This window comes from Stenotrophomonas sp. 05N423 (genome assembly GCF_056397145.1).
Genome location: NZ_JBFTMV010000013.1, coordinates 1 through 54,472 on the forward strand (window position 1 = coordinate 1; position 54,472 = coordinate 54,472).

At 67.0% G+C, this 54,472-nt stretch carries 58 protein-coding genes (1 of these 58 cut by a window edge); 12 read left to right on the forward strand and 46 right to left on the reverse strand.

Annotated features, from left to right (window positions below; all coding sequences use genetic code 11):
- Together AC1DGW_RS16140 and AC1DGW_RS16145 are read right to left on the reverse strand one after the other, a co-directional pair.
- A partial coding sequence (locus AC1DGW_RS16140; RefSeq protein WP_478024961.1) for a two-partner secretion domain-containing protein occupies positions 1–4,395 on the reverse strand: 4,395 nt, incomplete at its 3' end.
- Between the two features lie 87 nt (positions 4,396–4,482).
- Positions 4,483–6,168, reverse strand: a complete 1,686-nt coding sequence (locus AC1DGW_RS16145) for a ShlB/FhaC/HecB family hemolysin secretion/activation protein (RefSeq protein WP_478025067.1) — start codon at positions 6,166–6,168, stop codon at positions 4,483–4,485.
- Between the two features lie 332 nt (positions 6,169–6,500).
- On the opposite strand from AC1DGW_RS16145, the gene tdh reads away from it, so the two are divergent.
- Complete coding sequence (gene tdh, locus AC1DGW_RS16150) at positions 6,501–7,523, forward strand: L-threonine 3-dehydrogenase (protein ID WP_478025070.1); 1,023 nt, start codon at positions 6,501–6,503, stop codon at positions 7,521–7,523.
- A 139-nt stretch (positions 7,524–7,662) separates the two neighbouring features.
- Here tdh and AC1DGW_RS16155 read toward each other — a convergent pair whose 3' ends face one another.
- The 6 genes from AC1DGW_RS16155 to AC1DGW_RS16180 form a co-directional block, all read right to left on the reverse strand.
- Entirely contained in the window at positions 7,663–8,361 is a 699-nt protein-coding gene (locus AC1DGW_RS16155) for a TorF family putative porin (protein ID WP_478024963.1), read from the reverse strand.
- Between the two features lie 125 nt (positions 8,362–8,486).
- A complete protein-coding gene (locus AC1DGW_RS16160; protein WP_478024965.1) occupies positions 8,487–9,521 on the reverse strand; it encodes a sulfate/molybdate ABC transporter ATP-binding protein in 1,035 nt (344 codons plus the stop codon).
- 1 nt (position 9,522) lies between these two features.
- A complete protein-coding gene (gene cysW / locus AC1DGW_RS16165; protein ID WP_478024967.1) occupies positions 9,523–10,467 on the reverse strand; it encodes a sulfate ABC transporter permease subunit CysW in 945 nt (314 codons plus the stop codon).
- Positions 10,464–11,246 carry a sulfate ABC transporter permease subunit CysT gene (gene cysT, locus AC1DGW_RS16170; protein WP_478025072.1) on the reverse strand — a complete coding sequence of 261 codons (783 nt, stop codon included), beginning with the start codon at positions 11,244–11,246 and terminating at the stop codon, positions 10,464–10,466. The genes cysW and cysT overlap by 4 nt, the downstream gene beginning before the upstream one ends.
- 72 nt (positions 11,247–11,318) lie before the next feature.
- The gene (locus AC1DGW_RS16175) at positions 11,319–12,341 is read right to left on the reverse strand and encodes a sulfate ABC transporter substrate-binding protein (RefSeq protein ID WP_478024969.1); all 1,023 of its coding nucleotides are present in this window, start codon (positions 12,339–12,341) and stop codon (positions 11,319–11,321) included.
- A gap of 13 nt (positions 12,342–12,354) precedes the next feature.
- Positions 12,355–13,779, reverse strand: a complete 1,425-nt coding sequence (locus AC1DGW_RS16180; RefSeq protein ID WP_478024971.1) for an OprO/OprP family phosphate-selective porin — start codon at positions 13,777–13,779, stop codon at positions 12,355–12,357.
- Positions 13,780–13,944: 165 nt separating this feature from the next.
- On the opposite strand from AC1DGW_RS16180, the gene kbl reads away from it, so the two are divergent.
- Positions 13,945–15,159 (forward strand): glycine C-acetyltransferase, encoded by a 1,215-nt coding sequence (gene kbl / locus AC1DGW_RS16185; protein WP_478024973.1) that lies wholly within the window; start codon positions 13,945–13,947, stop codon positions 15,157–15,159.
- A gap of 119 nt (positions 15,160–15,278) precedes the next feature.
- Here the strand turns inward: kbl and AC1DGW_RS16190 are convergent, their stop codons facing one another.
- The 4 genes from AC1DGW_RS16190 to AC1DGW_RS16205 all read right to left on the reverse strand — a co-directional run bounded on the left by AC1DGW_RS16190 (position 15,279) and on the right by AC1DGW_RS16205 (position 18,338).
- Positions 15,279–15,581: a hypothetical protein gene (locus AC1DGW_RS16190; RefSeq protein WP_478024975.1), complete on the reverse strand. Its 303-nt coding sequence runs from the start codon at positions 15,579–15,581 to the stop codon at positions 15,279–15,281.
- Between the two features lie 87 nt (positions 15,582–15,668).
- On the reverse strand, positions 15,669–16,511 hold the full coding sequence (locus AC1DGW_RS16195) for a pseudouridine synthase (RefSeq protein ID WP_478024977.1): 843 nt from the start codon (positions 16,509–16,511) through the stop codon (positions 15,669–15,671).
- A 14-nt stretch (positions 16,512–16,525) separates the two neighbouring features.
- Positions 16,526–17,014: a hypothetical protein gene (locus AC1DGW_RS16200; protein ID WP_478024979.1), complete on the reverse strand. Its 489-nt coding sequence runs from the start codon at positions 17,012–17,014 to the stop codon at positions 16,526–16,528.
- Between the two features lie 214 nt (positions 17,015–17,228).
- On the reverse strand, positions 17,229–18,338 hold the full coding sequence (locus AC1DGW_RS16205) for an OmpA family protein (RefSeq protein WP_478024981.1): 1,110 nt from the start codon (positions 18,336–18,338) through the stop codon (positions 17,229–17,231).
- A gap of 384 nt (positions 18,339–18,722) precedes the next feature.
- Here AC1DGW_RS16205 and AC1DGW_RS16210 point away from each other — a divergent pair, with 384 nt between their 5' ends.
- The 5 genes from AC1DGW_RS16210 (at position 18,723) to AC1DGW_RS16230 (ending at position 24,183) form a co-directional block, all read left to right on the forward strand.
- Positions 18,723–19,748, forward strand: a complete 1,026-nt coding sequence (locus tag AC1DGW_RS16210) for a zinc-binding alcohol dehydrogenase family protein (RefSeq protein ID WP_478024983.1) — start codon at positions 18,723–18,725, stop codon at positions 19,746–19,748.
- A gap of 103 nt (positions 19,749–19,851) precedes the next feature.
- Positions 19,852–20,478, forward strand: a complete 627-nt coding sequence (gene yczE / locus AC1DGW_RS16215; RefSeq protein WP_478024985.1) for a membrane protein YczE — start codon at positions 19,852–19,854, stop codon at positions 20,476–20,478.
- A 63-nt stretch (positions 20,479–20,541) separates the two neighbouring features.
- Complete coding sequence (locus tag AC1DGW_RS16220; RefSeq protein WP_478024987.1) at positions 20,542–22,572, forward strand: oxidoreductase; 2,031 nt, start codon at positions 20,542–20,544, stop codon at positions 22,570–22,572.
- Between the two features lie 450 nt (positions 22,573–23,022).
- Positions 23,023–23,481: a cell wall hydrolase gene (locus AC1DGW_RS16225; RefSeq protein WP_054663411.1), complete on the forward strand. Its 459-nt coding sequence runs from the start codon at positions 23,023–23,025 to the stop codon at positions 23,479–23,481.
- 84 nt (positions 23,482–23,565) lie between these two features.
- Positions 23,566–24,183: a glutathione S-transferase family protein gene (locus AC1DGW_RS16230; protein ID WP_478024990.1), complete on the forward strand. Its 618-nt coding sequence runs from the start codon at positions 23,566–23,568 to the stop codon at positions 24,181–24,183.
- An 81-nt stretch (positions 24,184–24,264) separates the two neighbouring features.
- On the opposite strand, the gene msrA is transcribed toward AC1DGW_RS16230, so the two are convergent.
- Genes msrA through msrB form a run of 3 tightly spaced genes read right to left on the reverse strand, consistent with a single transcriptional unit; the run spans position 24,265 to position 27,311 of the window.
- A complete protein-coding gene (gene msrA, locus AC1DGW_RS16235; protein WP_478024992.1) occupies positions 24,265–24,999 on the reverse strand; it encodes a peptide-methionine (S)-S-oxide reductase MsrA in 735 nt (244 codons plus the stop codon).
- Positions 25,000–25,015: 16 nt separating this feature from the next.
- The gene (locus AC1DGW_RS16240; protein WP_478024994.1) at positions 25,016–26,773 is read right to left on the reverse strand and encodes a cytochrome c biogenesis protein DipZ; all 1,758 of its coding nucleotides are present in this window, start codon (positions 26,771–26,773) and stop codon (positions 25,016–25,018) included.
- A gap of 34 nt (positions 26,774–26,807) precedes the next feature.
- Complete coding sequence (msrB, locus tag AC1DGW_RS16245; protein ID WP_478024996.1) at positions 26,808–27,311, reverse strand: peptide-methionine (R)-S-oxide reductase MsrB; 504 nt, start codon at positions 27,309–27,311, stop codon at positions 26,808–26,810.
- A gap of 144 nt (positions 27,312–27,455) precedes the next feature.
- On the opposite strand from msrB, the gene AC1DGW_RS16250 reads away from it, so the two are divergent.
- Positions 27,456–28,175 carry a response regulator transcription factor gene (locus tag AC1DGW_RS16250; RefSeq protein WP_478024998.1) on the forward strand — a complete coding sequence of 240 codons (720 nt, stop codon included), beginning with the start codon at positions 27,456–27,458 and terminating at the stop codon, positions 28,173–28,175.
- Positions 28,172–29,659: a sensor histidine kinase gene (locus AC1DGW_RS16255; RefSeq protein ID WP_478025000.1), complete on the forward strand. Its 1,488-nt coding sequence runs from the start codon at positions 28,172–28,174 to the stop codon at positions 29,657–29,659. The genes AC1DGW_RS16250 and AC1DGW_RS16255 overlap by 4 nt, the downstream gene beginning before the upstream one ends.
- Positions 29,660–29,683: 24 nt before the next feature.
- Here the strand turns inward: AC1DGW_RS16255 and AC1DGW_RS16260 are convergent, their stop codons facing one another.
- The 6 genes from AC1DGW_RS16260 to AC1DGW_RS16285 all read right to left on the reverse strand — a co-directional run bounded on the left by AC1DGW_RS16260 (position 29,684) and on the right by AC1DGW_RS16285 (position 35,741).
- A complete protein-coding gene (locus AC1DGW_RS16260; RefSeq protein WP_478025002.1) occupies positions 29,684–30,739 on the reverse strand; it encodes a suppressor of fused domain protein in 1,056 nt (351 codons plus the stop codon).
- 99 nt (positions 30,740–30,838) lie between these two features.
- A complete protein-coding gene (locus AC1DGW_RS16265; protein WP_478025004.1) occupies positions 30,839–31,318 on the reverse strand; it encodes a hypothetical protein in 480 nt (159 codons plus the stop codon).
- A 120-nt stretch (positions 31,319–31,438) separates the two neighbouring features.
- Positions 31,439–33,319: a propionate--CoA ligase gene (gene prpE, locus AC1DGW_RS16270; protein WP_478025006.1), complete on the reverse strand. Its 1,881-nt coding sequence runs from the start codon at positions 33,317–33,319 to the stop codon at positions 31,439–31,441.
- Positions 33,320–33,413: 94 nt separating this feature from the next.
- Complete coding sequence (locus tag AC1DGW_RS16275; protein ID WP_478025008.1) at positions 33,414–34,037, reverse strand: RluA family pseudouridine synthase; 624 nt, start codon at positions 34,035–34,037, stop codon at positions 33,414–33,416.
- Between the two features lie 104 nt (positions 34,038–34,141).
- Positions 34,142–35,125: a malate dehydrogenase gene (locus AC1DGW_RS16280; protein WP_478025010.1), complete on the reverse strand. Its 984-nt coding sequence runs from the start codon at positions 35,123–35,125 to the stop codon at positions 34,142–34,144.
- 121 nt (positions 35,126–35,246) lie between these two features.
- Positions 35,247–35,741, reverse strand: a complete 495-nt coding sequence (locus AC1DGW_RS16285) for a peptidylprolyl isomerase (protein WP_478025012.1) — start codon at positions 35,739–35,741, stop codon at positions 35,247–35,249.
- A 204-nt stretch (positions 35,742–35,945) separates the two neighbouring features.
- Here AC1DGW_RS16285 and typA point away from each other — a divergent pair, with 204 nt between their 5' ends.
- The 3 genes from typA to AC1DGW_RS16300 all read left to right on the forward strand — a co-directional run bounded on the left by typA (position 35,946) and on the right by AC1DGW_RS16300 (position 40,007).
- Positions 35,946–37,775 carry a translational GTPase TypA gene (gene typA / locus AC1DGW_RS16290; protein ID WP_153190548.1) on the forward strand — a complete coding sequence of 610 codons (1,830 nt, stop codon included), beginning with the start codon at positions 35,946–35,948 and terminating at the stop codon, positions 37,773–37,775.
- A 5-nt stretch (positions 37,776–37,780) separates the two neighbouring features.
- On the forward strand, positions 37,781–38,263 hold the full coding sequence (locus tag AC1DGW_RS16295) for a DUF2127 domain-containing protein (protein WP_478025015.1): 483 nt from the start codon (positions 37,781–37,783) through the stop codon (positions 38,261–38,263).
- A 154-nt stretch (positions 38,264–38,417) separates the two neighbouring features.
- Entirely contained in the window at positions 38,418–40,007 is a 1,590-nt protein-coding gene (locus AC1DGW_RS16300; protein ID WP_478025017.1) for an amidase, read from the forward strand.
- A 77-nt stretch (positions 40,008–40,084) separates the two neighbouring features.
- Here AC1DGW_RS16300 and AC1DGW_RS16305 read toward each other — a convergent pair whose 3' ends face one another.
- The 25 genes from AC1DGW_RS16305 to rplB all read right to left on the reverse strand — a co-directional run.
- Positions 40,085–41,464, reverse strand: a complete 1,380-nt coding sequence (locus AC1DGW_RS16305; RefSeq protein WP_478025019.1) for a class II 3-deoxy-7-phosphoheptulonate synthase — start codon at positions 41,462–41,464, stop codon at positions 40,085–40,087.
- A gap of 44 nt (positions 41,465–41,508) precedes the next feature.
- Positions 41,509–42,024, reverse strand: coding sequence for a disulfide bond formation protein B (locus tag AC1DGW_RS16310; protein WP_478025021.1), 516 nt, complete (start codon positions 42,022–42,024; stop codon positions 41,509–41,511).
- 323 nt (positions 42,025–42,347) lie between these two features.
- On the reverse strand, positions 42,348–42,734 hold the full coding sequence (gene rplQ / locus AC1DGW_RS16315) for a 50S ribosomal protein L17 (RefSeq protein WP_456118292.1): 387 nt from the start codon (positions 42,732–42,734) through the stop codon (positions 42,348–42,350).
- A 270-nt stretch (positions 42,735–43,004) separates the two neighbouring features.
- A complete protein-coding gene (locus AC1DGW_RS16320) occupies positions 43,005–44,003 on the reverse strand; it encodes a DNA-directed RNA polymerase subunit alpha (RefSeq protein ID WP_478025024.1) in 999 nt (332 codons plus the stop codon).
- 55 nt (positions 44,004–44,058) lie between these two features.
- Positions 44,059–44,688 carry a 30S ribosomal protein S4 gene (rpsD, locus tag AC1DGW_RS16325; protein WP_054663355.1) on the reverse strand — a complete coding sequence of 210 codons (630 nt, stop codon included), beginning with the start codon at positions 44,686–44,688 and terminating at the stop codon, positions 44,059–44,061.
- Positions 44,689–44,702: 14 nt separating this feature from the next.
- Positions 44,703–45,095, reverse strand: a complete 393-nt coding sequence (gene rpsK / locus AC1DGW_RS16330; RefSeq protein ID WP_054663352.1) for a 30S ribosomal protein S11 — start codon at positions 45,093–45,095, stop codon at positions 44,703–44,705.
- Between the two features lie 13 nt (positions 45,096–45,108).
- Positions 45,109–45,465 carry a 30S ribosomal protein S13 gene (gene rpsM, locus AC1DGW_RS16335; protein WP_478025027.1) on the reverse strand — a complete coding sequence of 119 codons (357 nt, stop codon included), beginning with the start codon at positions 45,463–45,465 and terminating at the stop codon, positions 45,109–45,111.
- Positions 45,466–45,813: 348 nt separating this feature from the next.
- Positions 45,814–47,169, reverse strand: a complete 1,356-nt coding sequence (gene secY, locus AC1DGW_RS16340) for a preprotein translocase subunit SecY (protein ID WP_456118291.1) — start codon at positions 47,167–47,169, stop codon at positions 45,814–45,816.
- 7 nt (positions 47,170–47,176) lie between these two features.
- Positions 47,177–47,620 carry a 50S ribosomal protein L15 gene (gene rplO, locus AC1DGW_RS16345; protein ID WP_478025030.1) on the reverse strand — a complete coding sequence of 148 codons (444 nt, stop codon included), beginning with the start codon at positions 47,618–47,620 and terminating at the stop codon, positions 47,177–47,179.
- A gap of 6 nt (positions 47,621–47,626) precedes the next feature.
- A complete protein-coding gene (gene rpmD, locus AC1DGW_RS16350; protein ID WP_005408214.1) occupies positions 47,627–47,818 on the reverse strand; it encodes a 50S ribosomal protein L30 in 192 nt (63 codons plus the stop codon).
- A complete protein-coding gene (gene rpsE, locus AC1DGW_RS16355; RefSeq protein ID WP_055767513.1) occupies positions 47,811–48,353 on the reverse strand; it encodes a 30S ribosomal protein S5 in 543 nt (180 codons plus the stop codon). Before rpsE ends, rpmD begins: the two co-directional genes overlap by 8 nt.
- Before the next feature lie 160 nt (positions 48,354–48,513).
- Entirely contained in the window at positions 48,514–48,867 is a 354-nt protein-coding gene (gene rplR, locus AC1DGW_RS16360; RefSeq protein ID WP_055767510.1) for a 50S ribosomal protein L18, read from the reverse strand.
- A gap of 83 nt (positions 48,868–48,950) precedes the next feature.
- Positions 48,951–49,478, reverse strand: coding sequence for a 50S ribosomal protein L6 (gene rplF / locus AC1DGW_RS16365; RefSeq protein ID WP_478025036.1), 528 nt, complete (start codon positions 49,476–49,478; stop codon positions 48,951–48,953).
- A 17-nt stretch (positions 49,479–49,495) separates the two neighbouring features.
- Positions 49,496–49,894 (reverse strand): 30S ribosomal protein S8, encoded by a 399-nt coding sequence (gene rpsH / locus AC1DGW_RS16370; RefSeq protein WP_478025038.1) that lies wholly within the window; start codon positions 49,892–49,894, stop codon positions 49,496–49,498.
- Between the two features lie 216 nt (positions 49,895–50,110).
- Complete coding sequence (rpsN, locus tag AC1DGW_RS16375; RefSeq protein WP_478025040.1) at positions 50,111–50,416, reverse strand: 30S ribosomal protein S14; 306 nt, start codon at positions 50,414–50,416, stop codon at positions 50,111–50,113.
- An 18-nt stretch (positions 50,417–50,434) separates the two neighbouring features.
- Positions 50,435–50,977, reverse strand: coding sequence for a 50S ribosomal protein L5 (rplE, locus tag AC1DGW_RS16380; protein ID WP_478025042.1), 543 nt, complete (start codon positions 50,975–50,977; stop codon positions 50,435–50,437).
- Between the two features lie 11 nt (positions 50,978–50,988).
- On the reverse strand, positions 50,989–51,306 hold the full coding sequence (gene rplX, locus AC1DGW_RS16385) for a 50S ribosomal protein L24 (protein ID WP_054663326.1): 318 nt from the start codon (positions 51,304–51,306) through the stop codon (positions 50,989–50,991).
- Positions 51,307–51,322: 16 nt separating this feature from the next.
- A complete protein-coding gene (gene rplN / locus AC1DGW_RS16390) occupies positions 51,323–51,691 on the reverse strand; it encodes a 50S ribosomal protein L14 (protein ID WP_003479595.1) in 369 nt (122 codons plus the stop codon).
- A gap of 12 nt (positions 51,692–51,703) precedes the next feature.
- Complete coding sequence (rpsQ, locus tag AC1DGW_RS16395; RefSeq protein ID WP_054663323.1) at positions 51,704–51,973, reverse strand: 30S ribosomal protein S17; 270 nt, start codon at positions 51,971–51,973, stop codon at positions 51,704–51,706.
- A gap of 11 nt (positions 51,974–51,984) precedes the next feature.
- A complete protein-coding gene (gene rpmC, locus AC1DGW_RS16400) occupies positions 51,985–52,170 on the reverse strand; it encodes a 50S ribosomal protein L29 (RefSeq protein WP_055767495.1) in 186 nt (61 codons plus the stop codon).
- Entirely contained in the window at positions 52,170–52,583 is a 414-nt protein-coding gene (gene rplP / locus AC1DGW_RS16405; protein ID WP_055767492.1) for a 50S ribosomal protein L16, read from the reverse strand. Before rplP ends, rpmC begins: the two co-directional genes overlap by 1 nt.
- 5 nt (positions 52,584–52,588) lie before the next feature.
- Positions 52,589–53,323, reverse strand: a complete 735-nt coding sequence (gene rpsC, locus AC1DGW_RS16410) for a 30S ribosomal protein S3 (protein WP_054663315.1) — start codon at positions 53,321–53,323, stop codon at positions 52,589–52,591.
- A gap of 2 nt (positions 53,324–53,325) precedes the next feature.
- A complete protein-coding gene (gene rplV / locus AC1DGW_RS16415; protein ID WP_054668596.1) occupies positions 53,326–53,661 on the reverse strand; it encodes a 50S ribosomal protein L22 in 336 nt (111 codons plus the stop codon).
- 12 nt (positions 53,662–53,673) lie between these two features.
- Positions 53,674–53,943: a 30S ribosomal protein S19 gene (gene rpsS / locus AC1DGW_RS16420; protein ID WP_478025048.1), complete on the reverse strand. Its 270-nt coding sequence runs from the start codon at positions 53,941–53,943 to the stop codon at positions 53,674–53,676.
- A 6-nt stretch (positions 53,944–53,949) separates the two neighbouring features.
- On the reverse strand, positions 53,950–54,472 hold the 3' portion of the coding sequence (gene rplB, locus AC1DGW_RS16425) for a 50S ribosomal protein L2 (RefSeq protein ID WP_056931946.1). Its footprint extends 305 nt past the window's final position; 523 of the gene's 828 nt are visible here — the last part of the coding sequence; the start codon falls outside the window, past its right edge — the gene reads right to left on this strand; its stop codon occupies positions 53,950–53,952.

Sequence of the window (54,472 nt, forward strand, 5' to 3'; positions counted from 1 at the left end):
TTCAAGCCAATTCAAGCCAAGATCGCCGCCGCTGGCGAGCAGGCCATCAGCGCTGTTGTCCAGCAGGCCGTCCACCGTCACCTGCAGCGTGGACGTGCCAGCCGCCTGCACGGTACCGCCGACATTGCGCAGCTCAGCGGCGGTGAGGTGAGTATTGCCCGCCGCGGCCAAGGTGCCCGCGGTGTTGTCGAGCACACCCGATACCGTCAGGCGCGTATCGCCACTGCCGGCCGCCTGCAGCGTGCCGGCGCGGTTGTTCACCGCGCCCGCATCCAGTTGCAGTGCGCCATTGGTGGCGACTGTGCCGCCCTGGTTGTCCAGCGTGTCGCGTACCTGCAGACGCAATGCGTCGTTGCCGGTGGCGATCAACTGTCCTTCAGCGGTGGTCAGGTCATCGGCTTCCACCGCGATCTTCCTGGCAACGGTAGTTGCATCGTGCAGGTCGATCTGGGCTCCCCGCAGATTCAGGCTTCCATTGCTGACCATGCTGCCAGCGACGCCCCGCAATGTTCCTGCATGGATATCCAGTTCACCTTCGCCTGAGTGCTCGATGCGCCCTTCCCGGTTGTCCAGCACGGCCGCCCCAAGCACCAGCCCCTTGCCTGCGGCAATAAGCCCTCCCGCACTGTTGTCGAGCAGTCCCTGCACGCCGATATCGAGGCTGGCATCCCCTGCCGCCTGCACGATGCCATCGGCGTTGTGCAGTTCGGCGGCGGTGAGATGCGTATCGCCCGCTGCCGCCAGGGTGCCGCCCATGTTGTCGAACACTCCCGATACCGTCAGACGCGTATCGCCCTTACCTGCCACCTGCACCATACCGACGCGGTTGTTCACCGTGCCTGCTTCCAGTTGCAGTGCACCGTTGGTGGCGACCGTACCGCCGTGGTTGTCCAGCGCGCCACGCACCTGCAGGCGTAATGCATCATTGCCGGTGGCGATCAGTTGGCCACCTGCGGTCGTCAGGTTGCCGGTGTCGATGATGATGCGCCGGGCGACCGTGGTGCCACCGGCCAGGTCGGTGGTCTGGCCACGGATATCCAGCGTGCCATTGCCGGCGATCGTGCCTCGATGACCATTGAGGGTGTCGGCGCGTATCGACAGCGTACCGTTGCCTGCATGTTCGATGCGGCCATCAGTATTATCCAGCGTGCGAGTCTCCACCCCCAGGTTGCCACCGCTGGCGAGCAGGCCATCGGCGCTGTTGTCCAGCAGGCCATCCACCGTCACCTGCAGCTTGGAGGTACCCACCGCCTGCACGGTGCCACCGACGTTGCGCAGACCGTTGGCACGGACAAGCGTGTTGCCTGCCGCAACCAGGGTGCCGGCACTATTGTCCAGCAGTCCCATCACCGCGAGGCGGGTATTGCCGCTTCCGGACGCCTGCAACGTGCCGGCGCGGTTGTTCAGCGTGCCAGCCTCCAGTTGCAGTGCGCCGTTGGTGGCGACTGTTCCGTCATGGTTGTCCAGCGCGCCACGTACCTGCAGGCGCAGCGCGTCATTGCCAGTGGCGATGAGCTGACCGCCCGCGGTCGTCAGGTTGCCGGTGGCGATGGCGATACGCCGGGCCACCGTCGTGCCGCCGGCCAGGTCGGTAGCCTCGCCGCGGAGGTCCAGCGTGCCGTTACCGGCGATCGTGCCTCGATGACCGTCGAGGGTGTCGACCCGGATCGACAGCATGCCGTCGCCGGCGTGTTCGATGCGACCATCGGTGTTGTCGAGCGTGGTGGCGTCCAGACTCAGATCGCCGCCGCTGGCGAGCAGGCCGTCGGCGCTGTTGTCGAGCAGGCCATCCACCGTCACCTGCAGCGTGGAGGTACCCGCCGCCTGCATGGTGCCGCCGGCGTTGTGCAGTTCGGCGGAGGTCACGACGGTATTACCCGCTGCGACCAAGATGCCATCACTGTTGTCGAGCATGCCAGTCACAGCCAGGCGCGTATCGCCACTGCCCGCCGCCTGCAGCGTACCGGCGCGGTTGTTCACCCTGCCTGCTTCCAGTTGCAGTGCACCGTTGGTGGCGACCGTGCCGCCGTGGTTGTCCAGCGTGCCGCGCACCTGCAGACGCAGCGCATCACTGCCGGTGGCGATGAGCTGACCGCCCGCGGTCGTCAGGTTGCCGGTGTCGATGGTGATGCGCTGGGCGACCGTGGTGCCGTCGGTCAGGTCGGTAGCCTCGCCGCGGATGTCCAGCGTGCCATTGCCGGCGATCGTGCCTCGATGACCGTTGAGGGTGTCGACGTGGATCGACAGCGTGCCGTCGCCGGCGTGCTCGATGCGACCATCGGTGTTGTCGAGCGTGGTGGCGTCCACGCCCAGGTCGCCACCGCTGGCGAGCAGGCCGTCGGCGCTATTGTCGAACTTGCCCTTGACATCAAAGGTACTGGACAGCTTTCCGGTTGCGATCACCGCTCCATCCCGGTTGTCGAACCGGCCGGCATTGATCTGGAAGTGATCGGTACTGAGAGTCGCGCCCCGGTGATCGACGAGGCCTGCGTTCAGGGCCATGCCGCCTGTGGTGATGATGGCACCTCGTTGGCCCTGCAGCGCACCTACCTCGATTTCCAGCCCCTGGGAGCCGGCGTGTTCCAACCGTCCTTCCCTGTTGTTGAACTGACCGCTTTCGATCCGGAAGGTTTCCGCCTTGCTGCGCAGCAGCCCTCCCTCGTTGTCGAGCGTCCCCGCGACACTCAAGGTCGTGGAAGCGTCGCCACTGTGCGTCAGACTGCCGTTGCGATTGCTGAATGTCCGTGCCTGGAGCAATAGCGCACCGGCGACTTCCAACCGTCCTCCATCGTTGATTACATCGTCCGCATTGAATGATGCCGACCCGGAAACCACCACCCGCCCTTCCCGGTTGCCCATATCACCGCCGAGCAGCGCCAGGTTCCGCACGCCGATCTGGCCGTCGTCGTTGTCCAGGCCCGCATCGATTTCCAGGTGCATCTGCCCGGCCGCGTTGATGCGTCCGCCACTGTTGTCGAGTTCACCGGCAATGCGCATTGCGCCGGTCTCCAGCACCGGCATGGGAGTACCGGGCTCTCCACCTTCGCTCCCTTCAGTAGCACTGCCGCCCTCGCTTCCGTCCCCGGGGCTGCCTCCTGCCTGCCCTTCCCCCGGCGTATCTGATGAAGCCGCAAGGCCGATGCGGCCATCGTCCCGGTTCACGACCCTGCCCGCATGCAACGACAATTGCTGGCCCCCGGTCTGTTCGATGGCGCCGCCCCGGTTGCGCAGCGACGATGCATCCACTTCGACACGCTGGGCATTGAGCGTCCCCCCGCTGTTGTCGAGATCGGCGTCCGTGCGCAGCTGCAGTTCCCGGCCCGCGCTGATCGTGCCGGCATTGGCGATGCCACCGGCTGCGGCAACGCGTGTGTCCTGCTGGGACTGCAGCGAGCCGATGTTCTCGAGCCGGCCATCGACGGTGACCACCAGTTCCCCGGCCTGCGCGCCGATCTTGCCGGCATTGCGGACGCCCACGCCATGTTCGTTGCCCAGCAGCCAGATCTTGTTGGCGTACATGCCTCCCAGCGCGCCGACATCGAGCGCGAAGACAGGCGCGGCGCCGCGGCCGGTGGTGGCCTCGACGCTGGCGTGGTCGGCACCAATCACGTTCGCACCGACGCTGGCCTGCAGCTGGTTGGCCCAGATGCCCGCATTGACCTGCAACGAACGGGTGATCAGATCGGTGTAGTCGGCCTGGGTGGCATCAAGCCCGCGACCTTCCACCCGGATGGCCCCCTGTTCGACCCGGTATCCTTCCAGCGCTCCACCGGTGACGATGGGGACGCCGGTGGTCAGCGTGACCCGGCTGGCATTGAGGAAACCCGCGCCGTCGACGAGGATGCCGGCCGGATTGGCGATCACCACTTCGGCGCGTTGCCCGGCCACTTCCAGGTAGCCGCGCAGGCGGCTGGGATCGCTGCCGTTGATCTCGTTGAGGATGACCTTCGCCGTGCCTGTGGCCAGCCACGGGTTGCCCTGGATCCATCCCCCCAGCTGGGTCTGTGCGTCGCCGCGGGCGTTGTTGAGGATCGCGCCTTCGGTGCCCACGTCGAACTGGCGGTAGACGTTGCGCGACACGCCCGAGCGCGACGGCGTGGTGATGTTGACCACCGGCACGCCGTTGGGCGCAGTGATCACGGTGGGGCGCTGCCCCCCCGGAGCGTTCGGATCGCTCACGATGCGCCCGCCATCCTGAGCCTGCTGCCCTGCCGCCGGAAGTACCCATCCCACCCAGCCCAAAGCCAGCCACACGCCGAAACTGACCGGGCGCAAGGCTCCGGCAAGGTTGCCGACGACACCTGCGCCGCCGCCGCGGGGTGCACGCGCCACTTCGGAGGCCACCTGCATCAGGCCCAGGGCACGGTTGAAAACAAGGCGATAGATCCGGTTCATGACATTGCTTCCTTCTGTTCCTTGTCAGCCCGCCTGTTCCTGGCAGGAGTCGTCCAAAAACGTTGCGGGCCGGTGGCCCGCCGGGCCTCAGAGCGAGCCGCTCAGGCTGAAGCCATAGGTGGTATGAGCAGTGGGAAAGCCACGCGGCTTGAGCACGGGGCTGCCTACGAATACGTCCCACTGGAAGCAGCCCGCACCGCCACGAATGCCGGCGGCGATGCCCGCCAGATGGTCGTCCATCTGCCAACGGGCGGACGGGCCGCCAACGTGGCCGTAGTCGGCTCCCAGATAGGCTTCCTGGCCGCCGCCTATCGACACGCCCAGTTCGTTGCGCAGCGACCAGCCGCGTTCGCCGGCGAGCGAAGTTTCGCCATCGAAACCACGCACCGTGTAGCGTCCGCCGATGGCGAACCGGTCCTGCGGCACCAGCGGCGTACGGTTCCACTGCGCGCGCCAGCTGGCGATGTAGCGCAGCGATTGCCTGCCGAGCCCGAATGGCACCGCGAACTGCGCGTCGGCGGTGATGACCGTGCTGCGCGAGGTGCCTTCGCCGAACGCCTCCTCCGGTGCGGGCAACGCATGGAAAGCACCTGTACCGCGCCGCCAGGCCAGATTTCCGTCCAGCGTCGCCTTGCCGATGAAGTGCTTGTGCGAGAGGCCCGCTTCCCACCCCGCAGTACGGCGGCGCTGCACCTCGATCTCGGTGTCGTCGATGAAATTGTCCGACTCGCGCCACCAACCACGCAGGTAGGCGCTGGTCTTCCCGGTGGCATTGCGGAACAGCATGCGCGCCAGCCGCAGTTCGGCATTGCGACTGGACCCGCTGTACACGTAGCTTTCGTAGGCGCCGGCCACCGTCTGCCGGTAGTCGTAGTCGCCGGCGTTGGCGCTTGCCAGCCAGTTGCCGAGCGGGATGCTGTAGTGGGCGCTCCAGCTGTCAGTGCGCCTGCCCGGGCCGTTGAACAGCGAGCGGCCGACGTTGACGTAGGCCAGGTCGTTCCAGCCCAGGACGTTGTCCATCGACAACGTGGCGCCGGCCTGCAGCTTGCCGGTGGCCTGGCTGCCGCCATCGTCGAGGGACAGGTGCCCACGCCACCGGGAACGCTGCCGCCAGGCGATCACCAGGTCGCTTTCGCCAGGCCGCGCATCAGCGCCTTCGGCAGGCACGAACTGGATATCGGCCGTCACCGTGGGAACGCGCTGCAGGTTCTCAAGCGTCTGTTCGACGTCGCGCAGATTCAGCACGTCGCCTGTGCGGGCGGGCAAGGCATTCTTCCAGGACGCGCGGGGCGGCGCCTCTCCGGAAAAGCGGACCGCCCGGATGCGGCCGGGTACGACGGTCAACACCAGGGTGCCGGCCTTTAGGTCCTGCGGAGCGGCCAGCACGCGGGTGGTCACGTAGCCGCGGGCAATGACCGCATTCTGGATGCGCCGCATCACCATGCCCACACCTTCGCTGCCCAGGCAGCGCCCGATGGCCACGTCGTCGCCCTCGCTGGCAGCTGCGACCGCCCACTGGAAGCGATCGCTGAGCTCGCCCTCGAGCACGATGTTGCGGATCGGGAAACAGGGGGTTTCGTCGTCGGGAAGATGGCCGGCGTCGGCGCTGCCCCCGCGCTCGAGCCGAACATCCGGCCGGCTTTCCTGCTGTTCGCGCAAGGCGCGCTCGCGTTCCTGTTGCCGCAGCAGTTCCTGCGCGGCCCGGTCCGGTTCCTGCGCCCAGACCTGGAGGAACGGTACCAATACCCCACATGCAATACCCGCCAGCCGCAGAAACGGCCAGCCCCCCTGATTCTTCACACTCTCTCCTTGTGTTCCCCCGCGTCCAGCAGAGGCTGTCGGTCCCGGCTCCGGCCGCCAGACCCCATGGCGGGCTATCGGCCGGCAACTTCCCTTGATTGACTGGTAAACGGATGGTCCGGTCGCCACGCCCGGTCCGCAATCAGGCATTGCCCTACATGGCCACTTTTCGAATGGAAATATGGGACGCCCATCAAGTTCGACGCGAGGCGTCTCACGGACCGGCGATATCCGGCCGTCGTGACCGGGCGCATATAATCGGCACTCTTTCCCACTGCGGTTTTCCGGCAATGACACAGAACACGATGCGCGCGCTGGTCAAGCGCGAGGCGGCCAAGGGCATCTGGATGGAAGAGGTGCCGGTGCCGGTGCCCGGCCCGAACGAAGTGCTGATCAAGCTGGAAAAGACCGCCATCTGCGGCACCGACCTGCACATCTACCTGTGGGACGAGTGGAGCCAGCGCACCATCAAGCCGGGCCTGACCATCGGCCACGAATTCGTCGGCCGCATCGCCGGAATCGGCCCCGGCGTGACCGGGTATGAAGTCGGCCAGCGCGTTTCCGCCGAAGGCCACATCGTCTGCGGCCATTGCCGCAACTGCCGCGGCGGCCGTCCGCACCTGTGCCCGAACACCGTCGGCATCGGCGTCAACGTCAACGGCGCCTTCGCCGAATACATGGTGATGCCAGCCAGCAACCTGTGGCCGATCCCCGACCAGATCCCGTCCGAGCTGGCGGCGTTCTTCGACCCCTACGGCAACGCCGCGCATTGCGCGCTGGAGTTCGACGTGATCGGCGAGGACGTGCTGATCACCGGCGCCGGCCCGATCGGCATCATCGCCGCCGGCATCTGCAAGCACATCGGCGCGCGCAACGTGGTGGTCACCGACGTCAACGATTTCCGCCTGAAGCTGGCCGCCGACATGGGCGCCACGCGCGTGGTCAACGTCGCCAACCAGTCGCTGAAGGACGTGATGGCCGACCTGCACATGGAAGGCTTCGACGTGGGCCTGGAAATGAGCGGCAACCCGCGCGCCTTCAACGACATGCTCGACTGCATGTACCACGGCGGCAAGATCGCCATGCTCGGCATCATGCCCAGGGGCGCCGGCTGCGACTGGGACAAGATCATCTTCAAAGGCCTGACCGTGCAGGGCATCTACGGCCGCAAGATGTACGAGACCTGGTACAAGATGACCCAGCTGGTGCTGAGCGGTTTCCCGCTCGGCAAGGTACTCACCCACCAGTTGCCGGTGGACCGCTTCCAGGAAGGTTTCGACCTGATGGAACAGGGCAAGGCCGGCAAGGTCGTGCTGAGCTGGAACTGAGGCCCGTCGGGCCTCCAGAAAAAAGGCGCCTCACGGCGCCTTTTTTCATGACGCACATCGCTGTGCATCACCCTTCGGGCGGCTTCGCCGTGAAAAACGGCTGTCCCCCCGTTTTTTCGTTACCGCATCGTCGCCGCGCTCAGCGCGCGATCTTCACCGTCAGCACCACGCGGTCGTCGGCCAGCTTGCCAAAGTTGTCGCGGCCCTTGCCGTCGGTGCCGTAGTAGCCCAGCGAGACATTGGCGATCCCGAAGCTGCGGCCGATGCCCACGCCCCAGTCGGTGTAGTCCTGCGCGACGTCGCTGTCGTTGAACACGCTGCGGCCGACATTGGCGTTCAGGCTGAAGTCGTTCGGCAGGCCCCACTCGCCGCCCACGCCGTAATACCAGCCGGTGGTGCTGCTGCCCCACACGTCGTTGGTGTAGCTGACGTTGACTTTCCAGTTCTGGGCGATGGTGGTGGTGGTGACCAGCTCGTTGTAGGCCATCTCGCTGGCACCCGGGTAGGTGTAGCGATTGAGCAGGACATCGACGTTGACCTTGTCGCTGACGTCGAAGCCGTAGCCGACGAAGTAGTCCACCTCGACGTCGGGGCTGCCTTCGCCGAAATCCACGCCCGAGGCGAAGCTGCCGACATAGAGGCCGCTCGAGGTGGTCCAGGTGACGCTGCCCTGCACCGTCGGCTTCTCGTCGGTCTGCGAGGCGCCGCGGAACAGGTAGTCCGAGACCGCGCTGACTTCCCAGCTGATGGGCGATGCTGCGTCTTCGGCACAGGCAGCGAACGGAATGGACAGCAGGGCAGCACAGGCAACGGCGGCAAGGCGCTTGCAGGGAATCATGCGGGTCTCCGGGGTGGGTGTCGGCGCCGCCACGGCGCAGAATTCACGAATTCTTAACCAAAACGCCCGACGACGCCAGAGTTTCGTGCCGGGACGCGCGGATCCGGCAATCCCCCCGCCTCCGGCTAAGCCGGGAACACCCCATGGCGCCGGGCCGCCAGCGCGACGACCTGCCCCGCCGCGTAGGCCGGCGCATCAGGCGGCAGTTCGACCTCCACGTCCACCGCGGCCGCGCGCAGGCGCGCCCGCAGCCGTGCCCGGGCGCCGCTGCGCTGCACCGACAGCACCGTGCCCACCCAGTCGCCGGCGTCGCCGACGCGCATGTCTTCCGGGCGTACATAGACTTCCAGCGCGGCCGCCTCCGGCAGGCTCGCCGGCCGCGACCAGCGCGCGCCCGCGACGTCCAGCACGTCGCCGTCGACCCGCGCCGGCAGCCGGTTGGCTTCGCCGACAAAGCCATATACGAAGGGCGACGCCGGCCGGTCGTAAACCTCGCCCGGGCTGCCGACCTGTTCGATGCGGCCGCGGTTGAGGATGGCGACGCGGTCGGCCAGTTCCAGCGCCTCCTCCTGGTCGTGGGTGACGAACACGGTGGTCAGGCCGGTGCGGTCGTGCAGCTCGCGCAGCCAGCGGCGCAGGTCGCGGCGCACCTGCGCGTCCAGCGCGCCGAACGGTTCGTCCAGCAGCAGCACGCGCGGCTCGATCGCAAGCGCGCGCGCCAGGGCCACGCGCTGGCGCTGGCCGCCGGACAACTGCGTCGGATAGCGCCCACCCAGACCGTCGAGCTGCACCAGCGCCAGCAGCTCCTCCACGCGTGCGTCGATGCGCGCCTTCGGCCAGCGTCCGGCACCGCGCCGCACTTCCAGGCCGAAGGCGATGTTGGCGCGTACGTCCATGTGCCGGAACAGCGCATAGTGCTGGAACACGAAGCCGGCGCGGCGCGCCTGCACGCTCAGCGCGGTGGCGTCTTCGCCGTCGAACAGGATGCGGCCCTGTTCGGGCTGCTCCAGCCCGGCGAGCGCGCGCAGCAGGGTGGTCTTGCCCGAACCCGATGGCCCGAGCAGGGCCAGCAGTTCGCCGCTGCGGATGTCCAGGCTGACGCCGTCGAGCGCGGGGAACGCGCCGAAGCGCTTGCCCAGTTGTTGGATGCGGATGTTCATGTCACCTCGGGCGATGCGCGGCGGCCAGCGACTGGCCATGGCGCCATTCCAGGAAAGTCTTCAGCACCAGCGTCAGCAGCGCGGTGCCGGCCAGCAGGCAGGCGCAGGCGAACGCCGCGCTGTAGGCGTATTCGTTGTAGAGGATCTCCACGTGCAGCGGCAGCGTATTGGTGCGCCCGCGGATATGCCCGGACACCACCGACACCGCGCCGAACTCGCCCATCGCCCGCGCACTGCACAACAGCACGCCGTACAGCAGGCCCCAGCGGATGTTGGGCAGGGTCACCTTCCAGAACATCTGCCAGGCATTGGCGCCCAGGGTCAGCGCCGCCAGTTCCTCGTCGCTGCCCTGCTGCTCCATCAGCGGCATCAGTTCGCGGGCGATGAACGGGAAGGTGACGAACGTGGTCGCCAGCACGATGCCGGGAATCGCGAACACGATGCGCGGCAGCTGCAGCAGCACTTCGCCGGCCACCGGCAGGTGCAGGCGCAGTCCATCCTCGATCAACGGCCACAACCAGCCATCGCGGCCGAACAGCAGGATGAACACCAGCCCGGCCACCACCGGCGACACCGAGAACGGCAGGTCGATCAGGGTCACCAGCCAGCGCTTGCCGGGGAAGCGGTGCTTGCTCACCACCCACGCCGCGGCGATGCCGAACACCAGGTTCAGCGGGATCACGATGGCGGTGACCATCAGGGTAAGACGTATGGCCGACAGCGCGTCCGCATCGCTCACCGCGCTCCAGAACGCCTGCACGCCGCCGCGCAGCGCCTCGGCGAACACCAGCAGCAGCGGCATCAGCAGGAACGACAGCAGGAAGCCGAGCGCACCGAAGATCAGCAGCGCCTGTACCCAGCCCGGCTCGGTGGTGACACTGCGCGGCGCGCGCGCCGCCGTTTCATCCACGGACTGCACCGGCAGTTCCGACACCAGCTCGTTCATCGCGCGCCCCTGCGCTGCAGACGTGCCTGCAGGGTGTTGACCAGCAGCAGCACCGCGAAGGACAACAGCAGCATTGCCGCGGCGATGGCGGTGGCACCGGCGTAGTCGAATTCCTCCAGGCGGATCGTGATCAGCAGCGGCGCGATCTCGGTGCTGTTGGGCAGATTGCCGGCGATGAAGATCACCGAGCCGTATTCGCCCACGCCGCGCGCGAACGCCAGCGCGAAGCCGGTCAGCATCGCCGGCCACAAGGCGGGCACGACCACGCGCGCGATGGTCTGCCAGCGGCTGGCGCCCAGCGTCGCCGCCGCTTCCTCCAGCTCGCGCTCGGCCTCGGCCAGCACCGGCTGCACGATGCGCACCACGAACGGCAGGCCGACGAACACCAGTGCCACCACGATGCCCAGCGGCGTGTAGGCGATCTTCAGGCCCAGCGGCTCCAGCCAGCGCCCCACCCAGCCCTGCCCGCCATACAGCGCGGTCAACGCGATGCCGGCCACCGCGGTGGGCAGGGCGAACGGCAGGTCGATCATCGCGTCGAACAGGCGCCGGCCCGGGAAGCGGTAGCGCACGAACACCCACGCCACCCAGGTGCCCATCAACGTGTTGAACGCCGCCGCGGCGAAGGCGGTGCCGAAACTCAGCCGCAGCGCCGACAGCACGCGCGGCTCGCTCCATATCCGCCAGATGCCGTCCACGCCCAGCCCGGCCGCGCGCAGGAACACGCCGGCCAGCGGAATCAGCACGATCAGCCCCAGCCAGAACACGGTGATGCCCATGCCGACGCCGAAGCCGGGAAGAACCCGACGTTGGTGCCGCGCGGCCGGCAACACCTGCACGCTGGCATTCACTTACTTGCCCGCCTGGATCTGGTCAAACACGCCGCCGTCGGCGAAATGCTCGGCCTGCGCCTTCTCCCACGAACCGAACGCTTCGCGGATGGTCACCAGCCGCACCTGCGGGAAGCGCGCCACATCGGTCGGATCGGCCAGTTCGGGATGGCGTGGGCGGTAATAATGACGCGCGGCGATGCGCTGGCCTTCGGCCGAATACAGGTACTGCAGATAGGCCTGCGCCACCTCGCGGGTGCCATGGCGGTCGGCGTTGCGGTCGACCAGCGCCACCGACGGCTCGGCCAGGATCGACAGCCGCGGCACCACGATCTCGAACTTGTCCGGACCCAGTTCCTCCTGCGCGAGGAAGGCCTCGTTTTCCCAGGCCAGCAGCACGTCGCCGATGCCGCGCTGGACGAAAGTGGTGGTGGCGCCGCGCGCGCCGGTGTCCAGCACCGGCACGTTGCGGAACAGCGCGCGCATGTAATTGAGCACGCGCGCGCGGTCGCCGTTGAAGATGTGCTCGGCATAGGCCCAGGCGGCGAGATAGTTCCAGCGCGCGCCGCCGGAGGTTTTCGGATTCGGCGTCACCACCGACACGCCAGCGCGCAGCAGGTCGGGCCAATCGCGGATGCCCTTGGGGTTGCCCTTGCGCACCAGGAACACGATGGTCGAGGTATAGGGCGCGCTGTTATCGGGCAGGCGCGATTCCCAGTTGGCCGGCAGCAGCCGCGCCTTCTGCGCGATCGCATCGACGTCGTAGGCCAGCGCCAGCGTCACCACGTCGGCCTGGATGCCGTCGATCACCGCGCGCGCCTGCTTGCCGGAACCGCCATGCGACGTCTCGATGGTGACGGTGTCGCCATGGGTTTCCTTCCAGTGGCGGGCGAAGGCGGCGTTGAAATCGCGGTACAGCTCGCGGGTGGGGTCGTAGGACACGTTGAGCAGCTGCACGTCGCGGGCGAAGGCGCCGCCGGCGACCAGGGTCAACAGGAAAGCCAGCGAGGCGAGGCCGGCGCGGGAACGGAAAGTCTGCGTCATGGGGGATGCTCCGTCAGAAGGAAACCTGCAGGCGCGAGAACACGGCTTTCTCGGCAGGCAGGGCGATGCCGCCGGAAGCGGCATCGAAGCGGCTGTGCAGGTAGTTGGTCGCCAGCTTGAGGTTGGCCGTCAGGTACCAGTTAGCGCCCAGTGTCCAGGCGCGCACGCGCGAAGCGGAGGCGGCCGGATCGGCATAGAACGGGAACGCCGCATCGTCGATATCCAGCACGCCATAGCGCGCGGTGAGTTCGAAGGCGCCCAGGCCGCCATTGCTGCCGAATGGCCGCGACGGCGTCACCCCGCGGTAGCCGGCGTCCTCGCCGGTGAGCACGTAGCTGGCCGTGGCCTGCCAGGCGCGGTGTTCCAGTTCCGCACGCCGGCCGTCGCGCGCCACCTGCTGCTGCGAGACGATGTACTCGCCCTGCAGGCCGAATCCGTCGCGGTAGAACCAACCCTGCGGCGACCAGCGGCGATGGCTGCCATCGGCCAGCACCGTGCCGCGGTAGCTGAAGAAGGTCGCCTGCCCCGGGGTGCGGTAGCGCGGCAGGAAATTGCTGCCGGCGCCGTGTTTCTCGCCGGTGCTGGCGCCCAGGCCGAAGCCCAGGCCCGCCCAGGCGCTGTCCGTCCCCTTCAGCGGCTCGAAGAACACGCGGCCGGCAACCTCGAAATCGTCGTCCGGATTGCTGGTCACCGCGTCGCGGCCATCGACCGCACCGTTGAACACGCCCAGCGCGTAGCTGAACCTCCCCCTGGCCACTTCGCCCTGCAGCTGCACGCCAAGGTCGCGGTTGGGGGCGAGTTCGCTGACCAGCGCGCGCTCGACATCGGCCAGGGCGGACGACGACTGCAGGCGCTCCAGCCCGACCGGCGAGGTGAACTTGCCCACGCGCACGGTAAGGGCCGGATCGAAGCGCAGGTCGGCATAGGCATCCACGATGCTGGCGCTGTCGCCGGCGAACTCCGGGGTGAAGCGGTAGGCCACCAGCCTGCCCAGCGAACCTTCCAGCGTCGGCCGCGCGGTGCGCAGCAGGAAGGTATCGTTCTGGCCGCTGTCGCCGAGGAACACCCGCGCGTCGCCCTGCAGCAGGCCTCGCAGTTTCAGTTCGTAGTTGCCGTCGCCGGACCGGAAGGCGGCTCCCTTCTGGTCGACTGTGAGCTTCGGCGCGGTCTTGGCGGCAGCCACGCGTTCTTCCTCCTGCAGCTCCAGGCGGCGCTCGAGGATGCGCAGGCGCTGGTCGAGATCGGCCAGACCGACACCTTCGACGGCTGCGCCGGACACGCCGGCCAGGCGTTCCAGCCGCTCCAGCCGCTGCTGCAGCTGTTCCACCGTGGGCTGCTGCGCCTGTGCCGATGCCGCCATCCCGCACAGCACCACGGCCAGGCTGAGGGGCAGCAGCTTCCTGGTCGGCACGGTGGACGGGAGGGGGAACGCGGTCATCGGCAGCTCCTTGATGCAGGCGGGGAAGGAGCGTCGATGCTGCGGGCGCACACGCCGACCGGGAAATGACTTCGGCCGCGGCGCTTATAGCCATTCCCCATGAAACCGGCGGCGATGCCGCCCGGCCGCTAGAATCGACGCTCCTTCCCGCCGCAAGACCCTGCCATGACCGCAACCGCGAACACTTCCCCGCTCACCCGGCACTATGCCGAGGAACTGGATGCCATCCGCGCGCAGGGGCTGTTCAAGTCCGAACGCATCATCACCAGCCCGCAGTCTGCCGAAATCACCCTGGACGACGGCCGCACCGTGCTGAATTTCTGCGCCAACAACTACCTGGGCCTGGCCGACCACCCCGACCTGATCCAGGCCGCCAAGGACGCGCTGGACAGCCACGGCTTCGGCATGGCCTCGGTACGTTTCATCTGCGGCACCCAGGACCTGCACAAGCAGCTGGAAGCGCAGATCGCCGGTTTCTTCGGCAAGGACGACACCATCCTCTACGCCGCCTGCTTCGACGCCAACGGCGGCCTGTTCGAGCCGCTGCTGGGCGAGAACGACGCGATCATCTCCGACGCGCTCAACCACGCCTCGATCATCGACGGCGTGCGCCTGTGCAAGGCCAAGCGCTTCCGTTATGCCAACTGCGACATGGCCGACCTGGAGGCGCAGCTTCAGGCAGCCGACGCCGCCGGCTGCCTGACCAAGCTGATCACCACCGACGGCGTGTTCTCAATGGACGGCTTCATCGCCCCGCTCGACGAGATCACCGCGCTGGCGAAGAAGTACGGCGCGCTGGTGCACATCGACGAATGCCACGCCACCGGCTTCCTCGGCGCCACCGGCCGCGGCTCGGCCGAGGTCAAGGGCGTGCTGGAGAAGATCGACATCATCACCGGCACCCTGGGCAAGGCCATGGGCGGCGCGCTGGGCGGCTTCACCTGCGCCAGCGCCGAGGTGATCGAGCTGCTGCGCCAGCGCTCGCGCCCGTACCTGTTCTCCAACTCGCTGCCGCCGCACGTGGTCGCCGCCGGCATCAAGGCCTTCGACATGCTCGACAAGGCCGGCGACCTGCGCCAGAAGCTGGCCGAAAACACCGCCTATTTCCGCGAGAAGATGACCGCCGCCGGTTTCGACGTGAAGCCGGGCGTGCATCCGATCAGCCCGGTGATGCTGTACGACGCGCCGCTGGCGCAGAAGTTCGCCCAGCGCCTGCTGGAAGAAGGCATCTACGCGATCGGCTTCTTCTTCCCGGTGGTGCCAAAGGGCCAGGCGCGCATCCGCACGCAGATGAGCGCCGCGCACAGCCGCGAACACCTGGACCGCGCCATCAATGCCTTCACCCGCATCGGCAGGGAGCTGGGCGTCATCAAGGGCTGATCCGGTACAAGCGCAAAACGGAACAGGCGCCCTCGGGCGCCTGTTCCGTTTCCGGCCGGACGCTGCATCCGACGGCCATCGCTTCTTCGTGCAGGGCTGCGGGAGCCCGCCGGCGGAAGCTAGTTCTTGGCGGCCGGCGCCGCCGCAGCGCCATCCGGCGTATTGCCGCGCGCCACGCGGATGCCGTTGGCCTTCATCCACGCGTCGAACTGGTCGGCGCTCATGTTCTTTCCTTCCTGCTGCATCAGGAAGCGGTAGTTGCCCAGCGCATCCTTCTCCGCCATCGGCGCCTCCACGGTCACCGTGACCGGCTTGCCCTCGGCGGCCGCGGCCACCGGCTTGCCGGACGACGCACAACCGACCAGAGCAGCGGCTGCCGCCACGCCCGATAAAAAAACCGCAGTGCGGATGAAAGCTGGCATGGCCGTTCGACCTCGCTGGGAACAGGCCTACAGCCTAATCATGCACTTGAAGAAATCAAGATATTTGCATGAATTACATGGATATTTTTATGAATTGACATGCGATTTCGCTGAATGGGCAGCCAGCGCCTCCAGCTCTTCAGCTGCCAGTACCCGCCACTGCCCCTTGGCCAGTTCGCCCAGCTGGACTGATCCAATCGCCACCCGCACCAGCCGCAGCACCTCGAATCCCAGCACCTGCAGCAGACGCCGGATGTGCCGGTTGCGCCCCTCGTCCAGCACGATCTCCAGCCATGCGGTGCGCTCGCCCTGGCGCAGGACGGCGACGGAATGCGCCGCCAGATGCTCGCCGGCGTCCTCGATCCCGTCATGCATGCGCGCCAGCAGCGCCGCATCGGGCACGCCATCGATCTGCACGCGATAGGTCTTCAACGGCCCGGTCGCGGGGTCGGTCAGCCGTGCCGCCCATTCCGGGTCGTTGCTGAAGAACAGCAACCCCTCGCTGGCCTTGTCCAGGCGACCGACCGGCGCCAGCCATGGCATGCCGGCACCATCGAAGCAACGGTAGACGGTATCGCGGCCCCGCTCGTCGCGGACGGTGGTGACCAGGCCGCGCGGCTTGTTCAACGCCACATACAGGCGACGCACCGCCGCGATGGGCTCGCCATCCATCGTGACGCGTTGCCGGGTCAGGACGACGGGGAATTCAGGGTCCCGGACCACACGGCCATCCACACCGACCCGGCCTGCCAGCACGCGGCGCGCGGCTTCGGTACGCGAACACACACCCGCCTTGGACAGCACGCGCGCCAGGCCATGACGCGGCGCCGGTTGCGCCGCGGCGGCCTTCTTCGCGCCGGTTCCGGGAGGCGAAACGAAATGCCCGCCCTGTCTGGCAGGGCGGGCATCCGGGGAAATCCTGCGCGACATCCGGACGGCTTGCGTTACTTGACCTCGGCCGCGGGCTTGGCTTCCGCCGCAGCTTCGGCAGCCGGTGCCGCCGCCTTGACCACGCGCACACCGCGCGCCTTCATCCAGGCGTCGAACTCATCGGCGGTCATGCGCTTGCCGTTCTGGCTCATGTCGAAGCGCCAGGGCGTGTTGTCGTACTGCGTCTGCGGCTTGTAGGCCGCCGGGTCGTTGGCGTTGATCGCAGGCCGCGCCGGCATCGCGCTGGCGACGTTGTTGCAGCTTTCCACGCGCAGGCGCATCAGCACGCGGTCGAGCGACTGGTCATCGCTGAAATTCGACGTCAGCACGCCCGCCGGCATGCCGAGCTGCCCCGGGCGGGCGTACAGCTCCACGGCGACCGGCTCGATCACCGTGGCCGGCAACGGCGGCGGCACGATGGCGCTGGCCGAGCAATCGACAGCTGCGTGGGCGGCGGGAACGAGGACCAGGGCCATGGCGCCGGCCAGTGCGATACGCAGCATCGGTATTTCCATTCGTGCAGAGAACGCCGCGAGTGTAGGCATGCCCCGCAGGGCTTTCAACCTTCGCGGCACGGTTCGCGGAAAGCGCGCTTCGCCGCGTCCACGACGGGTGGCCGATCCGCGATTGGCGCAGGCGCCATTGCTTCCCGGTGGAGAGCAAAAAAACAGGGCCCGGCTTTCGCCGGGCCCTGCTCGAATCAACCGATACGTCCGATCAGTTCTGGACGTTCAGTTCGGTGCGACGGTTCTTGGCGCGACCTTCCGGGTTGTCCGAACCATCCGGGTTGGTGTTCGGAGCAATCGGACGGCTCTCGCCGTAGCCGATCGGGCCCACCAGACGCGAAGTGGCAACGCCGTGACCGGTCAGGTAGTCGTACACAGCCTTGGCGCGACGCTCGGACAGCTTCTGGTTGTAAGCGTCGGTACCCTTCGAGTCGGTGTGACCGGCGACTTCAACGCGCAGTTCCGGGTAACGCTTCAGGATCTCGCTGGCCTCGCTCAGGATCGCGACGGCATCCGGACGCAGGGTCGACTTGTCGAAGTCGAAGTTCACGCCCTTCAGGTCGATCGAGACCGGAACCGGGCAACCGTCCGGACCGACGATCTGGCCAGCCTGCGAGTTCGGGCACTTGTCGTCGCAGTTGTTGACGCCGTCACCGTCGTCGTCCAGGTCGGCGCAGCTCGGCGCGACCGGAGCCGGCGGCGGCGGGGCAACGGCGGCAACCGGGGCCGGACCCAGCGGGATCACGACGCCGACCGAAGCCAGCACGTCGCCGAACCAGTCGTTGTCCTTGCCGGCCAGGCGCGGGTTCACGCTCTGGTCGTCGAAGTCGGCGCGGTAGGCGATTTCGGCACGCACGGCGACGCGCTTGTCGAAGGTGGTCTGCAGACCGGCGCCGACCTTGGCGGCCAGGTTGCCGTCCTTGCGGTCAGCCGGCGAGTTCGGCGAGCTGATGACGTACTCTTCCTCGGCCTTCTGGTAGCCCAGGCCGAACAGAAGGTACGGGTTCCAGCCGCGGCCTTCCTGGATGAAGTGGCGACGCAGATCCAGCGAGGCGCCGTACTGCGACCAGTTCAGATCCTGGTTCTTGTCGAAGTTCGGGTTCTGGTAGTTCAGCTCGCCGTCCAGCGACCAGTTCGGGCTGATGAACTTGCCCAGGCCCAGGGTCACGAACGGAGCATCGTTGGTGCCACGGTCCTTGTCCTGGAAATTGAAGCCGGCCGAACCGGTCAGGTACCAGCGGTCGTCGAATTCCTGGGCCGACGCGGCCTGGGCAAATGCCAGACCACCCAGCAGCGCGGCGGTAAGGATCTTCTTGTTCATGAATACAACTCCTTGTTTCGGGGGTATGAAACCGGTAATGGCATGGTCCAGCACAGCGATTTCGTTCGTCGCGTCCGAAAGATGGCCGTTTCCGCACGCCAACGCGGTGCACATTATGCGCTGGGCCGTGAAGACGACGTTAACAGCTGCGTAACAAATGACGCAGCCCCGGGCTTCGGATGACCGGTGAAGCGCCACCCTATACAGCTTGGTAAAAACGCGCAAGAGCCAAGCCTGACGGGCGTTTCAGGACTGCTGACGCCGCTGCGGGGAGACGCCGGCTTGCCGCTGCCGGATGCCCGGTTCGCATCGCCTCATGCCACCCCTGCCTGAACGGCCCCTGCGTATCATGGCTTTCTCCCCTCACCGAACGGAACTTTTCCCATGAAAGCTGCCGGCCTGAGCCGCTACCTGCCGATCGAGGATCCCCGCGCCCTGGAAGACTTCGAGCTGCCCCCGCCCGCCGCACCGCAGGGTCAGGACCTGCTGGTGGGCGTGCAGGCCGTTTCGGTCAACCCGGTGGACGCCAAGCTGCGGCGTTCGGGCAAGGGCGAGGAAACCCCGCCCCGCATCCTGGGTTTCGACGCCGCGGGCACCGTGCTGGCCGTCGGTCCCGGCGTGACCGCCTTCGAGGTGGGAGACGAGGTCTACTACGCCGGCGACGTCACCCGGCCCGGCTGCAACGCGCAGTTGCAGCTGGTGGACGAAAGGCTGGTCGGCCGCAAGCCGGCCACGCTGGACTTCGCCGAGGCCGCAGCCCTGCCGCTGACCACGCTCACGGCCTGGGAACTGCTGTTCCAGCGCATGCCCTACCAGTTGGATGGGCGGCGCAACACTGGCCGGATCCTGCTGGTCATCGGCGGCGCGGGCGGGGTCGGCTCGATGGCGATCCAGTTGGGCCGCCATGCGGGATTCACCGTGGTGGCGACCGCTTCCCGCGAAGAAACCCGCGCATGGTGCCTGCAGATGGGCGCCGAGCACGTCATCGACCACCGCCAGCCGCTGGCGCCGCAGTTGCTGGCGCTCGGCATCACGCAGGTGGACGCCGCCCTCAACCTGGCCGACACCGACCGCTATTGGCAGGCGCTGGGCGAATTGCTGGCCCCGCAGGGGCATGTCGGCCTGATCGTCGAACCCGCCGGCGAGCTGCGGATCGGCGACCCCTACAAGGCCAAGTGCATCGGCATCCACTGGGAATTCATGTTCGCGCGCGCGCGTTTCCGTACCGCCGACATGATCGAACAGCACCGCATCCTCACCCGCGCCGCCAGCCTGATCGATGCCGGCGAACTCCGCACCACCCTGGCCCGGCGCCTGGGCCCGATCAACGCGGCCAACCTGCGCGAAGCGCACCGGCTGCTGGAATCGGGCAGCACCGTCGGCAAGCTGGTGCTCGAGGGCTGGGACTGAGCGACAGACGCATGCCCGATACGTGGGGCATGGAAGGCGGCCGCCCCGCCCCTCGCCCTCCCCTGCATTCCTCTTTGTTTACTTCCCCACGCTTCCCATGCCGATGCCGTCATTTCCGTCCTTCCTGCGCCTGTCGCAGCTGCTGCTGGGACTGTTCCTGTTCGGCATCGCCTCGGCGCTGATGATCCGCGCCGGTATCGGCATCGCCCCATGGGACGTGCTGGCACAGGGCGTTTCCCTCCGCAGCGGGCTGGCCTTCGGCCTGGTCACCAACCTTGTGGGCATTGCCGTCCTGCTGGTGTGGTGGCCGCTGCGGCAGCGCCCGGGACTGGGCACGGTGCTGAACGTCCTGCTGATCGGCCCCAGCGCCCAGCTCGGGCTGCACCTCGTGCCGGCGGCGCAGGGACTGCTGTGGCAGGTACCGCTGTTCTCCGCGGGCCTGGTACTGCTGGCGGTCGCGACCGGCCTATATATAGGTGCGCGCCTGGGTCCTGGACCACGCGACGGGCTGATGACCGGGCTGCATGCGCGCAGCGGCTGGGCCATCTGGAAGGTGCGCACCCTGATCGAGGCGGCAGCGCTCGCGGTCGGGTGGTTGCTGGGCGGCAACGCCGGCATTGGCACCCTGGCCTTCGCGCTGCTGATCGGGCCGCTGTGCGGGATCACCCTGCCCCTGTTCGACCGCCGCGTTCCGGCAACATCGCCGGTCGTGGCGCCGCCGGCCGACTGAGCCACTTGCCGCAGGCGGGGTTTCGCGGCACGCTGGCGCGATCCGTACGCAAGCGTATCCATCATGACGCCAGCCACCGACACCGCCTATCCCCACCTGTTCACGCCGCTGGACCTGGGCTTCACCCGGCTCCGCAACCGCATCCTGATGGGGTCGATGCACACCGGGCTCGAAGACCATGTCCGCGATTTTCCCAAGCTGGCTGCCTACTTCGGCGAACGCGCCGCCGGTGGCGCCGCGCTGCTGGTCACCGGCGGCTTCTCGCCGAACATCGCGGGCTGGCTGGCGCCATTCGGCAGCAAGTTGTCCTGGCCCTGGGAAGTGGGCCGGCACCGGCAGGTCACCGCCGCGGTGCACGGCCACGGCGCCAGCATCTGCCTGCAGCTCCTGCACGCCGGCCGCTACGCCTATCACCCGCTGCAGGTCGCCCCGTCGAAACTGAAGGCGCCGATCAATCCGTTCACGCCGCGCGCATTGTCGGCGCGGGGCGTGGAGCGCCAGATCGCCAGCTACGCCCGGGCCGCCCGGCTGGCACGCGAGGCCGGCTATGACGGCGTCGAGGTGATGGGCTCGGAAGGCTATCTGATCAACGAGTTCATCGCCCCGCGCACCAACAAGCGCAGTGATGACTGGGGCGGCGACGCCGGCAAGCGCATGCGTTTCGCCGTGGAGATCGTGCGCCGCATCCGCGAGGCCTGCGGTCCGGACTTCATCATCATCTACCGGCTGTCGCTGCTGGACCTGGTGGAAGACGGCAGCAACTGGGAAGAAATCCTGCAGCAGGCCCGCGCCATCGAAACCGCCGGTGCGACCCTGATCAACTCCGGCATCGGCTGGCACGAGGCCCGCGTGCCGACCATCGCTACCTCGGTGCCGCGCGCGGCTTTCGCCGGCGTCACCGCCAAGCTGCGCCCGCATGTGAACGTGCCGGTGATCGCGGTCAACCGCATCAACATGCCCGACGTGGCCGAGCGGGTGCTGGCCGACGGCCAGGCCGACATGGTCTCGCTGGCGCGGCCGCTGCTGGCCGACCCGCAGTGGCCGGCCAAGGCCCGCGCCGGCAGGCCGGAAACCATCAACACCTGCATCGCCTGCAACCAGGCCTGCCTGGATCACATCTTCGTCAACAAGCGCGCCACCTGCCTGGTCAACCCGCGCGCCGCGCACGAGACCGAACTGGTCTACCACCCGACCCGTGCGCCAAAACGCGTGGCGGTGGTCGGCGCAGGCCCGGCCGGCCTGGCCTGCGCCACGGTCGCGGCCGAGCGCGGCCACGCCGTCACCCTGTTCGACGCGGCCGACGAGATCGGCGGCCAGTTCAACGTGGCCAAGCGCATCCCCGGCAAGGAGGAGTTCCACGAGACCCTGCGCTATTTCCGCCACCGTCTGGCCGATACCGGCGTGGACGTGCGCCTGGGCACCCGGGTGGACGCCCCGATGCTGGCCGGCTTCGACGAAGTCGTGGTGGCCACCGGCATCTCGCCACGCAGGGTGGACTTCCCCGGTGCCGACCACCCGATGGTGGCCAGCTACCTGGACGTGCTGCAGGGCCGTGTCGAGGCCGCGGACAAGGTGGCCATCATCGGCGCCGGCGGCATCGGCTTCGACGTCGGCGAATTCCTGGTGCAGGAAGGCCCCTCGCCGTCGCTGGATCCGGCGCGCTGGATGGCCGAATGGGGCGTGGATGCGAGCTTCGAAAGCCGCGGCGCCCTGTCCCGGCCGCAGCCGGAGGCACCGGCGCGCAAGGTATGGCTGCTGCAGCGCAGCCCCGGCAAGCCCGGCGCCCGCCTGGGCAAGACCACCGGCTGGATCCACCGCGCCACGCTCAAGGCCAAGGGCGTGCGGATGCTGGGCGGCGTCGAGTACCTGGGAGTGGACGATCGCGGCCTGCGCATCCGCGTCGATGGCGCCGAGCAGTTGCTGGACGTCGGCACCGTGGTGGTCTGCGCCGGGCAGGAGCCGATGCGCGCACTGGCCGATGCGCTGACGGCGGCAGGCGTCACCGCCCATGTCATCGGCGGTGCCGACGTCGCCGCCGAGCTGGACGCCAAGCGCGCGATCGACCAGGGCAGCCGCGTGGCAGCCGCGCTGTAACCCGATCGTTTTCCAGCCTGCGCGGCTCGCTCCCGATCCGCGCAGGGGAGGACGGACGTTCCACTGTTTCACGCCCGCGGCAAAGCCGCCCCGGATCGAGGCCTGATGGCAAGCAAACGCCTTTTTTCGTGACACAGGACACATCCCATCCCGGCTTCGGCGGCGTGCCATCGCGCCCTTTCCCGCGGATCCGGCATCTGCAACGAAGCTGAATGTCAAGAATCCGCATTCAGGATGAGTTTGGGATCAGCCCCCTACCTTGCGCCGACTTTCCGCTCACCCCCCAGTTCTGGTGAGCACGGCGCAGCCCCCACGATCCGTTGATCGGGGACTGCCCACGGGGCGGCCCCGATGCCACGGCCGCCTCCCCATGACGCCAAGCCCAGTCGTCCGGTTCTCCTCCCAAGCGAGGAACAGGCAGGTTGCGGCCCATACGGAGCAAGGAGACCTATGAAACTGGCCTGGATTCTCTGGTTGTCGCAGTTGTTGCCGCAGCCGGCCGCCGATTCGCTGTGCCTGAGTACCACCGTCTATCTGGAAGCCCGCGACCAGACCCTCCGCGGCCAGCAGGCCGTGGCCGAAGTCGCGCTGCGCCGCCTCGACAGCGGGCTGTGGGGCGACTCGATGTGCCAGGTGGTGACCGCGCGCAAGCAGTTCGCCCCGACGCTGGTGGCGCCGGACACCCAGCTGCGCAACAACGACGCCTGGGCCGAGGCCGTGGACGTGGCCTTCGCCGCCGAGCGCAACTGGGCCCTGCCGGCCGGCCAGCGCAAGGAGATCGTGCCGGGCGCCAGCCACTTCGCCGCGCACGCCATCGCCAGCCCGAGCTGGCGCAATGCCTACCAGGTGGCGACCATCGGCGGGCACACCTTCTACAAGGTGCAGTCGCTCAAGCCGCGCACGTCCTGACGCGGCGGCGGATCGCGTACCAGTCACACCGGCCGACGCGCCTGTGACGATAATGCTCGGGTCATTCCACCCCCGAGGTACCCGATGAAGCTCTACACCAAACCCGGCGCCTGCTCCCTGGCCGACCACATCGCGCTGATCTGGTCCGGCCTGCCCTTTGAAGTGCAGGTCGTGGACTACGCGACCATGAAGTCGCCGGAATTCCTGGCCATGAACCCGGCCGGTGCGGTGCCGGTGCTGGAAGACGGCGGCTGGGTGCTGACCCAGAACGCGGCCATCCTGCACTACATCTGCGACAAGGCGCCGGCCGCCGGCCTGGATGGCGGCAGCGACCCGCGCACCCGCGCCGAAGTGAACCGCTGGCTGTCCTTCGTCAACGCCGACCTGCATCCGGTGTACTACCCGATCTTCGGCTCGACCAAATACCTGGAAGACGAGGCCGTCATCGCCCGCACCCAGCAGAATTCGCGCGACAAGCTGAAGGGCCTGTACCAGCGCCTCAACGACCGCCTGGCGCAGGTGGACTGGCTGGGCGGCACGCCGCGCCCCTCCATCGCCGATGCCTACACCTACGTGACCCTGCGCTGGGCGCGCGGCCTGAAGATCGACCTGGCCGGCATGGACGCGCTGGACCGCTTCGAACAGCGCATGCAGGCCGATCCGGCCGTGCAGGCCGCGCTCAAGGCCGAGGGCCTGGAGTAAGCGCGCGCATCGCCGCATGAACGACGGGCCGCCGGTTGCAGAATCGGCGGCCCGTCGTATTTCCCCTGCCGGAAGCGGCCATCAACGCACCGCCAACGTCGCCACCAGCCGCGGCTTGTCACGATAGAGCGCCGGATACTGCCGCTTCAGCGCTTCGACCTTCGGCAGGTCGTTGATGCGGATGTACGGCGCGTCCGGATGCAGGGCGAGATAGTTCTGGTGGTATTCCTCCGCCCTGTAGAAACGTTTGCCGCCATCGACCCGGGTCACTACCCGCGCGGCGAACACGCCGCTGCGCTGCAACTGGTCGATATAGGCCAGCGTCGCCGCGCGCTGCGACACGTCGTCGACATAGATCGCCGAACGATACTGGCTGCCACGGTCCGGGCCCTGCCGATCCAGTTGCGTGGGGTCGTGCACCACCGAGAAGAACACCTGCATCAGCTGCGCGTAGCCGACCTGCGCCGGGTCGTAGGTCACCTGTACCGCTTCGGCGTGGCCGGTCGTGCCCGTACCCACGCGCGCGTAGCGGGCGTCAGCCGCGCTGCCGCCGATGTAACCGGACACCGCGCTCTCCACCCCCTTCACATGCTGGAACACGCCCTGCACGCCCCAGAAGCAGCCACCGGCGAATACCACGCGTGCATGCATCACGCCGGGCTGGCGCAGATCGGCGATGCCGACCGGCGCAGGCACGCTTACCGGCGTGGAGGCGGCGTGCACCGGCCGATCGAGGCCCAATACGGCGAGCACCAGCAGGCCGGCGATCAGGACCGCAACGCCGCCGGCAACCAGTTTGTCCATCGCGGGTTTCATCGCCGGTCTCCGTGGTTCAACCGAAGGTAAAGGCGTAAGCGCGCACGCCCGGGTCGAGGAACTCGATCTCGAAGCTGCGCTCCTTCACGGCGCCGTCCTGGCGGATCAGCTGGTACAGGCGGTTGCCGTCCACCTGCCCATCGCCATCGGCGCTTACATCGCCGCCGGCCATGGCGCCTGGCGCATGGCCGTCGATACGCACCTTGAAACGTACCGGTTTGCCGGCCACCTCCGGTGCCAGCACCAGGTGCAGGTCGCGCGCATGGAAGCGGAATGCGATGCGGCCGCCCACCTGCTGCAGCCGCGCATCCTCCTCGCCGACGAGCCAGCGGCCACCCAGCGCCCACTGATTCAGTGCCAGCCGGGGCGGCACGGTGTAGTCGAACGCCCTGCCCGGGCGCAGTCCGCCCGGCGACGCGAAGTTCTCCGCGCGTGCATGGCCGATATAGGTTTCCGGCGAACGCAGGTTGCCCATGTCCGCCTCGCGCTCGACGCCGCCACGAAGTGCGGACATGGCCGGTGCAGGCGTCGTGTCGCCAGGCAACGTGTTGCCCGCTTCGCGCAGCAGCTCGCGGATGATCCGCTCGGATTCCCCGTAGTCGCCCTCGCCGAAGTGATGGGCGCGGATGCGCCCCTGCGCATCGATGAAATAGTGCGCGGGCCAGTAGCGGTTGTCGAACCCGCGCCAGATCGCGAAATCGTTGTCGAGCGCGACCGGCCAGGCGACACCCAGATCCTCCACGGCCCGCTGTACGTTGCGCACGTCGCGCTCGAACGCGAACTCCGGCGCATGCACGCCGATCACCACCAGCCCGTGATCGCGATAGCGCTCGTACCATTGGCGCACATGCGGCAGCGCACGCAGGCAGTTGATGCAGGAGTAGGTCCAGAAATCGACCAGCACTACCTTGCCACGCAGCGCCTGCACATCCAGTGGCGGGCTGTTGAGCCAGCCGGTGGCGCCGGCCAGCGGCGGCAGCGCACCTTCGACCGGCAACGCCGGCGGCGCGGCATCGCTCGCAGCCATCATCATCATGGAACCGCCCGCCGCCGGTTCATGCGCGGGCAGCGCGTCGAGAAGCCCCTGCTCCAGGCGTGCGGTGCTCAACGTCGACAGCCGGGTCAACACGCCGGTGTCCCAGCCCATCGCGATCGAGACCACCGCCAGCAGCGCGGCCACGCCCAGTCCCCGTCGGATCCATTCGCCCGCGCCCAGGTGCCGCTTCAGCGCGGCGAACACGCGGCCGCCGATCCACACCGCCAGCGCCAGCGATGTCGCCGCTCCCAGCGCGTAGGCCAGCAGCAGGCCGCTGGTGCCGATACTGGCGCCCTGCAGCGCCGCACCGGTGAGGATCAGCCCCAGGATCGGTCCGGCGCACGGCGCCCACAGCAAGCCGGTGGCGACCCCGATCAGCAGCGAACTGCCGACGCCACCGCCGTCGCCGGCCGACGCGCCCAGCCGCCCGCCGATCCGTTGCAGGGGCGACAGCAGCCGGTCCGCCAGCGCGGGCCACAGCAAGGCCAGAGCGAAGAGCGCCATCACCACCAGCGCGATCCAGCGCCCGGCCTGGTTGGCCTGTGCCACCCAGCGGCTGCCGACCGCCGCCAGGCTGGCGACGACCGCGAACATCAGCGCCATGCCGGCCAGCAACGGCAACCCGCTGCGCAGGAACGGCCGGTCCGAACGCGCGAACACGAACGGCAGCACCGGCAGGATGCACGGACTGAGGATCGTGAGCACACCGCCGAGATAGGCCAACAGGAGCAGGAGCATGGAGAGTCCTTTGTGGAATCGGGGATGGCGGTGCTCAGGCCGCGACGAAGGTCATGGCCACGCCGTTCATGCAGTAACGCAGCCCGGTCGGGCGCGGCCCGTCGTCGAACACGTGGCCGAGGTGGCCGCCGCAGCGCCGGCAGTGCACTTCCACCCGCAGCATGCCGAAGGTCGTGTCACGGTCCTCGCCGACCGCACCGTGCAGCGGCGCCCAGAAGCTCGGCCAGCCGGTGCCGCTGTCGAACTTGGTGGCCGAGGAGAACAGCGCCAGCGCGCAGCCGGCGCAATGGAAGGTGCCACGCCGGTGCTCGTTGTCGAGCGGACTGCTGAAGGCGCGCTCGGTACCCTGCCCGCGCAGCACCGCGTACTGCGCGGGTGTCAGTTGCCGGCGCCACTGGGCATCGCTGCGCATGATTTCGAAGCCACCCCGGCTGGCCGGAGGTACCGGGGCGGCCCGGCTGCAGGCGCCGGCACCGAACAGGCCGGCCGCGGCCACCGCGCCGCCGATGCCAAGCAGCCTGCGACGGGTAAGGGACATGGCCGGTCTCCATGCAGGAACGATGCGGCCATGCTGCGCCCATGGCGATCAACGAATCCTCACGCGGAGTTAAATTTTCCGTGACACATCGGCGCCGGCTTCCACCGACAATGGAGGCCACTTCCCCGCCGGCCGGACGTGCCGATGAACCGCGCCAGACGTGTGCTGATCGTCGAAGACGATGTCCACATCGCCAACCTGCTGCGCATGCACCTGCGCGACGAAGGCTACGAGGTGACCCACGCGGCCACCGGCGACGACGGCCTGCGCCTGCTCGAGAACGACACCTGGAGCGCGCTGGTGCTGGACCTGATGCTGCCCGGCGTGGACGGCCTGGAGATCTGCCGGCGCGCACGTGCGATGACGCGTTACACGCCCATCATCATCACCAGCGCGCGCGCCAGCGAGGTACACCGCATCCTCGGCCTGGAACTGGGCGCTGACGACTACCTGGCCAAACCCTTCTCGATGCTGGAACTGGTCGCGCGGGTCAAGGCGCTGCTGCGCCGGGCCGAGGCGATGGCGCAGAATGCGCGCATCGATGCCGGCGCGATCGACGTGGCCGGCATCCGCATCGATCCGGTGGCGCGCACCGCGCAGGTCGATGGCGCCGCGCTGGAACTGACGCCGCGCGAATTCGACCTGCTGCATTTCTTCGCCCGCCATCCGGACCAGGTGTATTCGCGCATGGACCTGCTCAACCAGGTCTGGGGCCATCGCCACGACGGCTACGAACACACCGTCAACACCCACATCAACCGCCTGCGCAACAAGATCGAACGCGACCCGGCGGCGCCGCGGCGCATCCTCACCGTGTGGGGACGCGGCTACAAGCTGGCCGGCGGCGGCGGGAGCGACGCATGAGCCGGCTGACGCTCTCCCAGCGCCTGTCGCTGGTGTTCTGCGCGCTGCTGCTGGTGTGCTGCGGCGCGCTGGCCTGGATCCAGATGCGCAGCACCCGCATGCACGAACAGGAAACCGTGCAGCGCCTCTCGCGCGGGCTGGCCGAGCACATCGCGCGCAGCGGCGAACTGATGGATGGGCGCGGCCTGCGCGACGGTGAAGTGCGCGCGCTGTTCGGCAAGCTGATGGCGGTCAATCCCAGCGTCGAGGTCTACCTGCTCGACGATCAGGGCCGCATCCTCGGCCACGACGCACCGGACGGCCACCTCAGGCGCGACCGCATCGACCTGGCGCCGGTGCGGGCGCTGCTGGCCGGCGCGCCTCTGCCCATCCTTGGCGACGACCCGCGCAGCCGCGATGGGCGCAAGGTCTTCAACGCCGCGCCGCTGCGCGTACAGGGCCGGCAGGTCGGCTACATCTATGTGGTACTGGTCGGCGAACAACGCGACGCGCTGGCGGCAGACGTCGCGGCCAGCGCCAGTCTGCGCACCATGCTGTGGTCGCTGGCGATCGTGGCGGCCATCGGCCTGCTCGCCGGCATCGTCGCCTTCCGCTGGGTCACGCGGCCACTGCGCCGCCTGACGCGCGACATCCAGGCCTTCGACATCGAAGGCGGCGCGCCCGCGCTGCCGGCGCCGTCCGCGCCGCCGCGTCCGGGCGAACGCGACGAACTGGTCATCCTGCAGCACAGCTTCGCCCACATGGCGCAGCGCATCGCCGAGCAATGGCGGCAGCTGCGCCAGCAGGACCAGCAGCGGCGCGAACTGGTCGCCAATATTTCCCACGACCTGCGCACGCCGCTGTCGTCGCTGCACGGCTATCTGGAAACGCTGGCGCTGAAGGACGCCACGCTCGGCGCCGACGAGCGCCGGCGCTACCTGTCCATCGCGCTGGCGCAGAGCAGCAAAGTCGGCGGCCTGGCGCAGGCGCTGTTCGAACTGGCGCGGCTGGAACACGGCGGCGTGGTGCTGGAACCGCAGGCATTCTCGTTGCCGGACCTGGTACAGGACGTATTCCAGAAGTTCGAACTGGCGGCGCGGGCGCGGCGGCAGTCGCTGGAGGCGGACATTCCTGCGGGCCTGCCCGCCGTGCTGGCGGACCTCGGGCTGGTCGAACGCGTGCTGACCAACCTGCTCGACAACGCCATCCGCCATACGCCCGAAGGCGGCCGCATCTCGGTGGCGCTGCGCGCTGCCGGCGACGATGTCGAGGTCCGCATCGCCGATACCGGCCCGGGCATCGCCCCGGAACGGCGCGCGCAGCTGTTCAGCGTGCCGTCCGCGCTCGACAGCCGGCGCCCGGACAGCGGTGGTCTCGGCCTGCTGATCGTGCACCGGATCCTGCAGCTGCATCGGCGCCGGATAGAGCTGGCCGCGAGCGATGCCGGCGCGGTGTTCGTCTTCTCGCTGGCGGCGGCAGGCCGCAGGCCCACCCCGCCGGAATGACGGCCGACCGCGCCGGCGGACCGCTCAGCCAATCTCGCGGATCACGTTGCCATGGCCGTCGCGAAGCTGCGTCGGCACCACTTCCACCTGCAGCCTTCCGCCTGGCAATGGATAGACGCCACGCGTGGAACGGATGCTCTGCAGCATCGCCGCGAGGGTGTCGTCGGACAGCACGCAGCGCGCGCTCTCGTCGTCCAGCTGCAGGTCGTCCGCGATGCCCGGTTCGAACCGCCATTGCCGCTCCCTTCCAAGCACCACCAGCGGCCTGTCGTGCGGCAGGCGCAGCGGCAGCAGCTCCAGCACGCTGTCCACCTGCCCGGCGCCCAGCACCAGCGTGGTGCCCGTGCCGTCGGCGGACCAGTCCAGCGTGTCCACGAACAGCATGCCGGTGCCGGAACCTTCGCGCCGGCTCCCGGCCTCCACCTGCGCGGCCAAAGCCGGATCGTGCAGCAGCGATGCGCGCTCAAGCACGGTGATCCATGACGGCATCGCCGGTTCGAGCGCGGCCATGACACCCAGCGTCGACCAGCGCCTGATCGCCGCCATCTCCTCGTCGGTCACGCCTACCATCTGCAGGAAACCCAGGCGCCCGTTGGGCGTGTCGATCGCAGGCAACCGCGGGTCGGCGACGAAGGCCAGGTGGCGCAGCTGCGTGTCGGCATCCAGCGCGATCGGGCCATTGGCGTCGAGGTGATGCCCGGCCTCGAACACATTGCCGCTGCCGAACACGTAGCGCGCCACGTTCTGCATCAGGTTCAGCGGCCACAGGGGAACGTCGCCGCCCCTGCCCTCGCCGGCGGCAAGGCGGAACGTCAGTTCGAAGCCGAAGCCGCTTTCCTGCAGGTCTTCGCTCTGCTTGCCGTACAGCTCGGAGAAGCCGTAAGTGACATAGTGCCAATGCGGTCGCGGCAGTTCGCTCCAGTACACGCTGATGCCGTCCAGCGGATCGTCGCCGCCCAGCGTGTGCGATACCAGCGTGCCGTAGTGCCTCGGCTCCTGCCCCGGATACAACGCGCACAATGCCGCGTTGATGGCGTCCCATCCCGCGGTACCGGTTTCGTCGCCGTCCTGTCGATCCATGCCTGGGACTCCCTGGGTAAGAGGCCGCATGATAGTGCCGGCCGTCGGCAGGCGGTCAGGCGCACGCCGGATCGCCGCGCACCCTGACCGTCGCAGGCATCACGCCAGTACCAGCGCCCGGGTCTCTTCCAGCCAGCGGTTGGCGAATGCCGGGCTCTTGGCCTTCCCCAGGGCGGCCGCCACTTCCGGCCACAGCTGTTCCAGCCCCACCGCATTGCGGCTGCGCTCGATCCTGAGCTGGATCAGATACCCCTTCAACCCGAGGTGCCTGCGCACCGACTCGGCCATCCAGTCGCGCAACTGCTGGCAGCGCAGCGGATCGTCGCCCAGCTGCGTGGTGACCGGCACCGGTGGCGCGCGCTCGATGCTGCCACCAACCGCCTCGATCAGCCCCAGCGCCAGCAGCTGTTCCAGCACGTCCTCCGGCGCATGCAGTCCCTGCGCCATCTGCTGCAGCTCACGGCCGTCGCGCTGCCCGTCCACCAGCAGCAATACGGAACGCAGCGCCGGCGCCAGGCGCAGCCCGCGGTCTTCGATCTCGCGACGGCCAGCCGCCGTCTTGGCATGGATCAACGCCATTCCCCCTCCCGCATTTGTGCATCGCAACCACGATGCGCGCGAACGGCAACCGGAGCCCCCGCCCCGTCATGCTTGCCCGCACGCGCACCGCCCCCTGCGATCGCCGCCCCGCGGCCCGCGCTATGTCCCCAGCGCGCGGCGGATTTCCTCGAGTGCGCCCGGGTCGTCCAGTGTCGACAGATCGCCCGGGTCGCGCCGCTCCGCCAGAGCCTGCAGCGAACGCCGCAGCAGCTTACCCGAACGGGTCTTGGGAAGCGCATTGACGATATGCACATGGGCCGGGCGCGCCACCGCCCCCAGCGACGCGGTGACCTGCCGCACCATCTCCGCCGACAGCACCGCGACCTCGTCCGCGGCCGCCGCCTGCCTGAGGGTGACGAACACCAGAGGCACCTGTCCCTTCAGCTCGTCGCGCACGCCGATCACCGCCGCCTCGGCCACGCGCGGATGGCCGCAGACGGCCTCCTCGATCTCGCGCGTACCCAGCCGGTGCCCGGCCACGTTGATCACGTCGTCGGTGCGGCCGAGGATGAAGGTATAGCCGTCCTCGTCGCGGATGGCCCAGTCCAGCGAGCTGTACAGCAGCTCGTCGAAATGGCTGAAATAACTCTTGAGGAACCGTTCGTCGTCATTCCAGACCGTGCTCATACAGCCCGGTGGCAGCGGCGGCTGGATCACCAGCACGCCCTTCTTCCCGGGCGCGACTTCAGCGCCGGTCTGCTCGTCGATCACCTTCATCCGATAACCGAGATTGGGAAAGCCGGGCGAGCCGAACTTCACCGGCTTCATGTCCAGGCCCGGCAGCAGCGTCAGCGCCGGCCAGCCGGTCTCGGTCTGCCAGTAGTTGTCGATCACCGGCTTGCGCAGCGCATCGCCGATCCACTGCGCAGTGGGCTCGTCCAGCGGCTCGCCGGCGAGGAACAGGTACTTCAGGTCGGACAGGTCGTGGCGATGGATGAAATCCGCGTCGTGCTTCTTCAGCACGCGGATCGCCGTGGGCGAGGAGAACATCGTGCGCACGCCGTACTGTTCGCACAGCGCCCACCAGATGCCGGGGTCTGGATTCGTCGGCAGTCCTTCGTACAGCAGCGACGTGCAGCCGCCGATCAGCGGCCCGTACACGTTGTAGGAATGCCCCACCGCCCAGCCGACGTCGGAGGTGGAGAACATCACCTGGCCCGGCGCGCAGTCGAACACCGTGCGCATCGACTGCGCCATCGCCACCGCGTAGCCGCCGACATCGCGCTGCACGCCCTTCGGCTTGCCGGTGGTGCCGGAGGTATAGAGCAGGTAACTGGGCTCGTTGGACTCCAGCCATTCCACCGGCACTTCGACATCGCCGATCTGTCCGCGCAGCGCGGCATAGTCCTCGTCGCGCCCCGGGACCTTCGCCATGGCCGCATCCAGCCCGCGCGAGACGATCAATACCTTCGGTGGCGGGCTGGCGGCCTCGGCGCACGCCGCATCGACCATGGGCTTGTACGGAATCACCTTGCCGCCACGCATGCCCGCGTCGGCAGCGACCAGCAGCTTCGGCCTGGCGTCGTCGATGCGCAGCGCCAGGTTGTGGGCGGCGAATCCGCCGAACACCACCGAGTGCACCGCACCGATGCGCGCGCAGGCCAACATGGCGAACACCGCCTCGGCCATGTTCGGCATGTAGATCACCACGCGGTCGCCGCGGCCGACGTCCAGTTCCTTGAGTACCGCGGCGAATGCGTTCACTTCGCGATGCAGCTGGCGGTAGGTGATCTCGCGGGTCGTGTCGGTCTCGGTGGAAACGACCACCAGCGCCAGCTGGTCGGGACGCTCCTGCAGATGGCGGTCGACGGCGTTGTAGCAGAGGTTGGTCTGGCCGCCGACGAACCAGCGCCGGAACGGCGGATTGGAGTAGTCCAGGATCTGCCGGGGCGGGCGGTGCCAGTGGATCGCCCTGGCTTCCTCGGCCCAGAACGCCTCGGGTTCCTCGATGGAACGGCGATGGATCTGCTCGTACTGCACGACACCCTCCGGCACCTGCCTTGTTCGTCCGAGCATAGTCCCGCGTGGATCGCCGCTCCCTGCGACGATGGTCGTACGACGAAAGCCGAAGCCGCTAGAACGGACAGGGCGAGACGAACGCCATCGCTTCGCCGGTCAGCGGATGCACGAACGCAAGGCGGCACGCGTGCAGGTGCACGCGCGGCGCGGGCGCGGCGCCATACAGCACGTCGCCGACAATGGGGTGGCCCAGGCTGGCCATGTGCAGCCGCAGCTGGTGGCTGCGCCCGGTGACCGGTTCCAGTTCGACCCGCGTGCGGCGCGCCGCCGCGTCGCGCGCCAGCACCCGCCAGCGTGTCAGCGCCGGCTTGCCGTGCGCGTGGTCCACCTTCTGCTTCGGCCGGTTCGGCCAGTCGCAGACCAGCGGCAGGGCGATCTCGCCGCCGTCGTCCTCGATCATGCCCTCGACCACGGCCTCGTAGCGTTTGCCGACGCGGCGCTGTTCGAACTGCGTCGACAACGCCGCCTGCACTTCCCTGCCGCGCGCGTAGAGCATCAACCCGGAGGTCACCTGGTCCAGCCGGTGCACGGTCAGCACGTCCGCGTGCCTCGCCTGCAGCCGCGACACCAGGCAATCCTGGTTCTCCGGCAGCCGCCCCGGCACGGACAGCAGGCCGGCGGGCTTTTCCGCCACCAGTAGTGCGTCATCGATGTAGTGCAGCGCGATGTCGGGGTACATGCGGTACGCAGATGGAGAACAGGAGCCGGACACGGGCCGGTATCACCAAAGCAGAACGGGGAAGCCTGAGCTTCCCCGTTCGTCATGCCATCGGATCGCTGCGGTTACAGCAGATCGGCCACGCCGGCGCGCTCTTCTTCCAGCTCGGCCAGGGTGATGTCGATGTACTTCCTGGAGAAATCGTCGATCGGCAGGTCCTTGATGATGGTGTACTTGCCGTTCTCGGTGGTCACCGGGAAACCAAACACCACGCCTTCCGGAATGCCATAGGAGCCGTCGGACGGCACACCCATCGTCACCCACTTGCCGTTGCTGCCCAGCACCCAGTCATGCACATGATCGATGGCGGCATTGGCGGCCGACGCGGCCGAGGACAGGCCACGGGCGGCGATGATCGCCGCGCCGCGCTTGCCGACGGTCGGAATGAAGGTGTTGGCGTTCCATTCCTGGTCGTTGATCAGCTCGGCCACCTGGGCGCCGCCGGTGGTGGCGAAGCGGTAGTCCGGGTACATGGTCGGGCTGTGGTTGCCCCACACGGTGAACTTCTCGAAGCTGTCCACGGCCTTGCCGGTCTTGGCCGACAGCTGGCTCAGGGCGCGGTTGTGGTCCAGGCGCAGCATGGCGGTGAAGTTCTTCGGGTCCAGGTCCGGCGCCGACTTCATGGCGATGTAGGCATTGGTGTTGGCCGGATTGCCGACCACCAGCACCTTCACGTCGCGCCTGGCGACGGCATTGAGCGCCTTGCCCTGCACGGTGAAGATCTTGGCGTTCTCCAGCAGCAGGTCCTTGCGCTCCATGCCCGGGCCGCGCGGACGGGCGCCGACCAGCAGGGCCACGTCGACGTCCTTGAACGCCACCAGCGGGTCGGCGGTGGTCACCACGCCGGCCAGCAGCGGGAACGCGCAGTCTTCCAGTTCCATGACCACGCCCTTCAGCGCGGCCTGGGCCTTTTCGTTGTCGATCTCGAGCAGCTGCAGGATGACCGGCTGGTCCTTGCCCAGCATTTCGCCGGAAGCGATGCGGAACAGCAGGGCGTAGCCGATATTGCCGGCAGCGCCGGTCACGGCGACACGTACGGGTGCTTTCATGGGGGTTTCCTCTGCTAAGAAAGGTGTCTTGGGACTGCCCCGGCCTTCGCGGCCGCGGAGACGGGGCTGGAATGAGTCGGCATCACCAGAACGGCCACCTTTGCGGGTGGCCGTCGGCAGGTCAGGCGGCGAGGATCTTGTTCCACTCGGCCACGCGGTCGGCCTGGGCGGCCAGCACGGCGTCGGCATCGCCCTCGATGGTGATCTTGTTGATCTGGTCGCCCTGCTTGACCGAATCGACCACGTCCAGGCCTTCGGTCACCTTGCCGAACACGGTGTGCTTGCCATCCAGCCAATCGGTCTTGATGTGGGTGATGAAGAACTGGCTGCCGTTGGTGTTCGGGCCGGCATTGGCCATGGACAGCACGCCGCGCTCATGGCGCACGCCGTTGCTGGTCTCGTCCTCGAAACGGTAGCCCGGGCCGCCGCGGCCGGAACCTTCCGGGCAGCCACCCTGGATCATGAAATCGGCGATCACGCGGTGGAAGTTCAGGCCGTCGTAGAACCCGCGCTTGGCCAGGTTGACGAAATTGGCCACGGTCAGCGGCGCCTTGTCGGCGAACAGCTCGACCTTGATCGGGCCGCGGGAGGTGTCGAAATGGGCGGTCAGGGACATGGGAATCCTTGTGGGAGAATACGTCTATCGCAGACCGCATAGGATACACCCGCCCCGACAGACCGACCTCCCCCGCCCCCGCCCGGCCGTTGGCTGAATGCCCGTTCCGAGGCCCTTCACGGCCCCTTTTCGCAGATCGGCCACATGCCCGTATAATGTTGGACTTCTTTTCCCCATTCACGGCACCGGCTGGCCGTCTTTCGCATGTCCATCGAAAACCTTCGCAACATCGCCATCGTCGCCCACGTCGACCATGGCAAGACCACCCTCGTCGACCAGTTGCTGAAGCAGTCTGGCACCCTGTCCGAGCGCACGGTGCTGGCTGAGCGCGTGATGGACAGCAACGACCAGGAAAAGGAACGCGGCATCACCATCCTGGCCAAGAACACCGCCATCAACTGGCAGGGCAACCGCATCAACATCGTCGACACCCCCGGACACGCCGACTTCGGCGGCGAAGTGGAGCGCGTGCTGTCGATGGTCGATTCGGTGCTGCTGCTGGTCGACGCGATGGACGGCCCGATGCCGCAGACCCGCTTCGTCACCCAGAAGGCCTTCGCGATGGGCTTCAGGCCGATCGTCGTGGTCAACAAGGTGGACCGCCCGGGCGCGCGCCCGGAATGGGTGATCGACCAGGTGTTCGACCTGTTCGACAAGCTCGGCGCCACCAATGAGCAGCTGGACTTCCCGATCGTCTATGCCTCGGGCCTGAACGGCTACGCCGGCATGGAAGACACCGTGCGCGACGGCGACATGACCCCGCTGTACGAAGCGATCATGAAGTACGTTCCGGCGCCGGAAGTCGAGACCGAAGGTCCGTTCCAGATGCGCATCAGCCAGCTGGACTACAACAACTTCGTCGGCGTGATCGGCATCGGCCGCATCCAGCGCGGCAAGGTCAAGAAGAACATGCCGGTCAGCATCGTCGACCGCGAAGGCAAGAAGCGCCAGGGCAAGATCCTGCAGGTGCTGGGCTTCATGGGCCTGGAGCGCATCGAGGTCGAGGAAGCCCAGGCCGGCGACATCGTGGCCATCTCCGGCATCCAGGAACTGACCATCTCCGACACCGTCTGCGCGCTGGACACCCCGGAGGCGCTGCCGGCCCTGACCGTGGACGAGCCGACCATCTCGATGACCTTCCAGGTCAACAACTCGCCGTTCGCCGGCAACAAGGACCTGTCCGGCGGCAAGTTCCTGACCAGCCGCCAGCTGAAGGAGCGTCTGGAACGCGAGACCGTGCACAACGTGGCGCTGAAGGTCGAGCAGCTGGAAGACGCCGACAAGTTCCTGGTTTCCGGCCGCGGCGAGCTGCACCTGTCGGTGCTGATCGAAACCATGCGTCGCGAAGGCTATGAACTGGCCGTGTCGCGCCCGGAAGTCATCATCAAGGAAATCGACGGCCAGCTGATGGAGCCGATCGAACAGCTGGTGGTGGACATCGAAGAGCAGCACCAGGGCGGCGTGATGGAGAAGCTGGGCACCCGCAAGGCCCTGCTGGAAAACATGGAATCCGATGGCAAGGGCCGCGTGCGCCTTGACTTCAAGATCCCGGCGCGCGGCCTGATCGGCTTCCAGAACGAGTTCAAGACCCTGACCCAGGGTTCGGGCCTGCTGTTCCACGTGTTCGACCACTACGGCCCGAAGGAACAGGGCGCCATCGCCAAGCGCCTGAACGGCGTGATGATCGCCAACGCCCCGGGCGCCACGCCGGCCTACTCGCTGGGCCCGCTGCAGGAACGCGGCAAGCTGTTCGCCGCCGAAGGCGACAACGTGTACGAAGGCCAGCTGATCGGCATCCACTCCAAGGACAACGACCTGACCGTCAACGCGATCAAGACCAAGCCGCTGACCAACATGCGCGCTTCGGGCAAGGACGACGCGATCCAGCTGACCCCGGCCATCAAGTTCTCGCTGGAGCAGGCCCTGGACTTCATCGACGACGACGAACTGGTGGAAATCACCCCGAAGGAGATCCGCCTGCGCAAGAAGTTCCTGACCGAAAGCGATCGCAAGCGCGCCTCCCGCGCCGGCTGATCGACTTGACCGCGCGCAAGCCCTACAACCCGGATCCGCACGCGCATCCGGGACTTGCCGCCATCGCACTGCTGGAAGCGATCAAGGCCGTGCTGGCCTTCCTCGCCGCCGCGGGCCTGGAGATCTCCGGGCCCGCTCCCCTGCGCACCATCGTCAATACGCTGATCCGCCGCGTCGGTGCCGATCCCGAGCATGGGTCGTTCTCCACGCTGCTGGACATGATCACGCCCGACACCGTGCACGTCGGCGCCATCGCCCTGGTCGCCTATGGCCTGCTGCGCTCGCTGGAGGCCTGGGGCCTGTGGCGCGCCAAGGCGTGGGCTTCGTGGCTGGGCTGCATTTCCGCGGCGCTGTACCTGCCGCTGGACGTCTACGCCATCGCCCGCCATCCCGGCTGGGCCTCCTGGCTACTGCTGGCCGTCAACATCCTCGTGGTCTGGGTGCTGGCCCGGGACATCGGCAAACGCCGGCCGCCGGTCGCGCGCTGACGTTCGGCTCCCCGGGATCGCGTACGACCTCCCCTTACGCCCTACGCCCCACATCGCGCTGAACCGCGCGCAGCAGCGTGCCTGGGTCGTGGGTAGTGGCTTCGCGCCGGAGGCGTGTTTGCCAAGGCCTGCAGGGCCCGATAGCCTGCGCGGCATGCTGCCCATCCCGAAGCGTTCCCGACTGCTCCTGCCCCTGCTGGCGGCAATGTTGTGCTGCGCCTGCCAGCGGACCTCCAGCGCCCCCCCGGCCAGCGAACCGCCGTTCCCCTACCAGGAAGCCGGCATCGCCGAACTGCAGTCGCGAATGACGGCCGGCGAGCTCGACAGCGTCACCCTCACCGATGCCTACCTGCGCCGCATCGCCCTGCTGGACCGCGCAGGTCCGGCGCTGCGCTCGGTGATCGAGATCAATCCCGCCGCGCGCCGCGAAGCCGCCCAGCGCGATGCCGAGCGCCGCGCCGGCCGCATCCGCGGTCCGCTGCACGGCATGCCGGTCCTGCTCAAGGACAACATCGGCGCCACACCCATGCACAACACCGCCGGTTCACTGGCGCTGAAGACATTCCGCCCGCAGCGCGACGCCTTCCTGGTGCAGCGCCTGCGCGACGCCGGCGCGGTGATCCTGGGCAAGACCAACCTGAGCGAATGGGCCAACTTCCGCTCCACCGGCTCGACCTCGGGCTGGAGCGCGCTGGGCGGCCAGACCCGCAACCCGTATGCGCTGGACCACAACCCCTGCGGATCCAGTTCGGGCAGCGCCGTGGCCGTCGCCGCCAATCTGGCCGTGGCCGCCATCGGCACCGAAACCGACGGCAGCATCGTCTGCCCGGCAGCCGTCAACGGCATCGTCGGCCTCAAGCCGACCGTAGGCCTGGTCAGTCGCGACGGCATCATCCCCATCTCCTTCAGCCAGGACACCGCCGGACCGATGGCGCGCAGCGTTGCCGATGCCGCCTTGCTGCTTGCGGCGATGGCCGGTCGCGACGAATCCGATCCCGCCACCGCGGCGATGCCCGGACGGGCGGTATACGACTACAGCGCACGCCTGCGCCCTGACGCCTTGCGCGGCGCGCGCATCGGCGTGCTGCGCAACGCGCTTGCCGGGCGTGCGGAGATCAAGCCGCTCCTGGACCAAGCGGTGGCCGCGATGCGTGCCGCCGGCGCCACCGTCATCGACACCGCCCTGCCCAGCGAGGACAGCTGGGAAAAGGACGAGCAGACGGTTCTGCTGTACGAATTCAAGAACGGGCTGAACCGCTATTTCCAGCAATGGCACACCCCGGTCGATTCACTCGGCGCCCTGATCGCCTTCAACGATGCCCACGCCGCGCAGGAACTGCACTTCTTCGGCCAGGAACTGCTGCTGCAGGCCGAACAGGCCGGTTCGCTCAACGACCCCGCCTACATCGCCGCGCGCGGCAACGCCCGCCGCCTTGCCGGCCCCGAGGGCATCGATGCCGCACTGCGCGCCGATCGGCTCGATGTGCTGATCGCCCCCACTACCGGCGCCGCCTGGCGCACGACGCCGGGCAAGGGCGACGATTACCCGGGTGGCAGCTACGGTGCCGCGGCCGTGGCCGGCTACCCCAGCCTGAGCGTACCCATGGGCCACGCCAATGGCCTGCCGTTGGGATTGCTGTTCATGGGTCCCGCATGGAGCGAACCACGCCTGCTGGAACTGGGACACGCCTACGAACAGCTGACGAGGGCGCGCAAGCCACCGGCGTTCGCGCCTACGCTGTAGGAGCACACTTCAGTGCGCGACCGGGCTTTACCGGGAGCCCCTCATCGCGCACTGAAGTGCGCTCCTATGGGCACCGCCTATGCGTCGACAGTGCCCTGCTTGCGCACGATCGCCATGGCGATCTCCAGCGACTGCTCGTAGTTCAGGCGCGGATCGACGGTCGAACGGTAGGCCCGCTCCAGGTCCAGCTCGGTGAGCTCGCGCGCGCCGCCCGTGCACTCGGTGACGTCCTCGCCGGTCAACTCCAGATGCACGCCCCCCAGGCGCGTGCCGGCCGCCGCATGCAGGTCGAAGGACAGCTCCACCTCCCGGCGGATATTGTCGAAGCGACGGGTCTTGTAGCCGTTGCTGGTGCTCTCGGTGTTGCCATGCATCGCATCGCACACCCACAGCACGCGCCGGCCGTCGCGCTTCACCGCATCCAGCAGCGGCGGCAGCTTGTCCGCGATCTGCGTCGCGCCCATGCGATGGATGAAGCTCAACCGGCCCGGCTCGTCGTCGGGATTGAGCGCATCGATCAGGCGCAGCAGTTGATCCGGCTGCACCGATGGCCCCACCTTGATCGCGATCGGGTTGCGCACGCCACGCAGGTACTCCACGTGCGCGCCCTCCAGCGCCGCGGTGCGCATGCCGATCCAGGGATAGTGCGTGCTCAGGTTGAACCAGCCGTGCTGGCGCGGCACCTGCCGGGTCAGCGCCTGCTCATAGGGCAGCAGCAGCGCCTCGTGGGAGGTGTAGAAATCGACCCGGTTGAGGTTGTGCACCTGCGCGCCGGACAGCGTCTCCATGAAGCGCACCGCATCGCCGATGGCGCCCACCATCCTCTGGTATTCCGCCGCCAGCGGCGAACAGCCCATCCAGCTCAGGTTCCAGTACTCGGGGTGGTGCAGGTCGGCGAAGCCGCCGTCGATCAGCGCACGCACGAAATTCATCGTCAGCGCCGAACGCGAATGCGCGACGATCATCCGCTGCGGATCGGGCACACGCGCGGCTTCGGTGAACTCCGGCGCATTGATCACGTCGCCGCGGTAGCTCGGCAGGGTCACGCCGTCGCGGGTCTCGGTATCGGCCGAACGCGGCTTGGCGTACTGCCCGGCGAAGCGCCCAACCCGTATCACCGGCTTGCGCAGGCCATGCACCAGCACCAGGCTCATCTGCAGCAGCACCTTGAGCCGGTTGGAGATCGTGCCGGACTCGCAGTCGGCGAAATTCTCCGCGCAGTCGCCTCCCTGCAGCAGGAAGCGCTTGCCTTCCTGTGCCTCGGCCAGCTGCTGCTTGAGCGCGAGGATCTCCCAGGAGGTCACCAGCGGCGGCAACTGGCGCAACTGCGTCAGCGCGGCTTCCAGCGCCCGTGGATCAGGATAGGTCGGCATCTGCAGAGCCGGGCGCCCACGCCAGCTGTCCGGCGCCCAGTGCGATGCGGAGGCGGCCGGGGACAAGGACTGGGACAGGTTCATGCGATTACCGTAGCGATGCGGGGGAAGCGGAAAGAAACAACGGGTCAGAACAGGCGTGTCCTGCGCACGCGCAGGCCGGCATACAGCGCCCAGCCGGCGAGCAGCGCGAACCACACCAGGCTCCACATCGGCATGCTCAGGCCGAGGAACGTCCAGTCGATGTTGCCGCAGTCGCCGGTGCCGGTAAGCACGGTACGGAACACCTCGAACGGGCCCATGGTCTCGCTGAGGAAGCTCAACGGCGGGCCGCAGCTGCTGCCAAACTCCTTCGGCAACAACTGCACGTAGACGTGACGCCCCGCGATGCCGGCGCCCACAGCTGCGGCGATGAACCCGAGCAGGCCATAGAGACCGCGGCCGCCCCGCGACGATGGCCCGTGCAGTGCGCCCAACAGGAATACAAGGCCCAGCGCGGCGAAGGCGATGCGCTGGAAAATGCACAGCGGGCAAGGCTCCAGCCCCATCTTCAACTGCATCCAGATGGCGAACGCCAGAAGACCCGCGCAGGCAAGGAAGCCCAACAGGCACTGCGCGCGGAAACTCCACCGCAAAGGATTCATCTCGTCATTCCGGATCAATGATCCGGCAAGCGTAACAGGCCGGCAGCCGCAGGACAGCATTGCGAGGCATGACGATCCCCCATGAGCGCACCTCCCCGCCCGCCCAGTGCCATGTTGCGGAGAGGTGTCCCATGTCGGCGATAGGCGATCCCGCCGGACGCCGGCATGCGCGGCTCGTCGCCGGTCTGGCCGATGGCCTCGAGGATCTGGCAGCCACTCCAGCGGTTCGCCGCTGCTCCTGAAGAAGCTGCTCCTCCAGAAAGCAAAAAGCCCGGCCGGAGCCGGGCTTTTCGTTTCATGCGTGGTTGCTGCGGAAGGCGCGATTACTCGGCCACTTCCTCGGCAACGGCGGCCGGACGATCCACCAGTTCGACGTAGGCCATCGGCGCGTTGTCGCCAGCGCGGAAGCCGCACTTCAGCAAACGCAGGTAGCCGCCCGGACGGGTGGCGTAGCGCGGGCCCAGCACGGTGAACAGGTTGCCGACGGCTTCCTTGTCACGCAGGCGGGCGAAGGCCAGACGACGGTTGGCGACGGAGTCAACCTTGGCCAGGGTGATCAGCGGCTCGGCGACGCGGCGCAGTTCCTTGGCCTTCGGCAGGGTGGTCTTGATCAGCTCGTGCTTGAACAGCGAGGCGGCCATGTTCTTGAACATCGCTTCGCGGTGGGCGCTGGTGCGGTTGAACTTGCGGCCCGACTTCTGGTGGCGCATGGGTCTATTCCTTGGTCAATGATGGGTCGTTGGACTTCGTTGTCGCCATCCTGGCGTTGCTGCTGTGGACTGCGGATGGTCCTGGCCGCCCCTTCCCTGGACGACCGGCGCCGCGGCTTTGAAGCCGTCGGCGCGGGTGTTGCAGTTACAAAACAGAAGCGGAGCGGAAGCCGCGGCTCTCGCCACGCTTGCCCCCGCGGCCCGGCACTGCGCGCCGGGCGTTCGCGGACGCCAGCCGTTGCCCATAGGCTACGGCTGGGCGCTGTCCACTTACCCCAGCATGCCGTGGGCGGAGACGCCGGCCGGCGGCCAGTTCTCCAGCTTCATGCCGAGCGACAGGCCACGCTGGGCCAGCACTTCCTTGATCTCGGTCAGCGACTTCTTGCCGAGGTTCGGGGTCTTGAGCAGTTCGACTTCGGTCTTCTGGATCAGATCGCCGATGTAGTAGATGCTCTCGGCCTTCAGGCAGTTCGCCGAACGCACGGTCAGCTCCAGATCGTCGATCGGGCGCAGCAGCACCGGATCCACGCCGTTGTTGGCCGGCTTGGCCGCACCGCGGTCGCGGTGGGTGAAGTCACCGAACACCGACAGCTGATCGCTGAGGATGTCGGCCGCGGTGCGGACAGCTTCCTCGGCATCGATCGTGCCGTTGGTTTCGATATCGATGACCAGCTTGTCCAGGTCGGTGCGCTGCTCGACGCGGGCCGCTTCCACGGCATAGGCGACGCGGCGGACCGGCGAGAACGAGGCGTCCAGGACCAGACGGCCGATGGCACGGGTTTCCTCGTCCGGACGACGGCGCGATGCCGCCGGCTGGTAGCCGAAGCCACGCTCGACCTTCAGGCGCATGTTGATCGCCGCGTCCTTGGTCAGGTTGCAGATGATCTGCTCGCCGTTGAGGACTTCGACGTTGTGGTCGACCTTGATGTCAGCGGCAGTCACCACACCCGGACCCTGCTTGGACAGGGAAATGGTGGCGCTGTCGCCGGAATGCATGCGGATGGCCACGTCCTTCAGGTTGAGCAGGACTTCGAGCACGTCCTCCTGCAGCCCTTCGACCGTGGTGTACTCATGCAGCACGCCGTCGATCTCGACTTCCGTGATGGCGAAGCCCGGGATGGACGACAGCAGCACGCGACGCAGGGCGTTGCCCAGCGTATGCCCGTAACCCCGCTCCAAAGGCTCGATAACGACCTTGGCGCGGGTGTCGGTAAGGCGTTCGATCTGCGGACCGCGAGGACGCAGAACCTGGTTGGCGGTAACCGTCATGTTGCGGGTTCTCCTAGTGAACCCCCGGCCGTCGCCGGGGGTTCTCCAATGTGAATTACTTCGAGTACAGCTCGACGATCAGCGCTTCGTTGATGTCCGCCGGCAGGTCGGCGCGATCCGGCACGGCCTTGAACACGCCGCTGAACTTCTTCGAATCGACTTCGACCCACGACGGGCTCAGGTCATGCTGTTCGGCGATGGTCAGGGCTTCCTGCACGCGCAGCTGCTTGGCAGCCTTTTCCGACAGGGCGATCGCGTCGCCGGCCTTGACCTGGTACGAAGCCAGGTTGACCGACTTGCCGTTCACAGTGACGCCGCGGTGCGAGACCAGCTGGCGCGCAGCCGGACGGGTCACGGCGAAGCCCATGCGGTAGACGACGTTGTCCAGGCGGGTTTCCAGCAGCTGCAGCAGGTTCTCGCCGGTGTTGCCCTTCTTGGTCGAGGCCTTCTTGTAGTAATTGCGGAACTGGCGCTCCAGCAGGCCGTAGATGCGCTTGACCTTCTGCTTCTCACGCAGCTGGGTGGCGTAGTCGGACAGCTTGCCCTTGCGGGCGGTAGCGCCGTGCTGGCCGGGCTTCTGCTCCAGCTTGCACTTGGAGTCCAGCGCACGGGCCGGGCTCTTCAGCGACAGGTCGGCGCCTTCGCGACGGGCGAGCTTACAGGTAGGACCGATATAACGAGCCATTTCTTATCGCTCCCTTAGACGCGACGCTTCTTCGGCGGACGGCACCCGTTGTGCGGGATAGGCGTCACGTCGATGATGTTGGTGATCTTGTAGCCGACGTTGTTCAACGAACGCACGGCCGACTCACGGCCCGGACCCGGACCCTTGATGCGGACTTCCAGCGACTTCACGCCGTAATCCAGCGCGGCCTTGCCGGCCTTCTCGGCGGCGACCTGCGCAGCGAACGGAGTCGACTTGCGCGAACCGCGGAAGCCGGCACCACCGGAAGTCGCCCAGGACAGTGCATTGCCCTGGCGGTCGGTGATGGTCACGATGGTGTTGTTGAAAGAAGCGTGGACGTGGGCGACGCCATCGGTGATGACGCGCTTGATCTTCTTCTTGGTCTTAGCAGCAGCGGGCTTAGCCATTTTCTAGGGTCCCTTACTTCTTAAGCGCCTTGCGCGGACCCTTGCGGGTACGAGCATTGGTCTTGGTGCGCTGACCACGCAGCGGCAGGCCGCGACGGTGACGCAGGCCGCGGTAGCAGCCCAGGTCCATCAGGCGCTTGATGGCGATGCCGACTTCACGACGCAGGTCGCCTTCGACGATGTACTTGCCCACTTCGAGGCGCAGACGGTCGATTTCCGGCTCCGACAGGTCGCGGATCTTGGTGGTCGAAGTAACGGCTGCGGCTTCGCAGACCTTCTTCGAGCGGGTACGGCCGATGCCGTAAATGCTTTGCAACCCGACCCAGACATGCTTCTGGGCTGGCAGGTTGACGCCTGCAATACGCGCCATGACGCGGTTCTCCAGCTGAGTGATGGCCGAATGCGCACCGCGTGGCGCGCCATTCCGGCAGGATGGATCAAAAAAGTGAACTAGCGATTCTAACAAGGCCTCGGTTTGCTTGGAAGCCCGTGGAACACAAGGTTCCATGGACCCGGCGTGGGGAGTGTGCCCATGCTCCGGCGCCGGATGTGCCTGGCAGGGAGATTCCTCTCCGAGCCGCCCGCGCTACTCCCGCGCGGAACAACCACATCACACCCCCACCCGAGACCGCTGCGGGGGCCGCCCTTCTGTCTTGAGGACCTGCCCCGGGAACCAGGGCGGTCTTCGCGCTATGAAGCGGAAAGTATAGCGGGAGAATCAGCCGCGCGCAAAACCGCCGCGGTTGCCACCCTTCAGGTTCGCCTTCTTCAGCAGGCTTTCGTACTGGTGCGACATCAGGTGCGCCTGCACCTGGGCGATGAAGTCCATCACCACCACCACCACGATCAGCAGCGAGGTACCACCGAAGTAGAACGAGGCGTTCAGCTGCGTACGCATCAGTTCCGGCAGCAGGCAGACGATCACCAGGTACAGCGAACCGGCAGCGGTCAGACGGGTCAGCACGGCATCGATGTACTCGGCCGTAGCCTTGCCAGGGCGGATGCCCGGGATCAGCGCACCCGACTTCTTCAGGTTGTCGGCGGTTTCCTGCGAGTTGAACACCAGCGCGGTATAGAAGAACGCGAAACCGGTGATCAGCGCGGCGAACACGATCATGTGCAGCGGCTCGCCCGGACCCAGCGCATTGGCCACCTTCTGCAGCCAGGTAGCCGAACTGGCCTGGCCGGACCACATCGCCAGCGTCGCCGGGAAGGCCAGGATGCTGGAGGCGAAGATCGCCGGGATCACGCCAGCCATGTTCAGTTTCAGCGGCAGGAACGAGGTCTGATTCATGTAGGCATTACGGCCACCCTGACGGCGGGCGTAATTGACCGTGATGCGACGCTGGCCGCGCTCGACGAACACCACGAAATAGGTGAACGCCAGCACCACGATGACGATCAGCAGCAGCGAGATGAAGCTCATGTTGCCGTCGCGGTAGGCTTCCAGCGTGTGGATCACCGCAGCCGGCAGGCCGGCGACGATACCGGCGAAGATGATCAGCGAGACGCCGTTGCCGATGCCGCGCTCAGTCACCTGCTCGCCGACCCACATCAGGAAGATGGTGCCCGCGGTCAGTGCGACCACGGCGGTCAGCACGAAGCCCATGCCCGGCGCATAGACGACCGGCGCACCGCCCGGCGACAGCTGGTTCTGCAGCGCCAGGGCGATCGAACCACCCTGCACGATGGCCAGCAGCACCGCGCCGATGCGCGAATACTGGGTGATCTTGCGGCGGCCCGACTCGCCTTCCTTCTGCATCGCCTTGAGCGCAGGGAAGATATGGACCGCCAGCTGCATCACGATCGATGCCGAGATGTACGGCATCACGTTCAACGCAAAAATGCTGAAACGGTGCAGGGCGCCGCCCGAGAACATGTTGAACATGTCCACGATACCGCCGCCCTGCGCCTGCATCAGCGCAAGCATGGCATCGGGGTTGACGCCCGGCACCGGCACGTAGCAGCCGATGCGATAGACGAGCAATGCCCCGACTACGAACAGAAGACGCTGGCGAAGTTCAGTGAACTTGCCCATTCCGCCCGCGAGGTTACCGATGCCAGCTTGCGCCATGTTCCAGTTACTCCTGTACGCTGCCGCCGGCAGCTTCGATCGCAGCCTTGGCGCCGGCGGTAGCCGCCACACCCTTCAGGGTGAACGCCTTGGTCAGCTCGCCCTTCAGGACGATCTTGGCCTTCTTCGCCGTCGTCGGGACCAGCTTCGCCGCACGCAGGGCCGCGAAGTCGATCTCACCGGCTTCCAGGCGATCCAGGTGGTAGGACAGCACTTCGGCGGTGTCCTTGGCCACCTTGGAACGGAAGCCGATCTTCGGCAGACGGCGCTGCATCGGGGTCTGGCCGCCTTCGAAGCCGGCCTTGATCTTGCCGCCGCCCTTGCGAGCGAACGAACCCTTGTGGCCGCGGCCAGCGGTCTTGCCCAGGCCGGAGCCGATGCCGCGACCGACGCGGGTGCGCTCGGTACGGGCGCCCGGTGCCGGGCTCAGTTCATTGAGACGCAGAGTCATGGTCGATTACTCCTCAACCTGGACGAGGTACTGAACCTTGTTGATCAGGCCGCGCACCTGCGGGCTGTCCTTCAGTTCACGCACATCATTGAGCTTGTTCAGGCCCAGGGCACGCACCGACAGGCGGTGACGCGACTGGGTTCCACGCAGGCCGCGCACCAGGCGCACCTTCACGGTCTTGTTGGACTCATTAGCCATGGTTGAGTTCCTCCACCTTCTTGCCGCGCTTGGCCGCGATGCGCGCCGGCGACTGCATGCCAGCCAGACCCTTCACGGTGGCACGCACCAGGTTGATCGGGTTGCGCGAACCGGTGGCCTTGGCCAGCACGTTCTTCACGCCAACCGCTTCCAGCACGGCACGCATGGCGCCGCCGGCGATCACACCGGTACCTTCCGAAGCCGGCTGCATGAACACGCGGGCCGCGCCGTGGCCGTCCTTGACGGTGTGCCACAAAGTGCCGTTGTGCAGGTCCACGCTGACCAGGTTCTTGCGGGCCTGTTCCATCGACTTCTGGATGGCGACCGGCACTTCGCGCGCCTTGCCATAGCCAAAACCGACCTTGCCTTCGCCGTCGCCGACCACGGTCAGGGCGGTAAAGGTGAACTGGCGACCGCCCTTGACGGTCTTGCTGACGCGGTTGACCGCGACCAGCTTCTCGATCATGCCGTCGTCGATCTTCTCTTCGCGGTTACGGTCGCGATCGCGACCCCGCTGCTGACGCTCTTCTGCCATGTTGATTCCTTGGTTGTTGGGTATGTACGGCTCGGGGCCGCTTATGGTTGTGGAGTGATGCGTTGTTCCGGTGGACCGCTGCAGAAGAGCGGCGCCGTCCGGCCTCATTCAGGCCGGCGAACAGGCAGGCAGGAGCCCGAAGGCCCCTGCCCTTTGTGCCTTAGAACTGCAGGCCGGCCTCGCGCGCGGCATCCGCCAGGGCCTTGATGCGGCCGTGGTAGCGGTAGCCCGAACGATCGAAGGCAACCTTCTCGATGCCGGCGGCCTTGGCGCGCTCGGCAACGATGCGGCCAACCTTGGCGGCGGCGTCGGCGTTCTTGCCGTTCTTCAGGCCGTCCTTGACGTCGGCCTGGGTGGTATTGGCCGCAGCCAGCACCTTCGAGCCGTCGGCGGTGAAGACCTGCGCGTACAGGTGCTGGCCGGTGCGCAGCACCGACAGGCGCGGCACGCCCAGGGTACGGATGTGCGAACGGGTCGACTTGGCACGACGCAGGCGAGCGATGTTCTTGTTCATGATCTTTATCCTCGAAAGCTGAAAGCTTTGCTTTTCCTGAAAAGTCCGCACGGGGATGTGCGGGCTTTTGCGAAGGACTCGCGTTAGGCCTTCTTGGCTTCCTTGCGAATGATGTTCTCACCGGCGTACTTCACACCCTTGCCCTTGTAGGGCTCCGGCGGACGGTAGCCACGGATCTTGGCGGCGACTTCACCAACCACCTGCTTGTCCGCACCCTGCACGACGATTTCCGTCTGCGTCGGGGTGGCCAGGGTGATGCCCTCCGGCGCCACGAACACGACGGGGTGCGAGAAACCCAGCGACAGGTTCAGGTCCTTGCCCTGCATGGCAGCGCGGTAACCCACGCCCACCAGCTCCAGCTTCTTCTCGAAGCCTTCGGACACGCCCTTGACCATGTTGGCCAGGATCGAACGCACGGTGCCGGTCAGCGCATCGAAGGAGACGTCCTTCGGATTCAGCGTGACGACGCCATTGTCGAGGGTGATTTCAACGCCAGCGGACTTGTTCAGCGACAGGGTGCCCTTCGGGCCCTTCACGCTCACGGATTCCGGCTGGATGTTCAGTTCAACGCCCTTGGGCAGGTTGACCGGCTTCTTGGCTACGCGGGACATGTTCTACTCCTTCTCGCTTAGGCCACGAAGCACAGGACTTCACCGCCGACGCCCTGCTGGCGCGCCTGCGCATCGGTCATGATGCCCTTGGAGGTGGAAATGATGGCGATACCCAGGCCATTGAGGACCTTCGGCAGCTCGCTCTTGCCGCGGTACTGGCGCAGGCCCGAACGCGAGAAGCGCTTCAGGGTCGCGATGACCGGCTTGCCTTCGAAGTACTTCAGGACGATTTCCAACTCGGCCTTGTTGTTTTCCAGCTGGGTGACGCGCAGGTCGGCGATGTAACCCTCGTCCTTCAGGACCTGGGCGATCGCAACCTTGATCTTGGACGACGGCGCTTTCACCGTCTGCTTGCCAACCGCGGCCGCATTCTTGATGCGGACCAACAGGTCGGCGATGGGATCAGTCATGCTCATGTATATGCCTTTGAGTGCACCGATATCCGCTTTCGCGAAAATCTCGAGTTTTCCCGGAATGGGCCGGGGCCCTTTGCCAACGTCGCCCACACTTTCGAGCAGGCAAGACGCGGGAGTATACGACAAAAAGTCCGACTTGCGTCGGACTCTCTGTTTTGCCGTCAGGTCACCCTTCCGGCCCACCGGCCGGGCCTTGCGGCCCGGCACGGAGGTTTCTTACCAGCTGGCCTTGCGCAGGCCCGGCACGTCGCCACGCATGGTGGCTTCGCGCAGCTTGTTGCGGCCCAGGCCGAACTTGCGGTACACGCCACGCGGGCGGCCCGACAGTTCGCAGCGGTTGCGCTGGCGGCTCGGCGACGAGTCGCGCGGCAGCTTGGACAGCTTGGCCGCAGCCTCGATCTTCTCTTCGTAGGTCGCGTCAACGGAGGACACGATCTTCTTCAGAGCTGCACGCTTGTCGGCGTACTTCTTGGCCAGCTTTTCCCGCTTGATGTCGCGGTTGACCATGGAGGTCTTTGCCATTTCGGTTTCCTCGACGGATCAGTTACGGAACGGGAACTTGAACGCTGCCAGCAGCGCCTTCGCTTCCGCATCGGTCTTGGCGGTGGTGGTGATGGCGATATCCATGCCGCGGATCGCATCGACAGCGTCGAAGTCGATTTCCGGGAAGATGATCTGTTCCTTCACACCCATGTTGTAGTTGCCGCGACCGTCGAACGAACGACCCGACACGCCGCGGAAGTCACGCACGCGCGGCAGCGAGATGTTGATCAGGCGATCCAGGAACTCGAACATGGTGTTGCGGCGCAGGGTGACCTTGCAACCGATCGGCCAGCCATCGCGGATCTTGAACGAAGCCACCGAGACGCGCGACTTGGTGACCACCGGCTTCTGGCCGGTGATCTTGGTCATGTCGGCCACGGCATTCTCAAGCACCTTCTTGTTGGTCGCGGCTTCGCCGACGCCCATGTTGACGGTGATCTTGACCAGCTTCGGCACTTCCATCGGATTGGTGTAGCCGAACTGCTTCATCAGCACCGGCACCACTTCTTCCTTGTAGATTTTTTCGAGACGGGAAGTCATCAGCTCATTCCTCAGGCGTCAATCGCCTCACCGCTGGAGCGGAACACACGCAGTTTGCGTCCATCCTCCAGCACCTTGAAGCCAACGCGCTCGCCCTTGCCCGAAGCCGGGTTCAGGACATTGACGTTGGAGATATGGATCGAAGCTTCACGCTCGACCACGCCGCCGGCAACACCTGCCTGCGGGTTCGGCTTGGTGTGGCGCTTGACGATGTTCACGTTGGCGACGACCACACGGTCGCCGTCGACGCGGACGACTTCGCCCTGCTTGCCCTTGTCCTTGCCGGTGTTGACGACGACCTGGTCGCCCTTCTTGATACGGTTAGCCATGATTATCTCCTGTCGCTCACAGCACTTCGGGAGCGAGCGAGACGATCTTCATGAACTTCTCGGAACGAAGTTCACGGGTCACCGGCCCGAAGATGCGGGTGCCGATCGGCTCCTGCTTGTTGTTCAGCAGGACGGCGGCGTTGCCGTCGAAACGGATCAGCGAACCGTCGGCGCGACGCACACCCTTGCGGGTACGCACCACGACGGCGTCGTACACTTCGCCCTTCTTGACCTTGCCGCGCGGGATCGCGTCCTTCACGGTGACCTTGATGATGTCGCCGATGTGGGCATAACGGCGCTTCGAGCCGCCCAACACCTTGATGCACATCACTTCCTTGGCACCGGAGTTGTCAGCGACGTCGAGGTAGCTCTGCATCTGGATCATGATTCAGGCTCCTTATTTCGCTGCGCGGGTGATGACTTCCACCACCCGCCAGTTCTTGGTCTTGGACAGCGGAGCAATCTCGGTCACACGCACGAAATCACCTTCATTGCAGGTGTTCTCGGCGTCGTGAGCGTGCAGCTTGGTCGAGCGCTTGATGTACTTGCCGTACAGGGCGTGCTTGACCTGGCGCTCCACCAACACGGTGACCGTCTTGTCCATCTTGTTGCTGACGACACGGCCTTCGACCGTGCGCAGCGTCTTGCTTTCAGTATTTTCGCTCATCGCAGCCATCCTTACTTCGTGCTGCCGATCAGGTGCTTGACGCGAGCGATCTCGCGGCGCACCCGGCGGGTTTCGTGGGTCTTCGGCAGCTGGCCGGTGGCGGCCTGCATGCGGAGCGAGAACTGCTCCTTGCGCAGGTCGACCAGGTGGGCCTTCAGTTCGTCAGCCGACTTCTCGCGGAGTTGTTTGATGTCCATCAGCGCACCGTCCGGGTCACGAAAGTGGTGGTGACCGAGAGCTTGGCCGACGCCAGGCGGAACGCCTCGCGTGCGATTTCCTCGGAAACACCCTCGATTTCATAGATCATGCGGCCCGGCTGGATCTGGGCGACCCAGTACTCCACGCCACCCTTACCGGCACCCATTCGGACTTCGATGGGCTTCTTGGTGATGGGCTTGTCCGGGAAAACACGGATCCACATCTTGCCGCCACGCTTGACGTAACGGCTGATCGAACGACGGGCCGCTTCGATCTGGCGCGCGGTCAGCTGACCGTGAGCGGTGGCCTTCAGGCCGTACTCACCGAAGCTGACGGCATTGGCGCTCCAGCTCAGGCCGTCGTTGCGGCCCTTGAACATCTTGCGGTATTTGGTTCGCTTGGGTTGCAACATTGCCGTTACCTCGCTTCACGAGCCGGGCGCGACGGACGGTCGGCACGGTCGCCACGATCATTGCGATCGCTGCGCGGGCTGTCGTCCTGCTTTTCCTGGCCAACCTGGGAGAAATCGAAGACTTCGCCCTTGTAGATCCAGACCTTGATGCCGATGATGCCGTAGGTGGTGCTGGCCTCAGCGAAACCGTAGTCGATGTCGGCGCGGAGGGTGTGCAGCGGCACGCGGCCTTCGCGGTACCACTCCGAACGGGCGATTTCAGCACCGTTCAAGCGGCCAGCCACGTTGACCTTGATGCCCAGGGCACCCAGGCGCATCGCGTTGCCGACCGCACGCTTCATCGCGCGGCGGAACATGATGCGACGCTCCAGCTGCTGCGCGATCGACTCGGCGACCAGCTGCGCGTCCAGCTCCGGCTTGCGCACTTCGGTGACGTTGATGTGCGCCGGGACGCCCATCACTTCACTCACTTCCTTGCGCAGCTTCTCGATGTCCTCACCACGCTTGCCGATCACCACGCCCGGACGGGCGGTGTGGATCGTCACGCGCGCGGTCTTGGCCGGACGCTCGATCAGGATCTTGGAGATACCGGCCTGCGCCAGCTTCTTGCGAAGCATCTCGCGGACCTTCAGGTCGGCTGCCAGGTAGCTGGCGAACTCGGCCTTGTTGGCGTACCACTTGGAGTTCCAGTCCTTGGCGATGCCCAGGCGGATACCAATCGGATGTACTTTGTGACCCATCGTTATTTGCCCTCGCCCACGACCACGGTGATGTGGCTGGTGCGCTTGAGAATGCGCGTGCCGCGGCCCTTGGCGCGGGCCATGAAGCGCTTCAGGCTCGGACCTTCATCAACCATGATGGTCTTGACCTTCAGCTCATCGACGTCGGCGCCTTGGTTGTTCTCGGCGTTGGCGATAGCCGACTCCACCACCTTCTTGATGAGGGCGGCGGCCTTCTTGTCCGAGAACTTCAGCAGATTGACCGCACGCTCGGCCGGAAGGCCGCGCACCTGGTCAGCGACCAGACGGGCCTTCTGCGGGGAGATGCGCGCGGTGCGCAGGATTGCTTTCGCTTCCATCGTCATCTCTCCTTACTTGCCCGACTTCTTGTCAGCACCGTGACCCTTGAAGGTCCGGGTGATGGCGAATTCGCCGAGCTTGTGGCCAACCATGTTCTCGTTGACGAGAACCGGGACGTGGTTCTTGCCGTTATGCACGGCGATGGTGATGCCTACCATTTCCGGCAGGATCATCGAACGGCGCGACCAGGTCTTGATCGGCCTCTTGCTACCCGCAGCGGCCTCCACCTTCTTGACGAGGTGGTGATCGACGAACGGGCCCTTCTTGAGTGAACGTGCCATGGTCGATTAGCCCCTACGATCGCGGACGATGAACTGCTGGGTGCGCTTGTTATGGCGCGTCTTGTAACCCTTGGTCGGAACACCCCACGGGGTGACCGGATGCGGGTTGCCCTGGCCGGCCTTGGCCTCACCACCACCGTGCGGGTGGTCCACCGGGTTCATGGCGGCACCGCGGACGGTCGGGCGGACACCGCGCCAACGCTTGGCGCCGGCCTTGCCCAGCTTCTCCAGGTTGTGCTCGTCGTTGCCGACTTCGCCGATGGTGGCGCGGCACTCGACCGGCACCTTGCGCATTTCACCCGAGCGCAGGCGCAGGGTGGCGTAGATGCCTTCGCGGGCAACCAGCTGCACCGAAGCACCGGCGGCGCGGGCGATCTGGGCGCCCTTGCCCGGCTTCAGCTCGATGCCGTGGATGGTGGTACCGACCGGGATGTTGCGCAGCGGCAGGGTGTTGCCGGTCTTGATCGGCGCATGCGCACCGGAGATGACCTGGTCACCCGCCTTCAGGCCCTTCGGGGCGATGATGTAG

What these genes read in the sequence shown, in the direction of transcription:
- tdh (WP_478025070.1), top strand. Translation starts at nt 6,501, where the DNA reads ATGCGCGCGCTGGTCAAGCGCGAGGCGGCCAAGGGCATCTGGATGGAA.
- AC1DGW_RS16155 (WP_478024963.1), bottom strand. Translation starts at nt 8,361, where the DNA reads ATGATTCCCTGCAAGCGCCTTGCCGCCGTTGCCTGTGCTGCCCTGCTG.
- AC1DGW_RS16160 (WP_478024965.1), bottom strand. Translation starts at nt 9,521, where the DNA reads ATGAACATCCGCATCCAACAACTGGGCAAGCGCTTCGGCGCGTTCCCC.
- cysW (WP_478024967.1), bottom strand. Translation starts at nt 10,467, where the DNA reads ATGAACGAGCTGGTGTCGGAACTGCCGGTGCAGTCCGTGGATGAAACG.
- cysT (WP_478025072.1), bottom strand. Translation starts at nt 11,246, where the DNA reads ATGGGCATCACCGTGTTCTGGCTGGGGCTGATCGTGCTGATTCCGCTG.
- AC1DGW_RS16175 (WP_478024969.1), bottom strand. Translation starts at nt 12,341, where the DNA reads ATGACGCAGACTTTCCGTTCCCGCGCCGGCCTCGCCTCGCTGGCTTTC.
- AC1DGW_RS16180 (WP_478024971.1), bottom strand. Translation starts at nt 13,779, where the DNA reads ATGACCGCGTTCCCCCTCCCGTCCACCGTGCCGACCAGGAAGCTGCTG.
- kbl (WP_478024973.1), top strand. Translation starts at nt 13,945, where the DNA reads ATGACCGCAACCGCGAACACTTCCCCGCTCACCCGGCACTATGCCGAG.
- AC1DGW_RS16190 (WP_478024975.1), bottom strand. Translation starts at nt 15,581, where the DNA reads ATGCCAGCTTTCATCCGCACTGCGGTTTTTTTATCGGGCGTGGCGGCA.
- AC1DGW_RS16195 (WP_478024977.1), bottom strand. Translation starts at nt 16,511, where the DNA reads ATGTCGCGCAGGATTTCCCCGGATGCCCGCCCTGCCAGACAGGGCGGG.
- AC1DGW_RS16200 (WP_478024979.1), bottom strand. Translation starts at nt 17,014, where the DNA reads ATGCTGCGTATCGCACTGGCCGGCGCCATGGCCCTGGTCCTCGTTCCC.
- AC1DGW_RS16205 (WP_478024981.1), bottom strand. Translation starts at nt 18,338, where the DNA reads ATGAACAAGAAGATCCTTACCGCCGCGCTGCTGGGTGGTCTGGCATTT.
- AC1DGW_RS16210 (WP_478024983.1), top strand. Translation starts at nt 18,723, where the DNA reads ATGAAAGCTGCCGGCCTGAGCCGCTACCTGCCGATCGAGGATCCCCGC.
- yczE (WP_478024985.1), top strand. Translation starts at nt 19,852, where the DNA reads ATGCCGTCATTTCCGTCCTTCCTGCGCCTGTCGCAGCTGCTGCTGGGA.
- AC1DGW_RS16220 (WP_478024987.1), top strand. Translation starts at nt 20,542, where the DNA reads ATGACGCCAGCCACCGACACCGCCTATCCCCACCTGTTCACGCCGCTG.
- AC1DGW_RS16225 (WP_054663411.1), top strand. Translation starts at nt 23,023, where the DNA reads ATGAAACTGGCCTGGATTCTCTGGTTGTCGCAGTTGTTGCCGCAGCCG.
- AC1DGW_RS16230 (WP_478024990.1), top strand. Translation starts at nt 23,566, where the DNA reads ATGAAGCTCTACACCAAACCCGGCGCCTGCTCCCTGGCCGACCACATC.
- msrA (WP_478024992.1), bottom strand. Translation starts at nt 24,999, where the DNA reads ATGAAACCCGCGATGGACAAACTGGTTGCCGGCGGCGTTGCGGTCCTG.
- AC1DGW_RS16240 (WP_478024994.1), bottom strand. Translation starts at nt 26,773, where the DNA reads ATGCTCCTGCTCCTGTTGGCCTATCTCGGCGGTGTGCTCACGATCCTC.
- msrB (WP_478024996.1), bottom strand. Translation starts at nt 27,311, where the DNA reads ATGTCCCTTACCCGTCGCAGGCTGCTTGGCATCGGCGGCGCGGTGGCC.
- AC1DGW_RS16250 (WP_478024998.1), top strand. Translation starts at nt 27,456, where the DNA reads ATGAACCGCGCCAGACGTGTGCTGATCGTCGAAGACGATGTCCACATC.
- AC1DGW_RS16255 (WP_478025000.1), top strand. Translation starts at nt 28,172, where the DNA reads ATGAGCCGGCTGACGCTCTCCCAGCGCCTGTCGCTGGTGTTCTGCGCG.
- AC1DGW_RS16260 (WP_478025002.1), bottom strand. Translation starts at nt 30,739, where the DNA reads ATGGATCGACAGGACGGCGACGAAACCGGTACCGCGGGATGGGACGCC.
- AC1DGW_RS16265 (WP_478025004.1), bottom strand. Translation starts at nt 31,318, where the DNA reads ATGGCGTTGATCCATGCCAAGACGGCGGCTGGCCGTCGCGAGATCGAA.
- AC1DGW_RS16275 (WP_478025008.1), bottom strand. Translation starts at nt 34,037, where the DNA reads ATGTACCCCGACATCGCGCTGCACTACATCGATGACGCACTACTGGTG.
- AC1DGW_RS16280 (WP_478025010.1), bottom strand. Translation starts at nt 35,125, where the DNA reads ATGAAAGCACCCGTACGTGTCGCCGTGACCGGCGCTGCCGGCAATATC.
- AC1DGW_RS16285 (WP_478025012.1), bottom strand. Translation starts at nt 35,741, where the DNA reads ATGTCCCTGACCGCCCATTTCGACACCTCCCGCGGCCCGATCAAGGTC.
- typA (WP_153190548.1), top strand. Translation starts at nt 35,946, where the DNA reads ATGTCCATCGAAAACCTTCGCAACATCGCCATCGTCGCCCACGTCGAC.
- AC1DGW_RS16300 (WP_478025017.1), top strand. Translation starts at nt 38,418, where the DNA reads ATGCTGCCCATCCCGAAGCGTTCCCGACTGCTCCTGCCCCTGCTGGCG.
- AC1DGW_RS16305 (WP_478025019.1), bottom strand. Translation starts at nt 41,464, where the DNA reads ATGAACCTGTCCCAGTCCTTGTCCCCGGCCGCCTCCGCATCGCACTGG.
- AC1DGW_RS16310 (WP_478025021.1), bottom strand. Translation starts at nt 42,024, where the DNA reads ATGAATCCTTTGCGGTGGAGTTTCCGCGCGCAGTGCCTGTTGGGCTTC.
- rplQ (WP_456118292.1), bottom strand. Translation starts at nt 42,734, where the DNA reads ATGCGCCACCAGAAGTCGGGCCGCAAGTTCAACCGCACCAGCGCCCAC.
- AC1DGW_RS16320 (WP_478025024.1), bottom strand. Translation starts at nt 44,003, where the DNA reads ATGACGGTTACCGCCAACCAGGTTCTGCGTCCTCGCGGTCCGCAGATC.
- rpsD (WP_054663355.1), bottom strand. Translation starts at nt 44,688, where the DNA reads ATGGCTCGTTATATCGGTCCTACCTGTAAGCTCGCCCGTCGCGAAGGC.
- rpsK (WP_054663352.1), bottom strand. Translation starts at nt 45,095, where the DNA reads ATGGCTAAGCCCGCTGCTGCTAAGACCAAGAAGAAGATCAAGCGCGTC.
- rpsM (WP_478025027.1), bottom strand. Translation starts at nt 45,465, where the DNA reads ATGGCGCGTATTGCAGGCGTCAACCTGCCAGCCCAGAAGCATGTCTGG.
- secY (WP_456118291.1), bottom strand. Translation starts at nt 47,169, where the DNA reads ATGGCGCAAGCTGGCATCGGTAACCTCGCGGGCGGAATGGGCAAGTTC.
- rplO (WP_478025030.1), bottom strand. Translation starts at nt 47,620, where the DNA reads ATGACTCTGCGTCTCAATGAACTGAGCCCGGCACCGGGCGCCCGTACC.
- rpmD (WP_005408214.1), bottom strand. Translation starts at nt 47,818, where the DNA reads ATGGCTAATGAGTCCAACAAGACCGTGAAGGTGCGCCTGGTGCGCGGC.
- rpsE (WP_055767513.1), bottom strand. Translation starts at nt 48,353, where the DNA reads ATGGCAGAAGAGCGTCAGCAGCGGGGTCGCGATCGCGACCGTAACCGC.
- rplR (WP_055767510.1), bottom strand. Translation starts at nt 48,867, where the DNA reads ATGAACAAGAACATCGCTCGCCTGCGTCGTGCCAAGTCGACCCGTTCG.
- rplF (WP_478025036.1), bottom strand. Translation starts at nt 49,478, where the DNA reads ATGTCCCGCGTAGCCAAGAAGCCGGTCAACCTGCCCAAGGGCGTTGAA.
- rpsH (WP_478025038.1), bottom strand. Translation starts at nt 49,894, where the DNA reads ATGAGCATGACTGATCCCATCGCCGACCTGTTGGTCCGCATCAAGAAT.
- rpsN (WP_478025040.1), bottom strand. Translation starts at nt 50,416, where the DNA reads ATGGCAAAGACCTCCATGGTCAACCGCGACATCAAGCGGGAAAAGCTG.
- rplE (WP_478025042.1), bottom strand. Translation starts at nt 50,977, where the DNA reads ATGACTTCCCGTCTCGAAAAAATCTACAAGGAAGAAGTGGTGCCGGTG.
- rplX (WP_054663326.1), bottom strand. Translation starts at nt 51,306, where the DNA reads ATGGCTAACCGTATCAAGAAGGGCGACCAGGTCGTCGTCAACACCGGC.
- rplN (WP_003479595.1), bottom strand. Translation starts at nt 51,691, where the DNA reads ATGATCCAGATGCAGAGCTACCTCGACGTCGCTGACAACTCCGGTGCC.
- rpsQ (WP_054663323.1), bottom strand. Translation starts at nt 51,973, where the DNA reads ATGAGCGAAAATACTGAAAGCAAGACGCTGCGCACGGTCGAAGGCCGT.
- rpmC (WP_055767495.1), bottom strand. Translation starts at nt 52,170, where the DNA reads ATGGACATCAAACAACTCCGCGAGAAGTCGGCTGACGAACTGAAGGCC.
- rplP (WP_055767492.1), bottom strand. Translation starts at nt 52,583, where the DNA reads ATGTTGCAACCCAAGCGAACCAAATACCGCAAGATGTTCAAGGGCCGC.
- rpsC (WP_054663315.1), bottom strand. Translation starts at nt 53,323, where the DNA reads ATGGGTCACAAAGTACATCCGATTGGTATCCGCCTGGGCATCGCCAAG.
- rplV (WP_054668596.1), bottom strand. Translation starts at nt 53,661, where the DNA reads ATGGAAGCGAAAGCAATCCTGCGCACCGCGCGCATCTCCCCGCAGAAG.
- rpsS (WP_478025048.1), bottom strand. Translation starts at nt 53,943, where the DNA reads ATGGCACGTTCACTCAAGAAGGGCCCGTTCGTCGATCACCACCTCGTC.